Consider the following 55778-nt stretch of genomic DNA (forward strand, 5'->3'; position numbering starts at 1 on the left):
TCACCCTGAACCAAGCCATCGATAAACCGCTGACCGTGCTGCTGAGCACCGGCGAAACCGTGGTGTTCGCCGCTGGCGAGACCACCAAGACCGTTTCGGCGCCAGCCCAGGGCGATGACGTGTTCATCGACAAGGGCCAGATCACCGTCAGCATCGACAAGGCCACCGTTACCGGTGCGCCGCTGGAAAACCTGCAGATCGGTACCCCGGCGACCGTTCAGGTCACCGACACCATCAGCAAAGTCACCGCCGTCCTGTCGGTGGACAACACCGCTGTGGTCGAAGGTGGCAAGATCACCTACACCGTCACCCTGATCAGCGAAGACACCAAGCTGCCAGTGACTGGCCACGGTGGTGTGACCGTGACCTTGACCGGTGGCACTCAGGTCACCATCAACCCAGGCTCGGCCACCGGCACTGTGGAAATCACCGCGCCGAACGACCTGTACGCGGGCGGCCAGGACGCAATTACCAAGTCGATCACCGGTATCGAAGTCACCGGCGACACCAAGTTCGAGAACCTGGTGACCGACAAGACCCCAGTGACCACTACCGTCAGCGACGAGCCAAACGGCGCCGGGAACCTGGTGAAAGTCAGCATCACGCCAGTCACCGACACGGTGAACGAAGCGACTGCCCCGACCTTCAAGGTGACCCTGAACCAGGCCATCGATAAGCCGCTGACCGTGCTGCTGAGCACCGGTGAAACCGTGGTGTTCGCCGCTGGCGAGACCACCAAGACCGTTTCGGCGCCAGCCCAGGGCGATGACGTGTTCATCGACAAGGGCCAGATCACCGTCAGCATCGACAAGGCCACCGTTACCGGTGCGCCGCTGGAAAACCTGCAGATCGGTACCCCGGCGACCGTTCAGGTCACCGACACCATCAGCAAAGTCACCGCCGTCCTGTCGGTGGACAACACCGCTGTGGTCGAAGGTGGCAAGATCACCTACACCGTCACCCTGATCAGTGAAGACACCAAGCTGCCAGTGACCGGCCACGGCGGTGTGACCGTGACCCTGACTGGCGGCACGGTCGTGACTATCCCGGCCGGCTCGGCCTCGGGTACCGCCTTCGTCACTGCACCGAACGACCTGTATGCCGGTGGCCAGCCTGCGATCACCAAGTCGATCACTGACATTTCGGTCACCGGCGACACCAAGTTCGAAAACCTGGTGACCGATAAGACGCCAGTGACCACTACTGTCAGCGACGAGCCGAACGGCGCCGGGAACCTGGTGAAAGTCAGCATCACGCCGGTCACCGACACGGTGAACGAAGCGACTGCGCCGACCTTCAAGCTCACCCTGAACCAGGCCATCGATAAACCGCTGACCGTGCTGCTGAGCACCGGTGAAACCGTGGTGTTCGCCGCTGGTGAAACCACCAAAACCATTTCGGCGCCTGCCCAGGGCGATGACGTGTTCATCGACAAGGGCCAGATCACCGTCAGCATCGACAAGGCCACCGTTACCGGTGCGCCGCTGGAGAACCTGCAGATCGGTACCCCGGCGACCGTTCAGGTCACCGACACCATCAGCAAAGTCACCGCTGTCCTGTCGGTGGACAACACCGCTGTAGTCGAAGGTGGCAAGATCACCTACACCGTGACCCTGATCAGCGAAGACACCAAGCTGCCAGTGACCGGCCACGGCGGTGTGACCGTGACCCTGACTGGCGGCACAGTCGTGACTATTCCGGCGGGTTCTGCCTCGGGTACCGCCTTCGTCACTGCACCGAACGACCTGTATGCCGGTGGCCAGCCTGCGATCACCAAGTCGATCACCGACATTTCGGTCACCGGCGACACCAAGTTCGAAAACCTGGTGACCGATAAGACGCCAGTGACCACCACTGTCAGCGATGAGCCGAACGGCGCCGGGAACCTGGTGAAAGTCAGCATCACTCCAGTCACCGAGTCGGTGAACGAAGCGACTGCGCCGACCTTCAAGCTCACCCTGAACCAAGCCATCGATAAACCGCTGACCGTGCTGCTGAGCACCGGTGAAACCGTGGTGTTCGCCGCTGGCGAGACTACAAAGACCGTTTCGGCGCCAGCCCAGGGCGATGACGTGTTCATCGACAAGGGCCAGATCACCGTCAGCATCGACAAGGCCACCGTCACCGGTGCGCCGCTGGAGAACCTGCAGATCGGTACCCCGGCGACCGTTCAGGTCACCGACACCATCAGCAAAGTCACCGCTGTCCTGTCGGTGGACAACACCGCTGTAGTCGAAGGTGGCAAGATCACCTACACCGTGACCCTGATCAGCGAAGACACCAAGCTGCCGGTGACTGGCCACGGTGGTGTGACCGTCACCCTGACCGGTGGCACTCAGGTCACCATCAACCCGGGCTCGGCGACTGGCACTGTCAGCATCAATGCCCCGGATGATGTTTATACGGGCGGTCAGGACACCATTACCAAGTCGATCACCGGCATTGCTGTCGCTGGCGACAAGGTCTTCGAAAACCTTGTGGCAGGTACCAACTCCGTCAGCACCACGGTAAGTGACGAGCCAAGTGGCCAAGGTGATATTGCCAAGGTCAGTATTACCGGCACCACTTCGCTCACCGAAGGCGAAACTGGCGCTTACACGCTGACCCTGACCCACGCCTCCAAGGCCGAAGTCACGATCACCCTCAGCTACAGCGGCACCGCCAAAAACGGTGAGGACTTCACCGGTGTCACCACCGTGAAGATCCCGGCCAACAGCACAGGCACCACGTTCAACATCGCTACCATCGACGACAAGCTGGTCGAAGGTACCGAGAACTTCGTGGTGAAGATCGAAACTGCCACCGGTGGCAACTTCGAGAACCTGCAGGTTGATAGCAGTAAATCGAGCGTGACTACCACCATCCTCGACAACGACAACCTGCCGGTTTCACCTGGTGGCGCGGTGTTTGGCGTGGAAGACACCGACTACGTGTTCGCCTGGAGTGATTTCAAAGTCACCGATGCCGATGGCAACACCGGTCTGTCCGTGACCATTACTTCGATCCCTGGTGCCGGCAACCTGCAGTTCTTCAACGGTACTGCCTGGGTGAATGTGACCGTTGGCCAGGTGGTGAGCCAGGCTGACATCATTGCCAAGAACCTGAAATTCGTTCCGCTTCTCAACCAGTCGGGCTCGGATAACTACGGTGGCAATGGCGTGGGTAACCAGAAGGCTGACTACGCACAGTTCAAGTACAAGCCGAACGATGGCACCAACCTGGGCACAGAAGTGACCATGAAGGTCGACATCAGCCCGGTAGCCGACAAACCGACGCTCAGCTTCGGCAGCGCCGATATCGACTCCAAAGGCCTGACCAAAGAAGTCTGGACCAGCCTCAAAGGCCTCGGTACTGGCGGCAATGGCATTACCGGTGAGGACCTGAAGACGGTATTTGCCAACTCTGGCAATGCCAACTCCAGCAGCACCACTACCAACGTGCAGTCCGATGGCAGCGTCACTGCTGGCACCGGTTCGAAAACGTCGGGCCTGATCTACCTGGAAGCCGGCAAGACCTACACCTTCAGCGGTACCGCCGACGACAGCTTCGTGGTCACCATTGGTGGCAAGACGGTGGTCACGGCCACCTGGGGTGCCGGTGGCCAGGTTTCGGGTACCTTCACCCCGAACACCAGCGGCTACTACCCGATCGAGGTCTACCATGCCAACCAGTCTGGTCCAGGCAGCTATGACCTGAACATCCAGGTAGGCTCGGGTGCGGTCACTGACCTGAGCAGCTCGAACATCAAGATGTATCAGAACGTGACCGAGATGGCCAACGCCGGCTTGGGCGTGTCCGATCTGCACACCGTGAATGGTCAGAGCTACTACGACGGCTACAAACTGAACGAAGGGCCGGAAGGTGGCTCGGTGAAACTGGTTGGTATTAATACTGCCCTGACCGACACCGACGGTTCCGAAACCCTGAACGTTAGCCTCAGCGGCATTCCGAAAGGCACTGTACTCAGCGATGGTGCAGGCCACACGGTCACAGTAGGCAGCGCACCGGTGGATGTGACCGGCTGGAAACTCAGCGGCCTTACCCTCACCCCACCGACCTACTACAAAGGCTCGTTCGACATCACGGTCACCTCGACTGCCACCGAAAGCCTGGGCGGTTCGGCCATCACCACCGGCAACATCCCGGTGACGGTGTACGGCGCAACCTACAAGGCCAGCGTGGGTACTTCGGGCAATGACACACTGACCGGCAGCGAAGGCAACGACATCATCGTCGCCGACGTGTCGGGCCTGAACGTGGTGGCGGGCAAGAACTACAATATTGCGTTCATCGTCGACAGCTCCGGCAGCATGACCGATGCGTCTATTGCCGCAGCCAAGGCCCAGCTGGCGTCTGTGTTTGCCACCTTGAAAGCCAGCCTGGGCTCGGACACCTCGGGTACGGTCAACATCTTCCTTGTCGACTTCGACACGCAGGTCAACAAGAACGTTGCTGTGAACCTGGCCGATCTTAACGCCTTGAATGACCTGCAAGCGGTCCTGAAGTCGATGCAAGGCGGGGATGATGGTGGTGGCACCAACTACGAAGATGCCTTCAAGACCACGGCCAACTTCTTCAAGAGCACAGTTGCGATCAGCAATACCGGTGCAGAGAACCTGACGTACTTCATCACCGACGGTAAGCCGACCTATTACCAGCGAAATGAAGTAACCGATAAACGCCTGTGGACTGGTGGCAAAACGCTTGACGAAGTAGTCAATGTCAATAACTACAAAGCTGGGGGCACGTTCAGTGAATGGGCCGATTCGACTCACAAGGTCGACATCAGCAGTGCTGGCGTTGTCAAGGTATCGACGTATGGCTACAACTGGTGGGGCAGCTGGGGTGTAACTTCCACAGAGACTGTGGGGACCATTCATGCCCAAGGGGACGGCACGTATGAGTTCTCCAGCCTGGGTGGCACAGGTAGGGGGACTAGCTCGAACTGGTCCGATTCAGCATCCAATACGACTGATAGCTTCACGCTGCTGGGCGGCAGCACTACCTTGCAAGGCTTGAGCAAGGTGCAGGCGATTGGACTGAACGATGATGTCAGCCTCTCCGACCTGAAGCCCTATGACAGTGCCGGCAAGCCGCAGACTAATATCGATCCTTCCAATCTGGCCAGCGCAATCCTTGGGCATACCGAGGCAACGCTGCCAGGTGCAGACAGCATCGATGGCGGCAACGGCAACGACATCATTTTCGGTGACCTGATCACCCTCAACGGTGTCGTCAGCGAGGGCTACCAAGCCCTGCAAGCGTACGTTGCGCAAAAGAGCGGTGTCGAAGCCAGTGCTGTTACCACCAGCAACGTGCACCAGTACATCACCGAGCACTACACCGAGTTCGATATCTCCGGTGCCAACGATGGCAAGGACTTCTTGTCCGGCGGCAACGGCAACGACATCCTCTTCGGCCAAGGTGGTAACGACACGCTCGATGGTGGCCGGGGTAATGACATCCTGCTGGGCGGTACTGGCAATGACACCCTGATCGGTGGCCACGGCGACGATATCCTGATCGGTGGCAGCGGTGCCGACACCTTCGTGTGGAAGGCGGGTGATTACGGCAACGACGTGATCAAGGACTTCAAGGTAGGCGAGAAAGACAAGATCGACCTGAGCGATCTGCTGCAAGGTGAGAAGGGCAGCACGATCGACAACTACCTGAAACTCACCACGGTGGAAGGCACTACCACGTTGCAAGTCAGCAGCGAAGGCAAGCTCAACGCCGCAGGTGGTATCGCCAACGCCGACGTGACCATCAAGCTGGAAGGGGTGAACTGGTCCAACACCACGATCAACTCGTTGATCAGCGGTGCTGACCCGACCATCATCATCCACAACAAAGACAGCTGATGCGCTGGAGGGCCGCTTTGCGGCCCTTTCGCGACACAAGGCCGCTTCCACACGGGTCTTTCCCGCAATCTGCTGACAGCGCATACTCTGGCGCCGGGCCTGCGCGCCTGGCGATCTTTGCCTATGCTGCTGTCTACCAACAAGGAACCAACGTGACGAGGGACACCGCCATGTTCTACGTGCAACGCGACGCCACCGGCCAGTTGCTGCGGGTAGAAGCAGCCGCTTTTGACCAGTTCACCGAAATGCTCCCCGCCGACCATGCCGATATCCAGGAATGGTTTGCCGATGACGTCGTGGAAAACAGCCTCAACCAGCTCAAGCAAAGCGACCTGGACATGATCCGCGTGCTCGAGGACCTCATCGACGTGCTGACCGCCAAGGGCGTGTTCAAGATCACCGACTTGCCCGCCGGCGCCCAGGCCAAGCTGCTCAACCGCTCCACCGCGCGCAAGGCGCTCAGCAGCCTTAACAACCTGATCGACGAAGAAGAGCAGGGCGGGCTGATCTGACAGCTGGGCAGCCCCGGCGACCGTGATATGGTTATTCTTTAAAGGTATTTAAAATATCGCACTTATGACTTTATAGTCACATCCACTGCGTACCCGTCGACCAATCGATGCGCCGCACGACTTGAACCCACACGGGAAATCCCCGTGCGTTTCTGATCGTTGCGCGCTCTTGAAGTCGCGCACTGCGTGGGAGTGATAAATGTCAGCCGCCTCGAACGCCTTGTCGACCATCGACAGCGCCCAGCCGCAAGTTTTCGAAATCCGCCCGTTCTCCGGTGCCGTAGGCGCCGAGATCAACGGCCTGGACCTGGCCAAACCGGTCAACGCCGAGGATTTCGCCCGTATCCATCGCGCCCACCTCGACCACCATGTGCTGGTGTTTCGCGACCAGCGCATCAGCCCGGAACAGCAGATAGCCTTCAGCCGCCGCTTTGGCGAGCTGCAAATTCATGTGCTCAAGCAGTTCCTGCTCACAGGTCATCCCGAGATCCTGATCGTTTCCAACATCATCGAAAACGGCCAGAACATCGGCCTGGGTGATGCCGGCAAGTTCTGGCACTCCGACCTGTCATACAAGGCGTTGCCCAGCCTCGGTTCCATGCTGCATGCCCAGGAACTGCCCAGCGAAGGCGGCGACACGTTGTTCGCCGACATGCACAAAGCCTGGGACGCCGTACCCGGCGCCCTGCGCAAGATAGTCGAGGGGCGCAGTGCTGCTCACTCCTACACCGCCCGGTACGGCGAGACCAAATTCGAAGGCAACTGGCGCCCGACCCTGACCGCCGAACAGTTGGCGCAGGTACAGGAAGTCATTCACCCCGTGGTGCGCACCCACCCGGAAAACGGCCGCAAGGCACTGTTCGTCAGTGAAGGGTTCACCACCCGCATCATTGGCCTGCCAGACGACGAAAGCCGCGACGTGCTGCAACAGCTATACGCCCTGAGCGTGCTGGAGCAGAACACCTACCGCCACCAATGGCAGCCCCACGACCTGGTGTTCTGGGACAACCGCTCGCTGATCCACCTGGCCACCGGCTGCCCCGCACACCTGCGACGCAAGCTGTACCGCACCACCATCCAGGGCGACGCCCCGTTCTGACGACTGAGGACATCTTCATGCGCAAATCCATCAGCCGCCTGGCGGCAAGCATCGGCCTGGGCGCGAGCCTGGTCGTCGGCACCCTGGCCGCCCCCGCAGTGGCCCAGGCCGAAGGCAAGATCCGTATTGCCGAACAGTTCGGCATCGTCTACCTGCTGCTGAACGTGGTGCGTGACCAGCACCTGATCGAAAAGCACGGCAAGGAGCAGGGCATCGACATCGAGGTCGACTGGGCTCAGCTGTCGGGGGGCTCGGCCATCAACGACGCACTGTTGTCCGGCTCGGTGGACATCGCCGGTGCGGGTGTCGGCCCCCTGCTTACTGTGTGGGACCGCACCAAGGGTCGGCAGAACGTGAAGGCGGTGGCCTCGCTGGGCAACTTCCCGTACTACCTGGTCAGCAGCAATCCCAACGTGAAGACTATCGCTGACATTTCCGACAAAGACCGCATCGCTGTGCCAGCGGTGGGTGTTTCGGTGCAGTCGCGCTTCCTGCAGTACGCCGCGGCCCAGCAGTGGGGCGACAAGGAATACAACCGCCTCGACAAATACACCCTCGCCGTACCGCACCCGGATGCTACCGCCGCGTTGCTGGCGGGCGGCACCGAGCTGAACGGGCATTTCTCCAACCCACCGTTCCAGGACCAGGTGCTGGCCAACAAAGACGTGCACGTGGTGCTCAACAGCTATGACCTGCTCGGCCCCAACTCGCCGACCTTGCTGTTTGCCACCGAGAAATTCCGCAAGGACAACCCCAAAACCTACAAGGCCTTCGTCGACGCCCTGGCCGAAGCCGCAGACTTCGCCCAGAAAGACAAGGCCGCTGCCGCCGACACCTACATCCGTGTGACCAAGGCCAAGATCGACCGCGACGCGCTGATCAAACTGATCGACAACCCGCAGTACGAATTCACCGTCACGCCAAAGAACACCTACAAGCTGGCCGATTTTCTCTATCGGGTCGGCGCCATCAAGCACAAGCCGGAATCGTGGAAGGATTACTTCTTCCAGGATGAACGCCCGCTGCAGGGGAGCTGATCGACCATGACCGCCCCATTGCCAGGCCACACGGCCAGCAACCTGAGCCGTGTCGCAACGCCGCCTTTGCTCAAGGTGGATAACCTCAGCCTCGAATACCGCACCGCACAACGCGTGGTGCGGGCCACCCACCAGGTCAGCTTCGAAGTCGACCGTGCCGACCGCTTTGTGCTGCTGGGCCCCTCCGGTTGCGGCAAGTCCACCTTGCTCAAAGCCGTAGCCGGTTTCATCCAGCCGCAGGAAGGGCAGATTCTGCTGCAGGGCGAAGCGGTCCGTGGCCCCGGGCCCGACCGCATCGTGGTGTTCCAGGAGTTTGACCAACTGCCGCCGTGGAAAACGGTGAAGCAGAACGTGATGTTCCCACTGCTGGTGTCGGGCCAGCTCAAGCGCGCCGATGCCGAGGAGCGGGCGCTGCATTACCTGGAGAAGGTTGGCCTGGCCGCCTTCGCCGATGCCTATCCGCATACCTTGTCGGGCGGCATGAAGGCACGCGTGGCGATTGCCCGGGCCTTGGCCACGCAGCCAAAGATCCTGTTGATGGATGAGCCGTTCGCCGCCCTTGATGCGCTGACCCGGCGCAAGATGCAGGAAGAGCTGTTGCTGCTGTGGGAGGAAGTGCGGTTTACCCTGCTGTTCGTGACCCACTCCATCGAGGAGGCGCTGGTGGTCGGCAACCGTATCCTGCTGCTTTCGCCACACCCGGGGCGGGTGCGGGCTGAAGTGCACAGCCATCAGTACGACCTTGCGAGCCTGGGTGGCAGCGACTTCCAGGCCAGTGCCCGGCGTATCCACCGCTTGCTGTTTGATGAGGCAGATACCCCGGAAAAGCCCAACGACATTGGCTTCAACGCTATTCGCATTGCCTACTGACAGGAGCTTCAGCCATGACCACTACACCTGTACGCCAGGAATACGAGGTGCAGCTGCAGCCCCTGCTCAGTGTGCCTCTGGAACGACAACTGCCGTTGGCCCAGCGCCTGTGGCAGCAAGGCTGGCTGCGCAAGGCAGTTATCCTGCTGGTGATCGCTGTGCTGTGGGAGGCCGTCGCCCGCTATCAGGACAACGACCTGCTATTGCCTGGCTTTGTACAAACTGCCGCAGCGCTGTGGGACGGCATGATCAGTGGTGAACTGCCGGCCAAGGTTGGCGTGTCGCTGGTGATCCTGCTCAAGGGCTACGTGCTGGGCATCGTCCTGGCCTTCGGCCTGACCAGCCTGGCAGTTTCGACCCAGCTGGGCCGGGACCTGCTGGGCACGTTGACCTCGATGTTCAACCCGCTACCAGCCATTGCCCTGCTGCCGCTGGCTTTGCTGTGGTTCGGGCTGGGCGACAACAGCCTGATCTTCGTGCTGGTGCATTCGGTGCTGTGGGCCTTGGCGCTGAATACCTACGCGGGCTTTCTTGGCGTCTCGGAAACACTGCGCATGGCTGGTCGCAACTATGGCCTGAAAGGGCTGCGACTGGTGCTGCACATCCTCGTGCCGGCGGCATTGCCATCAATCCTGTCGGGGCTGAAGATCGGCTGGGCTTTTGCCTGGCGCACCCTGATTGCCGCCGAGCTGGTGTTTGGGGCCAGCAGCGGTAAAGGCGGGCTGGGCTGGTACATCTTCCAGAACCGTAACGAGCTGTATACCGACAAGGTATTTGCCGGGTTGGCGGTGGTGATCCTGATCGGTTTGCTGGTGGAAGGGTTGGTGTTCAACACCCTGGAGCGGCTGACCGTGCGGCGTTGGGGCATGCAGCGCTGACCTGCACTGGCCCTGTCGCCGGCGAGCCAGGTACTCCACAGGTCGTGAGGCTTGTGGAGTACCTGTGGGCGCTGGCTTGCCGGCGATAGGGCCAGTACAGCTATCAAGTCAGGTACTGAGCTGCCGCATTGCTCAGGATCTTGCCAATTTCTTCCCTCAATACCGAAGGCTGCTCCACCACCAACCCATCCCCATGGCTCAGCAGCCACCAGCGCAATGGCCAACCGTCACTCACCGTGGCCCGCAACCGATGCCCATGCTCCAGCGCCGTCAGCTGCATGTCGCTGCTCAACGGCGCATCGCGCAACTGCCGCGCCAGTGCATCGCTGATTCGCGCCACCAGCTCCACGCCCTCACCCTTCGCCGGTTGCAACGCATCCCCCCGCAGGTGCGTCAGCAAATCGAAGTTACCGCGCAACTCACCCACCGCACTCGCTGACCAGTGCCAGCCAAACGGGATGCTCTTGTCATTGCGTTCCAGCGGAAAGATCAGCGACAGCTCATTGAGGTCGCGCTCTACAGTGCGTTTGCTGACCGTGAAGCCCACATCGCGCAGCCCCCAGACAAGCTCGGCGCTGGTAATACCTGGAGAGCGGCTGGGCAGCTGGCGCAGCAGTGCCCACTGACGGCTGAGAGTGGCGCGAGTGGTGGCGAACGGCAAAATGTAACGTCCTTGTCTAGGCTTGCCGCAATAGGATGGCGGCACGCGTGTTGTATGGCAATTGGCCACAGCCTGCTCAGATCAAGGAACTCGCATTTGGTTGCCATGTACCGAATCGTTCGCGACAGGTTTTGACGTGACGTCACGCAGAATCACGCCTCATCACAGCCGAAGGTTGGGTTGTGCGTCGTTCAATGAGGATGAACATGTCTGCTGCCAGCAATATCCATTCGCTGCTTGCCCGCCTTCTGCCCGAGCGGGTCATTGCGCCACCGGCCCCGGTCGGGAGGCGACAGCGGCTGTTTGCCGGTGTGGGGTTGCCCAGCCAGCGCTCGATGCTGGTCAACCGCCTGGATGAGGCCAGCGACCTGCAGGCCGTATATGCCGACTTGCGTCGCCAGGCGTTGCTAGGCAGCGTGGCGGCGCTGAACGACCTCGGCTGGATCTGGCTCAACGGCAAGTACTGGCGTGCTGATACCGTGCTGGCCGGCCACCTTCTGCGCATGGCAGCCCTGCAGGGCAATGCTGCGGCCTGGTTCAACCTTGGGCAGCAGCATTACTTTGGCAAAGGTATCGACCCTTCCTACGTGCAGGCGGCGGAGTGTTACCGACAGGCCTTCGAACGGGGCATGCTGCATGCCGCCGCAGCACTGGGTGACCTGTATGAGGAGGAGGTGTGCGATGGCGACCTTGATTGGCAGGTCGACCTGGTACAGGCCTACCAGTGGTTCATGCGCGGGGCCGAGCGGGGCGAGGCGCGTTGCCGCTTCGAGGTGGGTTACAGGTTGATGCACGGGCTGTACGTAGAGGCCGACCTCAAGGCCGCTCTCTATTGGCTGGAGCTGGCGGCTGCGGCGGGGGTGGTGCAGGCAGCAGAGGAGCTGGCGGTGCACTTCAGCAGCCGTGATGCGGCGCGGTACCAGGAATGGCGGGACCGGGCGGTGCAGATGGGCAGCACATTGGCACTGACCATGAAGCTGGAAGACCAGATCCAGCCCTGAAATTTCTGCTGCTTGTGCCGGCGATAGGGCCAGCACAGGCAGACACAAAGCCCATCATGAACAACAATTCATCCTTACCCCTCATCGCCCGCTGTTGACGACAGGGGGAGGGCAAGGCGTATATTGATAGTTAGCAAACTATGAATATCCTTGGTTCCCTTCATGTCCCTTGATCTCCTGCGCCTGCAAGTCAGCAGTGGCTTGGTGGTAGCCGCCCGTCATTGGCGGCGCATCTGCCATACCGCCCTGACCGGTTACGGTATTTCCGAGGCCTGCGCTGCGCCGCTGCTGATGATCGTGCGCCTGGGCGACGGTGTGCACCAGGTGGCGGTGGCCCAGGCCGCCGGCCTGGAAAGCCCATCGCTGGTGCGCCTGCTCGACCAACTGTGCAAGGCCGGCCTGGTGTGCCGCAGCGAGGACCCACTGGACCGCCGCGCCAAGGCCCTGAGCCTGACCGCCGAAGGCCGTGCCCTGGCCGAAGCCATCGAAGCTGAACTGGTGCGCCTGCGCCGCGATGTGCTCAACGGTATCGACCAGGCCGACCTGGACGCCACCTTGCGCGTGCTGCGCGCCTTCGAAGCTGCCGGCCTGGGCAGTACGGGCGGGGTGGCATGAACGGCTTCTTCAGTTCGGTACCCCCGGCCCGCGACTGGTTCTACGGCGCGCGCACCTTCGCCGCTTCCATGATTGCCTTGTACATCGCCTTGCTCATGCAACTGCCGCGCCCCTACTGGGCCATGGCCACGGTGTACATTGTCTCCAGCCCGTTCGTCGGCCCGACCAGCTCTAAAGCGCTGTACCGCGCAGTGGGCACGTTACTGGGTGCCGGCGGGGCGATTTTCCTGGTGCCGCCGCTGGTGCAATCGCCGTTGCTGTTGAGCATCGCCATCGCCCTGTGGACCGGCACCTTGCTGTTCCTGTCGCTGAACCTGCGCACGGCCAACAACTACGTGCTGATGCTGGCCGGCTACACGTTGCCGATGATCGCCCTGGCAGTAGTCGACAACCCGCTGGCTGTATTCGACGTAGCCTCTTCCCGCGCTCAGGAAATTTGCCTGGGGATCGTCTGTGCGGCCGTGGTTGGCGCCATTTTCTGGCCGCGCCGGCTGGCCCCTGTGGTGGTGGGTGCCACCGGGAACTGGTTCAACGAGGCAATCCGCTACAGCGATACCTACCTGGCCCGCGAAGCGAGTGCCGACAAGGTGGGTGGCATGCGCGGGTCGATGGTCGCCACCTTCAATTCGCTGGAGCTGATGATCGGCCAGCTAGGCCACGAAGGCGCCGGCCCACATACCCTGAAGAATGCCCGCGAACTGCGTGGGCGGATGATTCACCTGCTGCCGGTCATTGATGCGCTCGACGACGCACTCGTGGCCTTGGAGGGCCGTGCCCCGGCCCAGTTCGCCCAGCTTCAACCCGTGCTTGAAGCCGCGCGCGAATGGCTAAAAGGCACTGCTGACAGCGCTTCGGTAACGCGCTGGACCGCGCTGCACGAGCAGATCGACCGCCTGCAGCCCGGTGCCGCCGCCCTCGATCAGCGCGCCGAGCTGCTGTTGTCCAACGCCCTGTACCGCCTGACCGAATGGGCCGACTTATGGCAGGACTGCTGCACCCTGCAGCACGCCTTGCGTACAGACGATGCCAAGCCTTGGCGCGCGGTGTACCGCCACTGGCGGCTGGGCCGGCTGACGGCGTTCTTCGACCGCGGCCTGATGCTGTACTCGGTGGCCTCCACCGTACTGGCGATCGTGGTCGCCTGCGGGCTGTGGATCGGCCTGGGCTGGAACGACGGCGCCAGCGCTGTGATCCTCGCTGCAGTATCGTGCAGCTTCTTCGCCGCCATGGACGACCCTGCGCCACAGATTTACCGGTTCTTCTTCTGGACGCTGATGTCGGTCATCTTCTCCAGCCTGTACCTGTTCCTGGTGCTGCCCAACCTGCACGATTTCCCGATGCTGGTGCTGGCCTTTGCCGTGCCGTTCATCTGCATAGGCACCCTGACCGTACAGCCGCGCTTCTACCTGGGCACCTTGCTGACCATCGTCAACACCTCGACCTTCATCAGCATCCAGGGCGCCTACGACGCTGACTTCTTCACCTTCCTCAACTCCAACCTTGCCGGCCCTGCAGGCCTTCTGTTCGCCTTTATCTGGACCTTGGTGATGCGTCCCTTCGGCGTGGAGCTGGCGGCCAAACGCATGACCCGCTTCGCCTGGCGCGACATCGTTGAAATGACCGAGCCGGCGACCTTGGCCGAACACCGTCAGGTTGGCGTGCAGATGCTCGACCGCCTGATGCAGCACCTGCCGCGGCTGTCGCAAACCGGCCAGGACAGCGGCGTGGCACTGCGTGACCTGCGTGTGGGGCTGAACCTGCTCGACCTGCTGGCCTATATGCCGCGCGCCGGCCAGCAGGCGCGCGAGCGCCTGAACACGGTGGTCGAGGAAGTTGGCGCGCACTACGCCGCTTGCCTGCGTGCCGGTGAACGCCTGCATGCTCCGGCCGCGCTGCTGCGCAACATGGAGCGTGCACGCCTGGCGCTGAACCTGGACGAGCTGTACGAGCGCGGCGATGCCCGCACCCACCTGCTGCATGCCCTGAGCGGCCTGCGGCTGGCGCTGTTGCCGGGTGTGGAGGTGATGCTCGAACCCGCCGAACAACCGCAACTGCCCCCTGGGCTCGACGGAGCGCCCCTGTGATTGGTGAACTGGATATCAGCGGGGTATTTCTGCCCACGCTGCTGGTTATGATGTTTGGCACCTACCTGTTGTTCCTGGGGGTGCATGCGGTGCTGGTGCGCCTGCATTTCTACCGCCTGGTCTGGCACCGGGCGTTGTTCAACGTTGCTCTGTATGCCGTGCTGCTTGGCGCGGTGGACCACTTTTGCCGAAACCTGATGCTGCCATGAAAAAACCTTTGCTGACCTTGGGCCGTGTGGTCCTGACCTTGCTGGTAGTGACCTTCGCCGCCGTGCTCGTGTGGCAGATGGTGGTGTACTACATGTTTGCCCCCTGGACTCGCGATGGCCACATCCGCGCCGACGTGATCCAGATCGCCCCTGATGTGTCGGGGTTGATCCAGAAAGTCGAGGTGCGCGACAACCAGACCGTCAAACGCGGCGACGTGCTATTCACCATCGACCAGGACCGCTTCACCCTGGCCTTGCGCCAGGCTAAGGCGACGCTGGGCGAGCGCCAGGAAACCCTGGCCCAGGCTTCGCGTGAAGCGCAGCGCAACCGCAAGCTGGGTAACCTGGTGGCCGCCGAGCAACTGGAAGAAAGCCAGTCGCGCGAGGCTCGCGCGCGTTCAGCCGTCAGTGAGGCGCAGGTGGCGGTCGATACTGCCCAGCTCAACCTCGACCGTTCGGTGGTGCGCAGCCCTGTGGACGGCTACCTCAACGACCGCGCCCCGCGTAACCACGAATTCGTTACCGCCGGCCGCCCGGTGCTGTCGGTGGTCGACAGCGCCTCGTACCACGTCGATGGTTATTTCGAGGAAACCAAGCTTGGTGGCATTCACATTGGCGATGCGGTGGACATTCGCGTGATGGGCGACAACACCCGCCTGCGCGGCCATGTGCAGAGCTTTGCCGCCGGCATCGAAGACCGTGACCGCAGCAGCGGCGCCAACCTGCTGCCCAATGTCAACCCGGCGTTCAGCTGGGTGCGCCTGGCCCAGCGTATTCCGGTGCGTATCGCCTTCGATGAAGTGCCGCAAGACTTCCGCATGATTGCCGGGCGCACCGCCACGGTGTCGATCATCGAGGGCGAGCGCCCATGAAACAGCTGATCCTGGCCGGCCTGTGCCTGTCGCTGGGGGCCTGCATGATGGTAGGGCCCGACTATGAGTTGCCCAAGGACGCGGCGGTGCAACGCAGCGACCTGAGCGGCCCGCTACGCCAGGATGCCGACAGCGTTGTATCGGCACCGGTGCCCGAGGACTGGTGGCAGCTTTATCAGGACCAGCGGCTGAACGAGCTGGTACGTCAGGCCCTGAGTGCCAACACCGAACTGCGCGTGGCGGCTGCCAACATCGCCAAGGCCCGCGCCCAGGTTGAGGTGGCCCAGTCGCAAGGGGGCTTCAACGGTGGCGTCAAGCTTGGCGCCCAGCGGTTGCAGGAGTCGGGCGAAGCCTTCCTGCAGCCCGAGAAGGTACCGGTGGCCAACATTGGCGAGGCCATCATCAGTGCCTCGTACCAGTTCGACCTGTGGGGCACCTTCAAGCGCGGCACCGAGGCCGCAAAGGCCAATGCCGACGCGGTCCAGGCCGCTGCCGATACTGCCCGTATCACCTTGGTGGCGGATGTGGTCAAGGCCTACACCCAGGTGTGCTCGGCCAACGAGGAACTCCACATCGCGCGCGAGTCGCTGGACCTGCAGGAACAGAGCGTGACGCTCAACCAGCGCCTGCGCGATGCCGGCCGCGGTGATGAAACCCAGGTCACCCGCTCGCAGACCCAGTTCAAATCCTTGCGCGCCGAACTGCCACGCTTCAAGGCCGAGCGCGAGACGGGTATGTACACCCTGGCTGCGTTGTTGGCCAAGCCAGTGGATCAGCTGCCTGCCGGCACCGTCGACTGTGCCGAGCTGCCGCACCTGAATCAGCTGGTGCCGGTGGGCGATGGCGCGGCCCTGCTCAAGCGCCGCCCGGACGTGCGTCAGGCCGAACGGCAGTTGGCTGCTGCCACTGCCTACATCGGCGTGGCCACTGGGGCGCTGTACCCGGACATCAGCATTGGTGCCCAGGTTGGCACTATCGGCATTCTAGAGAACCTCGGCGAGCCGTCTACCAACCGCTGGGGCTTCGGCCCGCAGATCAGTTGGACCATCCCCACCAACGGCACCCGTGCGCGTATTCGCATGGCCGAAGCCTCTACCCAGGCGGCGTTGGCGAACTTCGATGGCGTGGTGCTGAATGCCATTCGCGAAACCCAGACCCGGCTGGCCCAGTACAGCGCCCTGCTGGACCGGCGTGATGCCTTGGCCGAGGCAGAAAAATCGGCCAAGGAAGCCGCAGACCAGACCCACAGGTACTACCAGGCAGGGCGTGAGTCGTTCCTGGCAGATTTGCAGGCGACGCGGACCTATACCGACATGCGCGCGCAGCTGGCGGCGGCCAATAGCCAGGTGGCTTTGGGGCAGGTCGGTGTGTTCCTGGCGTTGGGTGGGGGGTGGAAGGACACCGCCAAGCCTTGAGGCCCAATCGCCGGCAACCCAGCTCCCCCAGCTGAGCCACAGGCCTCGAGAACTGTGGAGCACTGTAGGAGCTGGCTTGCCGGCGATCGAGGGCAGAGCCCTCGCCTAGGTTCTAGAGCTGTAAGACATTTCCGAACTTGAAACCAAATGCTTCAGTTTTGAATCCCTGTGGAATTATCCTACGACCGCTGTCGGATGGCGCTGACTTGGCTGGAATGTGCTCCGGGAATAACGTCCTCAGGTCGCCTTGCAAGGCGATCGGGATTGAGACCCCCGGCCATACAGAGCTGCACCGCTTCATGGCGGTCGTGCGCGGGCAGGCTTTAGCCTGGTCGGGTTTTCCCTGTGGCCCGGGTCTCACCCCTCGCACGACTGCCACCCTAATCCGTGAGACGAGAAGGAGTGCAGTTCATAGAAATCCACAAGGGAATCAACTATGAAAAAGCTCGTCCCCGACCCACCTCTCACCGATCTGCTCCTACTCGACCCACCAAACTTGTCACTCGTCGACCCGCTCAGCATCGATGACTGCAAGCTGCTTACCAGCGCCCTAACCCTGAGCATCGAACAAACCACCACTGTCCTGCTCGCCAACGACCCGGGTGCCACGCGCAACGCCATGGGCATGAACATTCGTGTGCTGTGCGCCGTGATCAATGCGTTGTCCGATCATGTACGGCAAGGGGACAAGCGATGAGCAACGACCCAAGAGACACTTCCACCGTTGGCATGGAAACCTTTGACCTGTTTCGCCTGCAGCCCAATGTGCCGTTCAATCACGCATTCTCCCAACTGTCAGTGTTACTTGGCTGCATCCGCCACCTCACTACCGAGGCGGAAATGGAAAACGACCGCATTGCCGGGAGCGCTGCGCGGATACTCAGCGAGATGGCCAAGGCACTGATCGATGATATGGAGCGGGGACTGAACAAGGTTCTCCAATAGCCTGCAAAAACCAGGGCCGCAGCGCGGCCCATCGCCGGCAAGCCAGCTCCCACAGGTACGTCACTTCGTTCAAGCCTCGTGAGTCACCTGTAGGGGCTGGCTTGCCGGCGATGAGGCCCTGACAGGCCCGGCCCAGACCATAGGCTGGCTGCAATCTCTGTGGGAGCTGGCTTGCCGGCGATAGGGCACTATCAGGCAACGCCCCATCAAACCCAAATCGCATCCCAATGAGGATAATCCCCCACCCTCGCGACCAAACCCGCTCGCTTCGGGTTCAGAACAATATACCGTGCCACCGTCTGCACATCCTCTTCCCGGCGCAAAGCCCGGTCATGAAACCCCTTTTGCCAAAGCCGCCCGCTTCGTCCGCTATGCCTGTTGATCATCATGGTGCTACGGGACTTAACCCGGCGCATCAAGCGCTTCAGGCTGCCCGGACCAAGCTCGACTAGCCAGTGAAAGTGGTCAGGCATCACTACCCAAGCCAAAGATCTGATTGCACCTTCCTCTTCAGCCTGACGCAGCTCAGCCACCAGCAAGCGGGCCGAGTGAAAATCACTGAAAATCGGTGCCCTGCCATGGGTTGTGCTGGTAAGCAGATACAAGTAACTGGTTTCCGAAAACCGGCCAAGCCGTAACTGGTTTGAATGGGGACGATCCATGTTCCCTGCCCCCTGTTGGTTTGCCCATCAGACTAGTGACGATGGCTCAATTGACGATTACTCAATTGGTACCCAGTGTTTCCTGTGACATCGGCGTGGCCTCCATCGCCGGCAAGCCTGCCCCCACGGATCAGCGCAGGTTCTGAGGGCGGCGGAATACTTGTGATCTGATTTGTAGCAAGATTTTTCATGAAATCCGCCCAGGACCCTTGAGCGAAGGCAAGTCGGAGTGAACAATGTTCTCTTTCGCATTCCCTTCGAGACTGGCCATGAAAACCCCTTCACGTCTGCTTGCCTGGTTACCGGCTTTATTGCTCGGCCCGGTGCTGGCGCTGTGCAGCACCCTGGCGCTGGCCGAGTCCCCCGCCGAGGCCGGCAAAGCCCTGCACCTGCTGGACTACATCGGCGCCGACTACCCGCCGACCGTACAAGGCGGCAAGGTGATCGACGAGGGCGAATACCGCGAGCAACAGGAATTCAGCGCGGTATTGGCCGACCTGGTCAAAGCCCTGCCCGCAAATACCGAGCAAGCCGCCCTGGAGCAGGGCGTCCAGACGTTACGCCAGGCCATTGATCAGCGTCAGGAGGGCACCGCTGTCGCCAGGCAGGCCCGCCAGCTGGGCGCGCGGCTGGCAGTGGCCTACGAGGTCAGCCAAGCCCCGGTGATTACCCCGGATCCGGCCCGCGGCGCTGCGCTGTATGCGCAAAACTGCTCGATCTGCCACGGCGACGCAGGCGCAGGCGACGGCCCCGCTGGCGTGGGCCTGGAGCCTGCTCCCGCCAACCTGCGCGATGTCGCGCGTCTGGACCAGTTGAGCCTGTTCGACCTCTACAATACGCTGGCCCTGGGCATCGACGGCACCGAAATGCCGTCGTTTGCCGACCAGCTGGACGACCGCCAGCGCTGGGACGTGGCCGCGTACATCGCCAGCTTCACCGCCAAGCCGGAAGCGGGCAAGGGCGACAAGACCTGGAACCTTGCCGACCTGGCCCGGCAGACTCCGGCCGAAGTCGCCGCTAACGAAGGCAGCGCGGTCGTGGAGGCGTTTCGTGCCCAGCGTGCCCAGCCGCCGCAAGTCAAGCGTGGCCCGGCGCAACTGCTCGAATACACCGCCAGCACGCTGGACAAAAGCCTGGCGGCCTACCGCGCAGGTGACCACGACCAAGCCTATGACCTGTCGGTAGCGGCCTACCTGGAAGGTTTCGAGCTGGTGGAAAGCTCGCTGGACAACATCGACACCCAAGCGCGTAAGGACACCGAAAAATCCCTGATGGCTTACCGCCAATCGCTGCAGGACGGGCTACCCGTTGCCCAGGCCGAGCAGCGTCTGGCCGAAGCCAAGAGCAAGCTCGGCCAGGCCGCGAAGCTGTTGGGCAGCGATGGCCTGAGCTGGTCGCTGAGTTATATCTCCGGTTTGCTGATCCTGCTGCGCGAAGGCCTGGAGGCGATTCTGGTGCTGGCGGCGATCCTCGCCTTCCTGCGTAACACCGGGCAGCAGTCGGCGGTCCGCAGCGTCAACATCGGGTGGGGGCTGGCGCTGGTTGCCGGTTTCGCAACCTGGGCGCTGGCGGCCTATGTGATCGATGTGGGCGGCGCCCAGCGCGAGCTGCTGGAGGGCTGCACGGCGCTGTTCGCTGCGGTGATGGTGCTATGGCTCGGTGTATGGATGCATGACCGCCGCCACGCTGCCGCCTGGAAGGACTACATCAAAAGCAGCCTGGTCAGCGGCGGCGGGCGCTTTGGCTTTGCCATGCTGGCGTTTTTCTCGGTGTACCGGGAACTGTTCGAAGTGATCCTGTTCTACGAAACCCTGTGGTTACAGGCCGGCCCTGCCGGGCACCAGGCGGTGCTGGCGGGTGGCGCCACGGCGCTGGTGCTGCTGGTGGGCCTGGCCTGGGTGATCTTGCGCGGTTCTGCCAAGCTGCCGCTGACGCTGTTCTTCAGCATCAACGCCGCGCTGCTGTGCGCGCTGTCGGTGGTGTTTGCCGGGCATGGCGTGAAGGCGCTGCAAGAAGCCGGGGTGCTGGGCACACGGCCGGTGGCGTTCTTCGAGTTCGATTGGCTGGGCATTCACGCTGATGCCTACTCGCTGTCGGCACAGGCGGTGGCCTTGCTGGCCATCGTGTTCCTGTATGGGCGCTCGTGGCTGGTGGAAAAGCGCAGGGCTACTGCAAACTGACCGGGGGCCGCGCTGCGGCCCCCACCCCGACCGCATCCGTTTCAAGCCATGTGCAATACCTGTGGGAGCTGGCTTGCCGGCGATGGGCTGCATGGCAGCCCCTTGTGATCTGGGTTCAGGCCGGTTGTGGCGCCTTGAGGATGTTCTGCAGCAGCTGGACACTGTCAACGGCGTCGTGACCCAGGCTGGTCAGGTAGCCGCCATCGGGTTGATCGGTCAGCCCCTTTTCATGCAGGCGTTGCGCAGCGGCGACCAGGGCAGGGGCGGCGTTGCTGTTTATCTTGATGCCTTCCTGGCTGCTGTCGTGTTTGAACAGCGCGAGTACTTCCAGTTCAGCGATCAGATCGGGGGTAAAGGACATGGCGACTCCTGACTTCCAGACAAGGATGGCGGCACCGCTTGCGGTGCCTGACCTTCGAGTGTAGTCGGGTTATTCGTCCTCGCCTTGATCCATCTCAGGTGGTAGCTCCGGCAGCGCCCGCAGGGCGTTCTCGTACCACTCGCCGTTGAACGCGCGGTCTTCCACCAGCATGTTGTCAATTTCGAAGGCCAGCACATGGGCCATCAGGTTGAGAATGTCTTCACGTTCCCAGCCAACCAGGGTCAGCTTGTTGAAAGTGGCCTTGGCTGCCGGCGGCTCGCCGCTTTCGATCTGGTTCTCGATGGCCTGGGTCAGCGTTGCCTCGGCGAAGGCTTCGTCGTCGTCATTGTCGATGTCGGTGGGCTCGCTCATTGGCGGTACTCCTGTGGTGGGATGCACAGTGTGCCACGCCTGTACCGGCAATGCCCGGGCATTGACGAGGCGCATGACGCTGGTCAGGAACAGGCGTACGGTCTATAAAAGCCCAGCCAACCCCTTACGGCCTGGAGGCTGTTACCTCATGCTCAAGCTTCATGGATTCTCGGTCAGCAACTACTACAACATGGTCAAGCTGGCCCTGCTGGAAAAAGGCCTGCCCTTCGAAGAAGTCACCTTCTATGGCGGCCAGGCGCCACAGGCGCTGGAAGTGAGCCCACGGGGCAAGGTGCCGGTGCTGCAGACCGAGCACGGCTTCCTCAGCGAAACCAGTGTAATCCTCGACTACATCGAACAGACTCAGGGCGGCAAGGCACTGCTGCCGGCCGATCCGTTCGGGCAGGCCAAGGTGCGCGAACTGCTCAAGGAAATCGAGCTGTACATCGAGCTGCCGGCGCGTACTTGCTATGCCGAGTCGTTCTTTGGCATGTCGGTTGAGCCATTGGTCAAAGAGAAGGCGCGTGCCGATTTGCTGGCCGGCTTTGCCACCCTCAAACGCAACGGGCGCTTTGCACCCTATGTGGCGGGTGAGCAGCTGACGCTGGCAGACCTGATGTTCTGCTTCTCGGTCGACCTGGCTTATGCGGTGGGCAAGAAAGTGCTGAACATCGACTTTTTGGCGGACTTCCCGCAGGCCAGGGCGTTGCTGCAGCTGATGGGCGAGAACCCGCACATGGCGCGGATCGTGGCGGACAAGGAAGCGTCGATGCCGGCCTTCATGGAGATGATTCGAAGCGGTAAACGCTAACCGGAGCTAGCGCTGAACCTGCAGGAGCAGCCTTGTGCTGCGAAGAGGCCGGTGCAGACACCCTCTATCCAGGGTGTTTGCACCGGCCTCTTCGCAGCACAAGGCTGCTCCTGCAAAAAGCAGGGCAGCGAGGCTGGCTTAACGGGAAGCCAGCAGCGCCTTGCCACGAACAACGGCAGCACGTACCTGCGCCGGTGCCGTACCACCAATGTGGTCACGGGCATTCACCGAGCCTTCCAGGGTCAGCACGGCAAACACGTCCTGCTCGATCTGGTCGCTGAACTGGCGCAGTTCATCCAGGCTCATCTCGGCCAGGTCCTTGCCGGTGTCCACACCGTACTTCACCGCATGGCCAACGATTTCGTGGCAGTCACGGAACGGCAGGCCACGGCGTACCAGGTAGTCGGCCAGGTCGGTGGCGGTGGAGAACCCGCGCAGGGCCGCTTCACGCATGATGGCATGCTTGGGCTTGATCGCCGGGATCATGTCGGCAAACGCACGCAGCGAGTCGCGCAGGGTGTCGGCAGCGTCGAACAGCGGCTCCTTGTCTTCCTGGTTGTCCTTGTTGTAGGCCAGCGGCTGGCCTTTCATCAGGGTCAGCAGGCCGGTCAGCGCGCCGAACACGCGGCCGCTCTTGCCACGTACCAGCTCTGGTACGTCCGGGTTCTTTTTCTGCGGCATGATCGAGCTGCCGGTGCAGAAGCGGTCCGGCAGGTCGATGAACTGGAACTGCGCGCTGGTCCACAGCACCAGCTCTTCCGAGAAGCGCGACAGGTGCATCATCGCCACGCTGGCAGCGGCGCAGAATTCGATGGCGAAATCACGGTCCGACACGCCGTCCAGCGAGTTGCCGGCCACGGCTTCGAAGCCCAGCAGCTTGCAGGTGAGCTCGCGGTCGATCGGGTAGGTGGTGCCCGCCAGCGCGGCGCTGCCCAGGGGCATGCGGTTGGTGCGCTTGCGGCAGTCGACCAGGCGCTCGTAGTCGCGGCTGAGCATTTCGAACCAGGCCAGCAGGTGGTGGCCGAAGGTGACCGGCTGGGCCGTCTGCAGGTGGGTGAAACCGGGCATGATGGTTTCGGCTTCACGCTCGGCCTGCTCCAGCAGGCCCTGCTGCAGGCGGGTGATTTCGGCCAGGATCAGGTCGATTTCGTCGCGCAGCCACAGGCGGATATCGGTGGCCACCTGGTCGTTGCGGCTGCGGCCGGTGTGCAGCTTCTTGCCGGTGATGCCGATGCGGTCGGTCAGGCGTGCTTCGATGTTCATGTGCACGTCTTCGAGGTCGACGCGCCAGTCGAACTTGCCGGCTTCGATTTCGCCCTGGATGGTCTTCAGGCCATCAATGATGGTGTCGCGCTCGGCATCGCTGAGCACGCCGACCTGCGCCAGCATGGTGGCATGGGCGATCGAACCCATGATGTCGTGGCGGTACAGGCGCTTGTCGAAATCGACCGAGGCGGTGAAGCGGGCGACGAAGGCGTCGACGGGCTCACTGAAGCGGCCGCCCCAGGACTGATTGGTCTTGTCGGTGCTCATGGATTCACTCATTGCAGGCGTGAACGAAAAAGTGGCGCCGATAATAGCAGGGTTGGGCTGGCTGCCGCAGGGCGCCGGTCGACAGAAATGCCCGGAAAATGGCAGAGAAGGATTTTAAGGAATGAACGGCAGTGTTCCACGGACCGTCTACAGTTGGACAAAGGACTGGCGGTGAATCTGCCGTCCGAGTGAATCTTTGGCCATCGCACCGGTCTAGAGCGTGACCGCAGTGTCGCTCGAACCACACCTGTCTACGCTATACCTGTGCGAGACTCATTCAGGAATCCAGCGCAATTATGAATGTCCTGATCGTTGATGACGAACCCCAAGGCCGTGAACGCCTCAGCCGGCTGCTCGGCGAACTGGAGGGTTACACCGTGCTGGAGCCTAGCGCCACCAACGGCGAGGAGGCCCTAGCGCTGATCGAAAGCCTCAAGCCCGATGTGGTCCTGCTGGACATCGGTCTGCCAGGCCTGGATGGCCTGCAGGTAGCTGCTCGCCTGTGCGAACGCGAGGCGCCGCCGGCGGTGGTGTTTTGCACCGGGGATGATGAATACGGTGCCGAGGCATTCAAGGACAGTACCCTCAGCCATGTGAACAAGCCCTTCCAGGCCCAGGCGTTGCGCGATGCCTTGCGCAAGGCCGAAAAACCCAACCGCGCCCAGCTGGCGGCGCTTACCCGGCCGGCCAATGAAGGCGGCGGCCCACGTAGCCACATCAGTGCCCGCACCCGCAAAGGCATCGAGTTGATCCCTTTGCCGCAAGTGATCTACTTCATTGCCGATCACAAGTACGTGACCTTGCGTCATGAAACCGGGGAAGTGCTGCTCGACGAGCCGCTCAAAGCCCTGGAAGACGAATTTGGCGAGCGCTTCGTGCGCATCCACCGTAATGCGCTGGTCGCCCGCGAGCGTATCGAACGCCTGCAGCGCACCCCGCTGGGGCACTTTCAACTGTACCTGAAAGGCCTGGACGGCGATGCCCTGACCGTCAGCCGCCGGCATGTAGCCGGCGTGCGCAAGATGATGCAGACCCTCTGATACGGTGCCCGCATGGCAAGGGCTGCGCCCTTGTTCGCGGGTAAAGCCGCTCCCACAGGTTGAGTAGGCCTGGAGAGCGGCACTTCACCCTGTGGGAGCGGCTTTAGCCGCGAAGAGGCCCTCAACTGATCCACATCTGCAAGCGATAAAGGAGATGCTGTTATCATCGGCGGCATTTCTCTGGATCGGGGCGTTCCATGTCCACTCGCGAAATCCGCATTGCCACCCGTAAAAGTGCCTTGGCCCTATGGCAGGCCGAATACGTCAAAGCCCGCCTCGAGCAGGCCCACCCCGGTCTGCTGGTGACCCTGGTGCCCATGGTCAGTCGTGGTGACAAGCTGCTCGACGCGCCGCTGGCAAAAATTGGCGGCAAGGGCCTGTTCGTCAAGGAACTGGAAACCGCCCTGCTGGACAACGAAGCCGACATCGCCGTGCATTCGATGAAAGACGTGCCCATGGACTTTCCCGAAGGCCTCGGCCTGTACTGCATCTGCGAGCGCGAAGACGCGCGTGATGCGTTCGTTTCCAATACCTTTGACAGCCTTGAAGCGCTGCCTGCCGGCAGCATCGTCGGTACCTCCAGCCTGCGCCGCCAGGCCCAGTTGCTGGCGCGCCGCCCGGACCTGCAAATCCGCTTTCTGCGTGGCAACGTCAACACTCGCCTGGCCAAGCTGGACGCCGGCGAGTACGACGCCATCATCCTCGCCGCCGCCGGCCTGATCCGCCTGGGCTTCGAAGACCGCATCACCGCCACCATCAGCGTTGACGACAGCCTGCCAGCTGGGGGCCAGGGCGCGGTAGGCATCGAGTGCCGCAGCGCGGACGTCGAGATCCATGCACTGCTGGCGCCGCTGCACCATGCCGACACCGCCGACCGGGTGGTGGCCGAACGCGCCCTGAACAAACGCCTGAATGGCGGCTGCCAAGTGCCGATCGCCTGCTACGCGGTACTCGAAGGTAACCAGCTGTGGCTGCGAGGCCTGGTCGGCCAGCCTAGCGGCGGTACCCTGCTGGTGGCCGATGCCCGTGCCCCCCGTGCTGCTGCCGAGACCCTGGGTGTACAGGTGGCCGAAGACCTGCTTGACCAAGGTGCCGAGGCCATCCTCAAGGAAGTCTACGGCGAGGCCGGCCACCCGTGAGCCAATGGCGCCTGTTGCTGACCCGGCCTGCCGAGGATTGTGCGGCACTGGCGCAAAGCCTGGCGGCAGCGGGGGTGGGCAGCAGCTGCCTGCCGCTGCTGGCGATAGAGCCCGTCACCGCAGAGCCCCGGCAACGACTGCTTCTGGAGGGCCTGCATGGCTTTCAGGCGATCATCGTTGTCAGCAAGCCGGCTGCCCGGTTGCTGCTTGAGCATCTGGCCAAAGCCGGCACGCAGCCGCCTCGGCAAGGCTGGTTCACCGTGGGTGAGGCAACCGCTGCGGTGCTGCAAGGGGCCGGGCTGGCGGTGAGCACTCCGTCGCGTGGCGATGATAGCGAAGCCTTGCTGGCACTACCGGCCCTGCTTCAGGCAGTTGCCGTGCCCGCAGCGCGTGTCTTGGTCGTTCGCGGCGTCGGAGGTCGCGAACTGCTGGCAGAGCGTCTTGCCGAGCAAGGTGCTAGTGTCGAATATCTGGAACTGTATCGTCGCTGCCTGCCGGTTTACCCCGCAGGCACCCTGAAGCGCCGCATCGAAGCGGAACGCCTCAATGGCCTGGTGGTCAGCAGTGGGCAGGGTTTTGAACATTTGCAGCAGCTGGCCGGCGCCGATTGGCCGCAGCTGGCACGCCTGCCGTTGTTCGTGCCCAGCCCGCGGGTAGCCGAACAGGCCAGGGCCGCCGGGGCCCAACAGGTTGTGGATTGCCGTGGCGCCAGTGCCACGGCCTTGCTGGCAGCCGTGCAGCGCAGCGCTGCACCTGCTTCTTAAGGCGCTAAGCTGAACGCGATGCGCCCCCATGCAAAGGATGGATACGTGAGCGAGACTGTCTTGTCCAATAACGATCAGCCGTCGGCACAGGCGCCGGCGGAACCCGTCACCGCCCCACCTGCCAAGCGCTCCGGCAGTGGCCTGGCAGCGCTGGCCTTGCTGCTGGGTGCGGCCGGGGTGGCCGTAGGTGGCTGGGGTGTCTGGCAGGTGCGTCAACTGCAAGGCAGCGAGTTCAATCAGGGCCAGCACATCGAGGCGCTGAACCAGCGCGCCGAAGCCCTGCAGCAGCGCGAACAGCAGATCAGCGCGCAACTGGCCAGCCTGCCGGCTGCCAGCGAGCTGGAAGACCGTCGGCGCCTGGTGGCGCAGCTGCAGGGTGACCAGCAGCGCCTCAGCCAGCGCCTGGAAACCGTGCTGGGAGAGAGCCGCAAGGAGTGGCGCCTGGCGGAAGCCGAGCACCTGCTACGCCTGGCGACCCTGCGCCTGTCGGCCTTGCAGGACATCACCAGCGCCAAGGCACTGGTCGAAGGCGCCGACGAGATCCTGCGCGAGCAGAGCGACCCGGGTGCTTTCGCGGCCCGCGAGCAACTGGCGCGCAGCTTGGCCACGCTCAGCAGCACCCAGCAACCGGACCGTACCGGCCTGTTCCTGAAACTGGCTGCTCAACGTGAGCAGGTACAGCAGCTGAGCGCGCAATCGCCCGAGTTCGACAGCAATGCCGATGCCTTGGGCGCCCTGACCGCTGACGGCGATGGTGCCAGCCGGCTGTCGCAGTGGTGGGCAGAAATCTCCAAGTACTTCCAGATCGACTTCAACGCTGACGAAAACGTGCGGCCGTTGCTGGCTGGGCAGCAGCTGAATCAGCTGCGCCTGGCCCTGAGCCTGACCATCGAGCAGGCCCAGTGGGCGGCCCTCAATGGTGACGCCAAGGTCTACACCCAGGCGCTGGACGACGCTCGCAGCGTCTTGCTGGCCAACTTCAACGCCGACAACCCGCAAAGCAAGGCCATGCTCGACAGCCTCAATGCCTTGGCCGATCAGCCGGTGTCGGTGGTTACCCCCGACCTCAGCGAAAGCCTGGCGGCCGTGCAGGCCTACATTCAGCGCCGTCACCTGCCGGCCGAGGCTGAAGGGGGCAAGCCATGAAGCGTGTCTACCTGCTGGCCGTGCTGGCCATCGTGATTGCCGCGGCGCTGGGTATCGCGGTCGCCAAACACAGCGGCTACGTACTGCTTTCCTATGGAAGCTTCCGCTATCAATCGGGGCTGTGGGCGGCACTGGCCGGCCTGCTGGCCGTGGTCGCATTGTTGTGGTTGTTGCGTTATCTGGTCGGCCTGGTGCTAACCTCCAGCGGCGTGGTCAACCCGTGGTCGCGGCGTAACCGCAGCCGGCGCATTCGCCTGGCCATCGAACAGGGCCAGCTTGACCTTGCCGAGGGCCGCTGGGCCAGTGCTCAACGCCACTTGCAACGTGCCGCCGAGGCCGAGCGCCAACCGTTGCTGTACTACCTCGGCGCCGCACGCGCTGCCAACGAGCAAGGCCGCACCGAAGACAGCGACAACCTGCTGGAGCGCGCCCTGGAGCGTCAGCCGCAAGCAGAACTGGCCATTGCCCTGACCCATGCGCAGTTGCAGATGGACCGTGGTGAAAATGATGGCGCCCTGGAAACCCTGTTGGCCATGCAGGAGCGCCACCCGCACAACACCCAGGTGCTGCGCCTGCTGCAGCGCCTGCACCTGGAGCGTGGTGACTGGTCGGCACTGATCCGCCTGCTGCCAGATCTGCGCAAGGGCAAGGTGCTGCCGGCCGCCGAGCTGGCCGCCCTGGAGCAACGTGCCTGGGGCCAGAACCTAAGCCTGGCCACCACCCGTGGCGAGGACGCGCAAACTGCACGTCAGGCCTTGGAACGCGCTTGGCAGCAGCTGACCACGGCCCAGCGCCAGGAGCCGCAACTGGTGCTGGCTTACGCCGAGCAATTGCGCCAGGTGGGTGCCCAAGGCGAGGCCGAGCAAGTGCTGCGCACCGCCCTCAAGCGTGAATACGAAAGCCACCTGGCCCGGCTGTACGGCCTGGTGCGCGGTGATGACCCGGCGCGCCAGCTGCAAACTGCTGAAGGTTGGCTCAAAGAGCACCCGCAAGATGCCAGCCTGCTGCTGACCCTGGGCCGGCTGAGCCTGCAGAACCGCCTGTGGGGCAAGGCGCGAGACTACCTGGAAAGCAGCCTGCGCATGGAGCGCAACCCCGAGGCTTGCGCCGAACTGGCCCGCCTGCTCGCGGGTCTTGGCGAGACCGAGCGCAGCAACCAGCTGTTCCAGGAGGGCCTTGGCCTGCTGGACGAACGCCTGCTGGCGCTGCCTTTGCCAGAAGGCGTACGCGCCTGACCCACCCCACAGCCCGCGCCAAGGTGCGGGCTGTGGGGGCGGGTAATTTATCTCTTGCGGCCAGCGCTATCAGCAGTCCCTTTCTTCAGGTGCTTCCTACTGCATCGCTGGAAATTTCCTACGCGATTCAGGGACTTGTCGTTGTTGTCGTGCCTTGAAACAAAGCGTGTCTTTCCTCTACCGTTTCAAGTCACCACTTCTTGCGGATCTTCAACGTCCATGCTGCCGGCCCGTTTGCGCACCTTTTTCCTTCCTGCCTGCCTGGTCGCACTGGCGGTGCTGGTTGCGTCTTTGCGCCTGGAAACCACAGTGGGGCTGGTGCCGTGCCCATTGTGCTTCAGCCAGCGTTTGTTGCTTGGTGTGTACGCGCTCCTGTGCCTCGCAGCCGTGCTGCAGGCACCGGGCACGCAGGGTACCGTTCGTTATGCGCAGGGGGTACTGGGCTGCTCGCTGGCGGGCGCTTTGCTGGCAGCACGGCATGTCTGGGTGCAGGGCGCTGAGGGTGTCATTCATGTTTGCCCGGTGCCGATCGGGCGGGTGTTCGAGCAATCCTGGGCTGAGGCAGCACGGCAATTGCTGCTGGGTGGGCCTGATTGCAGCTCGCTGACCTGGAGCTTTCTCGACCTGACGTTACCGGAGTGGAGCCTGTTGGCCTTCCTGCTTCTGGCGGTGCTGCCCCTGAGTTACCTGCTGGCGTATCGTTTCCGCACCCTGGCACGAGCATGACCTGAAGCAAGGCCACGTCATTACCGCGACCAATGGTGATGTAACAGGGGATTAAACACTTGTATGAACTTTGTCTGCTGCGTACCTTGATGGGCAGCACGCGTGGGAATAATCTCCCAGCACGCATACCGAAAATACAACTGCTCGATGCCGTCCTGCTGATGTCACCTTTGTGCCGCACGGTTGTGGTGCGGGGTGCAGCGGCATCTACCCAGAAGGGAAGAGATCGCCATGCTCGATAGTTGTCAGAACGCCCAGGAACGCTGGGGTGGGGTTCACAAGCTGATCGACCGTTGGCTGGAGGAGCGCCGGCAACTGGTGCAGGCTTTCCGCGGCTTGCGCGATTTGAAGCCAGCCTTTGCCGACAAGGACACCAACGGAGACTTTTGCGCACTTCTGGTCGACTACGTTTCGGCGTGGCACTTCGAAGTTTGCGAGCAGCTGGTCAGCGAGGCCAAGGCTTTCGGAGACGAGAAAGCGCTGAAGCTGGCTGAAGAACTCAACCCACGGATCAACGACAGTACCCAGGTCGCACTGGCCTTCAATGACCAATGCACCAAGGGTGAGTGCAAGGACACCGAACGCTTCGCCGAAAAGCTGGGCAAGTTGGGCGGGCTGTTGCACGAGCGCTTCGAACTTGAAGACTGCCTGATCGAGGTGCTGCACAACGCACACAAGGAAGAGGGAGCAGTCCAGGCGTGAGAGTTGACGTCAGTCGCCAACCGCCAGCAATTCGATCTCGAACACCAGGGGTGTATACGGTGCGATAAGGTCACCCGCGCCTTGCGCGCCATAGGCCTGCGCCGACGGAATTACCAGGCGCCATTTGGCCCCGGCGTGCATCCTTGGCAAGGCCACCTGCCACCCTTCGATCACCGAGTCCAGGCTGAACCACTGGGGCGCCTGGTTCTGGTCGAACACAGAGCCATCCGGCAGCCTGCCCACATAACGTACCTGCACTTTGCCGCCCGCTTTGGGCTGGGCGCCAGTGCCTGGCTGCAGCTCGCTGTAGAGCACACCTTCCGGTAGTTCGCGTACCCCATAACGGCCACGCTCGTTGGCCATGAAGCGCGTTTCGGCTGCCTGCAACTTCTGCGTGGCGGCGTCACCTTCCCTCGCTTCGTGCTGCTGCAGCACCGCTTGCATACGTGCCTTGTCGAGCTTCAAGGGTTGCCCCTGATAGGACTGCTTCAGGCCTTCGACCAGTGCGTCCAGTTGCAGGCCAGGCATATCCTGGCGCAGGCGCTCACCCAGGCTGGCCCCCAGGCTGTAGGCAAGGTCATGGTCGTTGCTGTCGGCCATTGCAACTGGCACCAGCAGGCATAAACCTAATACAAGATATCGAGGCAATGCCCTGACTCCCAAATATCAGCAATGATTAATTCAGCAACTACACTTTCACGCAGCTGCAAGATAACAACTTTGCCCAGGCATGCAACGCGGCGTAAATATTACTGTCAACATGCCCTAGCGGCGGTAGCAGCAGAAGCATAGTATGAGCCGCAATCTCGTCAGCCAGGAGGTAAACCATGTCGGCCAAAAAGAAGCCAGTAAGTACGCCGTTACACCTGCTCCAGCAACTTTCGGGCAGCCTGCTCGAACACTTGGAAGATGCCTGCTCGCAAGCGCTGGCTGATGCGGAAAAACTGCTGGCCAAATTGGAAAAGCAGCGTGGCAAGGCCCAGGAAAAACTGCACACCGGTCGCCTGAAACTGCAGGATGCCGCCAAGGCGGGTAAAGCCAAGGCGCAGACCAAAGCGCAAAAAGCCGTTGGCGAACTTGAAGAGCTACTCGATTCCCTCAAGGAACGCCAAACCCAGACCCGTACTTATATCCAGCAACTCAAGCGCGACGCTCAGGACAGCCTCAAGCTGGCCCAAGGTGTAGGCAAAGTTCGCGAAGCAGCCGCCAAGGCCCTTGACCTGCGTGCCGCCAAAACCACCAAGCCTGCTGCTGCCAAGCCAGCTGCCAGGTCCACTGCTGCTGCCAAACCTGCCGCTAAGCCAGCTGCCAGGTCCACGGCTGCTGCCAAACCTGCCGCTAAGCCAGCTGCCAGGTCCGCTGCTGCTGCCAAACCTGCCGCCAAGCCAGCTGCCAAGGCCACTGCTGCTGCCAAACCTGCCGCCAAGCCGGCTGCCAAGGCTACTGCTGCTGCCAAACCTGCCGCCAAGCCGGCTGCCAAGGCTACTGCTGCAGCTAAACCTGCCGCCAAGCCGGCTGCCAAGGCTACTGCTGCAGCCAAACCTGCGGCCAAGCCAGCTGCCAAGGCTACTGCTGCAGCCAAGCCAGCGGCCAAAGCCACTGCTGCCGCCAAGCCTGCTGCCGCTGTCAGACCTGCCGCCAAGCCAGCGCCAGCCAAAGCTGCTGCCGCGAAATCCGCTGCTAAACCAGCTGCTGCCAAGGCTCCAGCACGCACGGCCGCCAAGCCAGCTGCCGCCAAGCCTGTTGCCAGCAAGCCAGCCGACGCCAAACCTGCTGCGCCAGCCGCCAGCACCCCGGCTGCAGCAACCAACTCGGCCAACCCGGCCTCGTCGGCAGCGCCGTCGGCACCCGCCAGCACCCCGGCTCAGGCACCCTCTTCGGCGTCCTGAAGCGCAGTCGCCGCGACGCGCAACTGATCCAGCGCGTCGTGGTGTCGGACAGGGGCCGGCGCCAGCCGGGCCAGCCAGTCGTCCGTGGGCTCCCTGGAGCCTGCGGGCCACTTTTGGGCGAATTCCTGCAAGCGCTCCAGCAAAGCTCTTTCTGCCTGCAACTCCAGCCCCTTCACCTGTTCACGCAACGACGCCAGATGCGTATCTCCCAACGCTGCCGCTCGCCATTGCTGGCGCAGGCTGCGGAGTGGAGTGACCACTTCGCGCTGCCACGGCTCGGCCATTTCGTGCAGTGCTTGCACGCGCTCCTCCAGCACAGCCACAGCACGTGCTTGCAGCCAGGTTGCGCATAGCAGCAGGCAAACATCGCCACCCTGCGCCTGCAGCTCAAGGCAGGCTGCTTCCACGCCAGGCCTGGCATACAGGGCCAAAGCGTAATTCCACAGGTCGGTGTACATGGTTCCACTCGCGCTATGGGCCGAGGAAGCTGGTAGACTCCGCGACCATCATGATCAGACTATCCAACCTCACTTTACAGCGTGGTCCGCAGCGCTTGCTAGACGGCGCCGACATGACCCTGCACGCCGGTCACAAGGCCGGCCTGATCGGCGCCAACGGCGCCGGAAAATCCAGCCTGTTCGCCTTGCTGCGCGGTGAGCTGTCGCCCGATGGCGGCGATTGCCTGTTGCCTGGCGACTGGCGCATCGCCCACATGCGTCAGGAGGTCGACACCCTCGACCGCCTGGCCGTGGACTATGTGCTCGACGGCGATGCGCGCCTGCGCAAGGTCCAGGCCGAACTGGCCGCGGCCGAGCAGGCGCACGATGGCACCGCCCTGGCGCGCCTGCACAGTGAGCTGGAAGGCGCCGACGGCTATACCGCCGATGCCCGTGCGCGCAAATTGCTGGCTGGGCTGGGCTTCACCAACGAGCAGATGGACCGCCGCGTCGGCGACTTTTCCGGCGGCTGGCGGATGCGCCTGAACCTGGCCCAGGCTCTGATGTGCCCGTCCGACCTGCTGCTGCTCGACGAGCCCACCAACCACCTGGACCTCGACGCCATCCTGTGGCTGGAAGACTGGCTCAAAGGCTACCCCGGCACACTGTTGCTGATCTCCCACGACCGTGACTTCCTCGACGCGGTGGTCGACCACGTGCTGCACGTCGAACAGCGCAAGCTGAACCTGTACAAGGGTGGTTACACCGCCTTCGAGCGCACCCGTGCCGAACGCCTGGCGCAGCAGCAGCAGGCCTACGAGAAGCAGCAGGCGCAGCGCGCGCACATGGAAAAGTACATCGCCCGTTTCAAGGCCCAGGCCACCAAGGCCCGCCAGGCACAAAGCCGGATCAAGGCCCTGGAGCGCATGGAGGAGCTGTCGGCGGCGCATGTCGACTCGCCGTTCGACTTCGTCTTCCGTGAGTCGCAGAAAATCTCCAGCCCGTTGCTGAGCATGTCCGAAGGCCGCCTGGGTTATGGCGACACGGCCATCCTCGACAAGGTCAAGCTGCAGCTCACCCCAGGTGCGCGCATTGGCCTGCTCGGGCCCAACGGCGCCGGCAAGTCGACCCTGATCAAGAACCTTGCGGGTGAGTTGGAGCCGTTGTCCGGCCGCCTGGTACGTGGCGAGAACCTGGCTGTTGGCTACTTTGCCCAGCACCAGCTGGACTCGCTGGACGACAAGGCCAGCCCGCTGCTGCACCTGCAGCGTATTGCCCCCACCGAGCGCGAACAGACCCTGCGCGACTTCCTCGGTGGCTTCGACTTCCATGGCGCTCGCACCGACGAGCCGGTTGTGAACTTTTCCGGTGGCGAAAAGGCCCGTCTGGCGCTGGCGCTGATTGCCTGGGAACGGCCAAACCTGCTGCTGCTCGATGAACCAACCAACCACCTTGACCTGGAAATGCGCCTGGCGCTGACCATGGCGTTGCAGGAGTTTGCCGGTGCCGTGGTGGTGGTGTCTCACGACCGTCACCTGCTCAAGAGCACGACCGACGACTTTTTGCTGGTGGCCGACGGCAAGGTCGAAACCTTCGACGGAGACCTGGACGACTACAGCCGCTGGCTGGTCGAGTACCGCCAGCGCAGTGCGCCGGTCAGTACCGCCCCGGTCAACCCGGACAAGACCGACAAGAAAGCCCAGCGTCAAGCTGCCGCGGCCTTGCGCCAGCAACTGGCACCGCACAAGAAAGCTGCCGACAAGCTGGAAACCGAGCTCAACCAGGTGCATGTGCAACTGGCCGAGATCGAGACCGCGCTGGGTGACGGTGGCCTCTACGAGGCGGCGCGCAAGGACGAGTTGCGTGACCTGCTGGCGCGCCAGACCAAGCTCAAGCAACGCGAAGGTGAGCTGGAAGAAGCCTGGATGGAAGCGCTGGAAACCCTCGAAAGCATGCAGGCCGAACTCGAGGCGCTGTCCTGATGGAGGAACTGCGTTCGCTGCTGCCAGGGCAATGGATGGACACGTTCTGGCTGGGCTTGCAGATTCTGTTGATCCTGGTCGCGGCTTTCGTCCTGCAGCGCATCGTTGCGCGTGGGTTGAGCCGCCTGGGCCAGCGTTACCCGCTGCCGCCAGAACTGCTGGTACCGGTGCGTGGTGGCCTGCGCTGGCTGATCATGGGCAGCGCGCTGCTGTTCGTGCTCGAGCGCCTGGGCGTTTCGGCGACCGTGCTGTGGACGGCGTTGTCCGGCTTTGTCGCGGTGGCGGCGGTGGCGTTCTTCGCCATGTGGAGCGTGCTGTCCAACCTGCTGTGCGCGGTGCTGATCTTCACGGTCGGGCCGTTTCGCATCGGTGATGTGGTCGAGCTGGTCGACACGCTGGACAAACCGGGGGTGAAAGGCCGGGTGATCGCCATCAACCTGCTGTTTACCACCTTGCTGGAAATGCCCGATGCGGGCGGGGCGCTGGTGCAGGTGCCCAATAGCCAGTTCTTCCAGAAGTCGGTACGGCGCTGGCGCGGGGCCGAGGTGCAGGCCTTGCACAAAGAAACAGCTGCCGAAGCTGACTGAACCTGTACTGGCCCCTTCGCGGGCATGCCCGCTCCCACAGGTATCCCGCAGGGTCTGAAACTGCACTGTACTTGTGGGAGCGGGCGCGCCCGCGAAGAGGCCGGCACAGGCCCCAAAAATCCATCAGAAATCGCTGGTTATTTTTTCACCAAAACCTTAGCTTAACGATTTGCAACAAATGTTCGAGCGAGGTGTGTGATGTCGATGGAAGTATGGCTGGGCTTCTTTGCCGCCTGTTGGGTGATCAGCCTGTCACCCGGTGCCGGGGCGATTGCCTCGATGTCCAGCGGCCTGCAATACGGCTTCTGGCGTGGCTACTGGAACGCCCTGGGCCTGCAACTGGGCCTGATTGTGCAAATCGCCATCATTGCCGCCGGCGTCGGCGCCATCCTGGCCGCCTCGGCCACGGCCTTCCAGGTCATCAAATGGTTCGGCGTTGCCTACCTCTTCTACCTGGCCTACAAGCAATGGCGCGCCTTGCCGATGGACATGTCCGATGAGTCCGGCGTGCGCCCTATCGGCAAACCGCTGAGCCTGGTGTTCCGCGGGTTCCTGGTCAACGTCAGCAACCCCAAGGCGCTGGTGTTCATGCTGGCGGTGCTGCCGCAGTTCATCAATCCGCATGCACCGCTGTTGCCGCAGTATGTGGCGATCACTGTGACGATGATCAGTGTGGACATGCTGGTGATGGCGGGGTACACCGGCTTGGCTTCGCGGGTATTGCGCCTGCTGCGTACGCCCAAGCAGCAGAAGCGTTTGAACCGGACTTTTGCCGGGTTGTTCATTGGGGCGGCGACCTTCCTCGCTACCCTGCGTCGCGCGCCGATCTGATCGGGCCACGGGGTCGCAAACACAGACTCTGTAGGCGCAGCCTTGTGCTGCGCCTACAGGGATTGCGTAGCGGCCTTTATTTGTTCTGCTTGGCTACCAACCCCGTCAGCAAGTCCACCGGCATCGGGAAGACAATGGTCGAGGTCCTGTCCCCCGCAATAGCCCCCAGCGTCTGCATATAGCGCAACTGCATTGCCCCCGGTTCCTTGCCCAGCATTTGCGCCGCCTGCATCAGCTTCTCTGACGCCTGCAACTCCCCCTCGGCATGGATCACCTTGGCCCGCCGTTCGCGTTCGGCTTCAGCCTGCCGGGCGATGGCGCGTACCATCGATTCGTTGAGGTCGACATGCTTGATCTCGACGTTGGCCACCTTGATGCCCCAGGCGTCGGTTTGCGCGTCCAGCACATGGCGAATGTCCCCGTTCAGTTGCTCACGTTCGGCCAGCAGCTCATCCAGTTCGTGCTTGCCCAGCACCGCACGCAGCGTGGTCTGGGCCAACTGGCTGGTCGCTACCAGAAAGTCCTCCACCTGGATTATCGCCTTTTGCGGGTCGAGCACGCGGAAGTAGAGCACCGCGTTGACCTTGACCGAGACGTTGTCGCGGGTGATTACATCCTGGGGTGGTACATCCAGCACCACCGTGCGCAGGTCGACCCGCACCATTTGCTGGATCACCGGGATCAACAGGATCAACCCCGGCCCCTTTACCTGCCAAAAGCGCCCCAGCTGAAACACCACACCGCGCTCGTACTCGCGCAGGATGCGAAACGCCGACAGCAACAGCATCGCCAGCACGATCAGCACGGCACCAAAACCAACTTGCATGAACATGGTCATTCTCCTTGCACCGCAGGCGCGGCGGGGCTCACGTCCAGCATCACGCCATGGCGTGCGGTCACCCGCACGTTCTGGCCAGCTTGCAGCGGCGTTGCGCACTGCACTTGCCATTGTTCGCCTTGGGCCAGCACGACGCCACGCAGCGGGTTGCCTGCCATCACCTGGGTGACGGGAACCAGGCTGCCGACAAGGCCGGCGTCACCGCTGACCAGTGCCCGTTGACGTGCCTTGAGGGCCATGCCCAGCACGCCGCCGATCAGCAGCGCCGAAAGCACTCCCAGGGTGCCTATCAAGGCCAGCGGGATGCCGAAACCGGGTGCATCGGTATCGATCAGGATCAGCGCGCCGACCACAAAGGCCACGATGCCGCCAAAACCGACCACGCCGAAACTGGGCAGAAAGGCTTCGGCGATCATGAAGGCGATACCCAGCACTATCAGCGCCACCCCGGCGAAGCTCACCGGCAACAGCTGCAGGGCGTAAAGTGCCAAGAGCAGGCAGATACCACCGACCACACCACCCACCGTAGACCCGGGGCTCATGAATTCGAACAGCAGCCCGTACACACCGATCATGATCAGAATAAGCGCCACGCTGGGGTTGGTGATGACCGCCAGTACCCGTGTGCGCCAATCCGGCAGGTGCTCCACCAGGCTGGCACTGGCGGTGTGCAGCTGGCGTGGCTGGCCAGCGACCACCAGCGTTTTGCCATCGAGCTTGCGCAGCAGGGCGGGCAGGTCATCGGCGACCTGGTCGATCACATTCAGCCGCAAGGCCTCGCTGGCAGGCAGGCTGACGGCCTCGCGCACGGCCTTCTCCGCCCAGTCAGCATTGCGCCCGCGCAGCTGCGCCAGGCCGCGAATATACGCAGTGGCGTCGTTAACCTGCTTGCGTGCCAGGGTTTCATCATCGCTGCCCTTGGCCTTGTCGTCTTTGGGCGCACCTGGGGGGCCGCCGATCTGCACCGGCGTGGCAGCACCCAGGTTGGTCCCGGGGGCCATCGCGGCGACATGGCTGGCGTAGAGAATATAGGTGCCGGCGCTGGCAGCGCGGGCACCGCTCGGGGCGACGTAAGTGGCAACCGGCACGGGGCTGGCGAGAATCGCTTTGATCATCTGACGCATGGCGCTGTCCAGGCCACCGGGGGTGTCCATGCGGATCACCACCAGTTGCGCGCCCTGTGCCTGGGCCTGCCCGAGGCTGCGAATCAGGTAGTCGGCGCTGGCCGGCCCGATGGCATCATCGATGCCCAGCACCCACACTGCACCGGGCGCTGCCTGGCCACCTGGCGTGATGCCAAGCAGTAACAGCAGCAACAGCCAGCGCCAGCAGCGGGCGATCACCTGTCGTCACCTCGTTTGCCCCTATTACACAAGTTTAGCCCTGGTTGGCGTTACCCCGCCTAAAATTACAGATTGGGGGTGAAACCGGAGGTGCATCATGCGTATGGCAAAGACCCTGCAGGCCCGCCTGGACAAGGCCAACTGCGACTACGACATCATTCCCCATCCACACTCGGCCACCAGCCTTGAGTCGGCGCGCACGGCCGGCGTACCCGCCGAGCGGGTGGCCAAGTCGGTGATGCTCGATGACCGCCATGGCAACTACATCATGGCCGTGCTACCGGCCAACCGGCATCTGGACATGACCAAGGTGCGCATGTCCGGGGCCTGGCAACTGACCCGCGAAAGTGGCCTGCCGAGCCTGTTCGGCGACTGCGAGCGCGGCGCCGTGCCGGCCCTTGGCGACGCCTACCAGATAAAAATGTTGCTTGATCCGAGTCTTACACGCCAGGGCGATGTCTATCTGGAGGCGGGTGACCACGATCACCTGATCCACATGAGCATGGAGCAGTACATGAAATTGGTGCCGCACGCCGAAGTGCGCGAGCTGTGCTGATGCTCTCAACCTATACCAGTCTGGCGTCGTCGATGCCCAGACTGGTGCCCAGGAGGAACCATGGACAAGCCGATTCATCCATTTTCGGAAATTTTCAAACAATTGGGTCTTCCCGACGACCCGGTAGAAATCGATCGTTTCATCACCACCCATTCACCGCTCGATGAGGATGTGAAATTGGTGGACGCGCCATTCTGGAACGACTCTCAACGCGCTTTTCTCAAGGAAAGCTACACCGCCGACGCTGATTGGATACCCATGATCGACCAGCTGAACGAAGCGCTGCATCCCCGCAAAAAATAAAGCGCCGAGCGGCACCTGACGAGTGATTGGCCGTTGCTATGCTCAGGAAAACAATAAGGGGATAGCGCGATGAAAGATCCCTATGCACCAGGCTTCTGGTGCTCCGTGACGATCCTGGGCACCCTGACGGCCAGTTACTTCTATGGCATCAGGCAGACGCAACAGATGAACCAGGCGGTGCACTTCCTGTATGCGGCTGCGGCTGTCACCGTGGCGGTGGTATTGGTGGCGCTGACCTGGATCGCCTGGCAGCAGTTGCACCTGAACAAGCGCGAAGTGATTCAGGGGCGAACGTTGCTGACCATCTGGAACACCAAGGTGGCACTACGCCGCGTCGAGACGGTATTCGACCGCTATTTCTGGGGCAGCTACTGGCATTCCGGCCGCACGTTCGAAGAAGTCATGGGCGAGCTCAAGGGGACACCGCTGGAGCAGAGCCTTGATGCCTTGAAGCGCCAGTGCCGGGTGCTCGACCGTGAAATCCATGACCACCATCACCATTGGCTGGCCAATGCCCGCGACCTGTCCAGCGTGGCCCAGGCCATGGCCCGTGAACGCTACCAGCTGGACCTGGGCGAGCCCACCTGCAGTGGCCATGGCAATACTGCAGTGGTCAACCGTGACCTGGAAGTGCTGGTGTACACCTGGTCGGCACGCCTTCGCAGCTTCGACCATCAACTGGATGAGCTTGAGCGCGCCTACCATTGAGGGGCGTCATTCGCCGCGGATGTACTGCTCCAGTTGCCGAATCAGGCTGGCCTGTTCGGTGATGGTTTCCTTGACCAGGTCGCCGATGGACAGCAGGCCGAGCAGTTTGCCGTTGTCGACCACCGGCAGGTGACGCAGGTGACGGTCGGTCATCAGGTTCATGCAGAAATCGAGCTTCTGCTTTGGCTCCACGGTGACCACGGGTGCACTCATGATTTCGCGCACCGGGGTGGCGGCGGAAGAGCGGCCCTTGAGTACCAGTTTGCGCGCATAGTCCCGTTCACTGACGATACCCACCACCTGGTTGCCCTCGACCACGGGTAACGCACCGACGTTTTTCTCCGCCAGCATTTTCAGGGCGTCAAGCACCGAGTCATCCGGGCCGATGGTGTATACGGTCTGGTGCTGGGACTTGGTCTTGAGGATTTGTTCGACGGTCTTCATACGGGCCTCTGCGGGTGAAAAAAGCGCTGTCTCGGAGTAACTAAAGCATCCGGCACGGCGCTCTGCACGGCAATGCAGGAAACGGCATGGAGTCGATTGAAAAACGTCATGGGTGTCCGCCTGTGCCGGCCTTCGCGGCTAAAGCCGCGAAGGCCGGCCCTGCCTATCAAAGCTTCGGCATCTGCCCGATCCGCGCCACCATTTCGCTCACTACCTGCAGGTCGAGCATGAACTGCTCTACGGTCTTGAACTCATTGTCGTTGTGCCCGGTGTATTTCACATCCGGCATGGCAAGGCCGAACTGCACGCCGTTGGGCAGGTCGTGCACCGAGGTTGCACCGGCCGAGGTACCGAACTCATGCTTCATGCCCAGGTTCTCGCTGGCTACAGCCAGCAGGGCCTTGACCCACTCGCCTTCGGGGTTGCGGTACATCGGCTCATCCAGGCTGTAGTCGAATGCCACCGAGATATGGCTCTTATGGGTCCAGTTGCCCAGCTTGCCAACCAGCTCGTCCTTGATCGTGGCAATCGGCTTGCCCTTGGGAATGCGCAGGTTCACCGCCAGTTTCAGGCCTTTGTCATCCACTCCTACAAAGGTTGGCGATGCAGTCAGCGGGCCCATGAACGCGTCCTTGAACGCCACGCCCAGTTTGTTCCCCAGGTAGTCCAGGCCCCAGTTGTCAGCAGCGTAGCGGGCGGCGTCGGTGAAGTGGTTGTGCTTGAGCGGCACCTGCTGGCCGAGGCCATTGATGAAGTCGAGCATGCGCGCCACCGGGTTGACCCCGGACTCCGGTTCCGAGGAGTGGGCAGAAACACCGGTCACGGTGAGCAGTACCTGTTTGCCATCGGCCTTGGCGTCGATGCTGAAGTCGCCCCCATGCTGCTTCACATATTTGGCACCAGCCTGCTGCAGGTGTTTGGCCAGCTGTGCAGGGTTGTCGGCGTTCAGGGTGGCTACCGATGTGGTCGGGATCTGATTGGTGGCCAGGCCGCCGGTCAGGTTGACGATTTCAGCACCTTTGCCGCTGGCCTGGCGCTTGCTGAAGCTGGCCATGACCGTGCCGTAGCCTTTCTCGGCGATCACCACCGGGTAGCCGCCGTCCAGGGCCAGGTTGTACTCGGGGGTAGGGTTGCGTTCGAAGTAGTAGGGGATGGCATCACCGCTGGTTTCTTCGGTGGTGTCGATCAGCAGCTTGAACTGCCGGGCGAGTGGCAGGTTTTCGTCCTTGGCCACTTTCAACGCGTACATTGCCACCACGATGCCGTTCTTGTCGTCTTCGGTGCCGCGACCGTACATGCGGTCGCCCACCAGGGTGACTTTGAACGGGTCCAGGCGGGTGCCGTCGGCCAGCTTCCAGTTGTCCGGGTTGACCGGCACAACGTCGGCATGGGCATGTATACCGATCACTTCCTTGCCGCTGCCGAGCGAAATCTCGTACACCCGGTTGTCGATGTTGCGGAAGGCCAGGCCGAAGCTGTCGGCCAGGGCCTTGATCTTGTCGGCAATCTTGAGGAACTCGGGGTTCTCGTACTGCGGCGTACCCTCGATGTTGAAGGTGGGGATGGCTACCAGCTCGCGCAGGGTTTCGGTAGCGGCCTTGCCATACTTGATGCGGGTATACAGGCCGAGCAGGCGGTTGATTTCGTCTTGTTGCTCGGCGGCCAATGGCTTGTTGGCCAGGTAGGCATCGAGGGTTGCCTCAAGGTTGTCGGCCTTGGCTTGCTCGCTGCCTTTGAGCTTGTCGAGGAACTGCCTGAAGTCGCTTGGGTTGCTGCCGTCGAAGGCTTTGACGATGGCAGCGGACTGCTGTTGGGAGAGGTTGGCCTGGGCCGGCTGGGTGAACAGACCGATGCTGGCCAGCAGCAGGGTGGTGGCGGTGAGTTTTTTCAGGTGCATGGTTGCGCGCATTCCTTCGCCAGTCATTGTCATGGGTTACCCGTCAGAAAACGGGAAGACGCCCACGCTAACACCAATGACCCGTGGCACGGGAGTACCAGAAACGCGACATGTCGCACAAACGAAAAAGCCCCGGGCCAAGGCCCAGGGCTTTTTTGATATGGCGCACTCGGCGGGATTCGAACCCACGACCCCTGCCTTCGGAGGGCAGTACTCTATCCAGCTGAGCTACGAGTGCAACGCGCACGCATGATACCCATCTGAATCGGTGGCGTCCATCGCCTTGATCTGTGGCCTTTTTTCCTCTGTTGCCAGCACCGACAACCAGGATTTCATCTATCCATATGCGAAATGAATATTTCCGCTAGCCGGTTTATGCCCACTATCCTCTGGTCACAACTTGTTATAACAAGTAACCGATCAGCGAAGAGATCCCATGGCCGAACTGCTCCCCCTGTCCCCGGTACCGCTCTACACCCAGCTCAAGGAACTGCTGCGCGAGCGCATCCTCGACGGCACTTATCCACCGCACAGCCGCATGCCGTCTGAAAGCGAGCTGGGCAAGGCTTTCGACGTCAGCCGCATCACCGTGCGCCAGGCGCTGGGCGACCTGCAGAAGGAAGGGTTGATCTTCAAGATCCACGGCAAAGGCACATTCGTCGCCAAGCCCAAGGCGTTCCAGAACGTCAGTACCCTGCAGGGCCTGGGTGAGTCGATGACGCAGATGGGCTACGAGGTGATCAACCGCCTGCGTAGCTTGCGCCATGTGCCGGCCAACGCTTTGGTGGCCGCCCGGCTGCAGGTCGAGGAGGGCAGCCTGGTGACCGAGATCCGCCGGGTGCGGCTGATCAACCGCGAGCCGGTATCGCTTGAACTGACCTGGCTGCCCAAGGCTGTCGGCGAAAAACTGGAGAAGGCCGACCTGGTCACCCGCGACATCTTCCTGTTGCTGGAAAACGACTGCGGCATCGCCCTTGGCCATGCCGACCTGGCCATCGATGCGGTGCTGGCCGACAGCGACCTGACTCAGGCCCTGGATGTTGAAGAAGGCTCCCCGATCATGCGCATCGAGCGCCTGACCCATGCTGCCGATGGCACGCCACTGGACTTCGAACACCTTTACTACCGCGGCGATGCCTTCCAGTACCGCCTGCGCATTGACCGTCAGAAGGGGGGCAAGGCATGAGCATCCAGACCCAGGACTACGACATCATCGTCATCGGTGGCGGCACCGCCGGGCCAATGGCGGCGATCAAGGCCAAGGAGCAGGACAAAAGCCTGCGCGTGCTGCTGCTGGACAAGGCCAACGTCAAGCGCAGCGGCGCGATCAGCATGGGCATGGACGGGCTGAATAACGCCATTATCCCCGGCCACGCCACCCCCGAGCAGTACACCAAGGAGATCACCGTAGCCAATGACGGTATCGTCAACCAGGCCACGGTGCATGCCTACGCTACCCACAGTTTTGAAACCATCGAGCAGCTCGACCGCTGGGGCGTGAAGTTCGAGAAGGACGAGACGGGCGACTACGCGGTGAAAAAGGTTCACCACATGGGCGCCTACGTGTTGCCCATGCCCGAAGGGCACGACATCAAGAAGGTGTTGTACCGCCAGCTCAAGCGTGCCCGGGTCGAGATCAGCAACCGTATGGTCTGCACCCGTGTGCTGCTCGATGGCGAAGGCGCCGCCGCGGGTGTGCTGGGCTTCGACTGCCGCAGCGGCGAGTTTCGCGTGGTGCGGGCCAAGGCGGTGATTCTGGCCTGTGGCGCCGCCGGGCGGCTGGGCCTGCCGTCGTCAGGCTATTTGATGGGTACCTACGAGAACCCGACCAACGCCGGCGACGGTTACGCCATGGCCTACCATGCAGGTGCCGAGCTGGCCAACCTCGAGTGCTTCCAGATCAACCCGCTGATCAAGGACTACAACGGCCCGGCCTGTGCCTACGTTACCGGTCCGCTGGGTGGGTACACCGCCAACAGCAAGGGTGAGCGCTTCATCGAGTGCGACTACTGGAGCGGCCAGATGATGTGGGAGTTCCACCAGGAGCTCGAAGGCGGCAATGGCCCGGTGTTCCTCAAGCTTGATCACCTGGCCGAAGAGACCATCCAGAATATCGAAGAGATCCTGCACAGCAACGAGCGCCCCAGCCGTGGCCAGTTCCACGCCGGGCGTGGCACCGACTATCGCCAGCACATGGTCGAAATGCACATCTCCGAAATCGGTTTTTGCTCCGGGCATTCGGCATCTGGCGTGTGGGTCAATGAAAAGGCCGAAACCAGCGTCAAAGGGTTGTATGCCGCAGGCGATATGGCTGCGGTGCCGCACAACTACATGCTCGGCGCCTTTACCTATGGCTGGTTCGCCGGCGTAAACGCCGCGCACTACGTGGCCGGGCGCGAACTCGCCGAGGTTGATGCCGCACAGGTGGAGCGCGAGCGCGCGCGGGTGTTTGCCCCGCTGCAGCGTGAGCATGGCCTGCCGCCCGCCCAGGTCGAGTACAAGCTCAGGCGCATGGTCAACGATTACCTGCAGCCGCCCAAGGTGACCAAGAAGATGGAAATTGGCCTGGCGCGCTTTGCCGAGATCGAGCGTGACCTTGAGCAGATGAAAGCCAGCAACCCTCATGAACTGATGCGTGCGATGGAAGTGTCAGTGATTCGCGACTGCGCCGAGATGGCGGCGCGCGCCTCGCTGTTCCGCGAGGAAAGTCGGTGGGGGTTGTACCACCACCGGGTGGATTTCCCTGAGCGCAACGATGGCGAGTGGTTTTGCCATTGCCACCTGAAAAAAGGTGAGAACGGTGAAATGACCAGTTTCAAGAAGGCTGTCGAACCCTACCTGATTGCCCTGGAAGCCGATGAGCAGACCGCTTATGACCGGTTGCGGGTGAAGGCTGATGCAGCGTGAATGGGGCTGCTTCGCAGCCCAATCGCCGGCAAGCCGGCTCCCACAGGTACTGCATCGGCGGTGAAGTCTGCACCCTCCTGTGGGAGCTGGCTTGCCGGCGATGAGGCCATCAGCCTCTGCAAAAAACAGAACGAGGGCCACAGGCCCCAAGGACTCCGTGAAATGGCCTACCAGCCGCATGAAATCTTCTTTCGCAGCAGCGCCCCGGTCACCATCGACGAAGACAAATGCATCGCCGAAAAAGGCTGCACCGTGTGCGTCGAGGTTTGCCCCATGGACCTGCTGGCGATCAACCCAGCCACGCAAAAGGCCTACATGGCCTTCGATGAATGCTGGTACTGCATGCCCTGCGAGAAGGATTGCCCCACTGGCGCGGTGAAGGTCGACATTCCGTACCTGCTCCGCTGATTCATCCTGCCATCCGGTCAACCCCCGGACGCCCTCCTGCTGTGCCCCTCGTTTCCCACCACCCAAGCCGGGGGCGGAGACGACGCCAACTCTTATAACGATTCGAGGGGAAATACCCATGCGCCTTGCAGCAACCGTGGCCGGCCTCGCGCTGGCGCTCACTGGCCTGAACGCCAGCGCCGAAACCATCCGCATCGCGATCGGCACCCAGGACACCACCATCAACTGCGCCACCGGCGGCCTGCTGATACGTGAGCTGGGCCTGCTGGACAAGTACCTGCCGCACGACGGCAAGTATAAGGATGCGACCTACCAGATCGAATGGAAGAACTTCACCAGCGGTGCGCCGCTGACCAACGAAATGGTCGCCGGCAAACTCGACTTCGGCGCCATGGCCGACTTCCCGGGGTCGTTCAACGGCGTTGCACACCTGGATGCCGGCAAGCGCAGCCTGTTCATCAGTGTGCTGTCAGGCAGCGTGCATGGCAGCGGCAACGGCATCGTCGTGCCCGCCGCGTCCAGCGTGCAGTCGCTGGCGGAGCTCAAGGGCAAGACCATTTCGGTGCCGTTTGCTTCCACTGCCCACGGCATGCTGTTGCGCGCCGTCGCAGCCCAGGGTTGGGACCCGCAGAAGGATGTGCGGATCATCGCCCAGGCGCCGGAGATCGCCGGCTCCGCCCTGCGCAGCAACCGCATCGAGGCCCACGCCGACTTTGTGCCGTTCGCCGAGCTGTTCCCCAACCGCGGTTTTGCCCGCAAGATCTATGACGGCGCCCAGGCCAACGCACCGACGTTCCATGGTGCCCTGGTCGATGCCGACTATGCGAAGAAGTACCCGGAAGTGGTCACCGCCTACCTGCGCGCCAGCCTTGAAGCCGACCGCCTGATCGCTGCGGAGCCTGAAAAGTACAGCGAATTGATCGAGAAGGTCACGGGGATCGAAGCCGAGGTCAATTACCTGTTCCATGGCCCGCTCGGCCTGCAGACCCGCGACCTGACCTGGAAGCCTGAATATCGCCAGGCAGTCGCAACGTCCATCGATACGCTCAAACTGCTGAAAAAGACCGACCGTGGTCTGGACACCGACAAGTTCATCGACGACCAGTACATCCGCGGGGCCTTCAAGGAAGCTGGGCTGGATTACGACAAGGCGCTGAAGAACTACGACCCGTTACCGCTCAAAGCCAATGATGCGCTGACCGGCAAGCCGATCACCGATTTCAGCCGCCTGGCACAGGTCTGGGTGCGTGGTGAAGACAAGGTACGCCACTACGCTTCGCCAGAAGCGGCCCTTGGCGCCCTGGCCCAACTGGAGCAGGAAGGCAAGGACATCCGCGCCATCTACGCCCAGGCCGCCGACAGCGGGATCAAGTTGCTGGCCAACCAGGCCTGGTTCGTGCGCAACGGCAACGGCGAACTGGCGGCGTTCCTGCTCAAGGACCAAGCCGAGCAGTACGCCAAGGCCCATGGTGGCGAGGCGCTGGACTTCGTCAGTGCCAACCAGAAGCTGGTCGCCCAGCGCTGACCGGGAGCCACCGACATGACCCGCAACCTCAAGCGCTGGCCGCTGCGCCTGGCTTCGCTGCTGGCCTGCCTGCTGTTCTGGCAACTGGCGGCAAGCGTGAAGCTGGACCTCGGTCTGCTGACGTTCACCTATGTCCCCACACCCAAGGCGGTGCTGGAAGCTGCCTGGCAATTGCTGACCTCCAGCACGCTGCTGGCGCACCTGGGCAGCAGCCTGTCGCGGGTATTTGCCGGTTATGTCACTGCGGCGCTGACTGGCGTGGCCCTGGGGTTGCTGATCGGCCGCTCGAAATGGGCTGAAGACACCCTGCTGCCGCCGCTGGAAGTGCTGCGGCCGATTCCGGCGGTGGCGTGGATTCCGCTGGCGATCCTGATGTTCCCGTCGTCGGAACTGTCGATGGTGTTCATCACGTTCACCGGCGCGTTGTTCCCCATCCTGCTCAATACCGTGCACGGCGTGGAGGCAGTCGACCCGCGGCTGGTGGCATCGGCGCGCAGCCTCGGTGCCGGGCGCTGGGCGATCCTGCGCGAAGTGGTATTGCCTGGGGCGTTGCCCAGTATCGTCACAGGCCTGGCCATCGGCATGGGGACTTCATGGTTCTGTCTGGTCACTGCTGAGATGATTTCCGGGCAGTTCGGCATCGGCTACTACACCTGGGAGTCCTACACCTTGCAAAACTACCCGGACATCATCGTCGGCATGCTGCTGATCGGCGTGCTGGGCATGGGTAGCAGTGCCCTGGTCAAGCGCATCGGCGAGCTGGCCACGCCCTGGTACCGCACGCGGAGGGCCGGGTGATGAACAGCTTTCAACTTGCGCCAGGGCGTATCGAAGGGCATGGCCTGTCGATACACCTGGGGCACGGCAGCGACGCGTTCGAGGCGGTGCAGCGCTTGGACTTTGCCGTAGAGCCTGGCGAGTTTGTCTGCATCCTCGGCCCCTCTGGTTGTGGCAAGTCGACGTTGCTCGGCGCCTTGGCCGGGCACCTGGTGCCCAGCAGCGGCCAGTTGAAGGTGGACGGCCAGCCCGTTTCCGGCCCGTCGCCGCAGCGTGGCATGGTATTCCAGCATCACACCTTGCTGCCTTGGCGAAGCGTGCTCGACAACGTGGCCTTCGGCCTGAAGATGCAGGGCCTGGGCCGGGCCGAACGTCACCGGCAAGCACGCGAAATGTTGCAACTGGTAGGGCTGGCCGACTTTGCCGGGCGCTGGCCCAGCCAGCTGTCAGGCGGTATGCAGCAACGGGCCGAAATTGCCCGGGTGCTGATCAACCGCCCGGGGCTATTGCTGATGGATGAACCCTTCGGCGCCCTGGATGCGCAAACCCGTGCACGCATGCAGGAGCTGTTGCTGGATATCTGGGCAAGCATCCGTACCACCGTGGTGTTCGTCACCCACGATATCGACGAAGCGCTGTTCCTGGCCGACCGTATTCTGGTGATGAGCCCGCGCCCCGGTCGCTTTATCGAAGACATGCGCCTGGACTTTGCGCGGCCACGCCGCACCCGCCTGCTGACCACCCCTGAATTCACCCACCTCAAGCGTCACTGCCTGGCGTTGCTGCGCCACGAGGAAGGCCGCGAACTGCCGCGCCTGACCCCGTTGGGCCTGCCGGCCACCGACCACCCACCGCTACGGATCGCGCTATGACTGACCGAACGACCGACAACCCCGACATCCTTGCTCTGTTGCCTCGCCTTGATGCCACCGACGCTGGCGTGCGCCGCATCGCCCTGATCGAGCTGGCCGACCTGGAAGACCCGGATGGCTTGCCTTGGCTCACCGATGCCCTGCTGGTGGACGCCGCCGACGAGGTGCGTGCCGAGGCCGCGCGCCTGCTTGAGGCCTGGGAAGAACCCGAAGTTGTGCAAGCCCTGTGCGCTGCGCTGGCCGATGTCGCCGAGCCGGTACGGCTGGCAGCAGCGCAGAGCCTCAGCGAACTCAAGAGCCTTGAAGCCGGTCAGCTGATCCTGCCTTGGGTCAAGCACGCCGATGCCTTCGTCCGCGCCAGTGCCTTGCGAGCCTTGCGCGAGCTGCGCCTGGAGGATGCTGCCGAACCAGCGCTGCTGGCGCTGGCCGATGACGATGCGGCCGTGCGGCGTGAGGCAGTGGGCATTCTTGGCTGGCTCAAGCACCAGCCGGCGTTGCTGGCGCTGGCAGGGCTCGCCCAGGCCGAGCCGGACACCGAGGTGCGCCGTGCGGCCATCGGCGCGCTGGGCCTTGCCCGGGACAACTCGGTGTTGCCTGCGCTGGTGACGGCATTGGCTGACCAGGCCTGGCAAGTGCGCGAGGAAGCTGCCACCACGTTAGGCAAAGTCGGTCAGGACCAAGCAGGCCCGGCGCTGGTGGATGCCCTTGCCGACGACTTCTGGCAGGTCCGCCTGCGGGCAGCGCGCTCACTGGGTCGGCTGCGCTATGCCGCTGCACTGGACGCGCTTGGCTTATTGCTGGGCCATGGCATTGCCAACTTGCGCAAGGAGGCAGCGCTGGCGCTGGGCGAGCTGGGCCAGGCGCGTGCCTTGCCGGTGCTGCAGGCCGCCGAGGCTGACAGCGACCCCGAGGTGCGCAAGGCTGTACGGATTGCCCTGGCGCAATTGCGCGGGGCTGCCTGATGAACGCCCCGCAAGCCATTCGCAACTTGCGCCGGCCAGGGCAGCTGCTGCTGCAATGGGAAGACGGCGAGCACAGCCTCAGCCATACCCGTTTGCGCGGTGCTTGCCCTTGCTCACAATGCCGTGCGGCGCGGCTGGCGGGGGGGATCAGCCTGGTGCGCGACGATGTGCGGGTGGAGCGGATTACCTCGCAGGGATATGGCGTGCAGCTGGTGTTCAGCGATGGGCATGAGCGCGGGATCTACCCTTGGGCTTACTTGCGTGACCTAGTCAGCAAGGGAGGCTGATCCCTCAGGCTACCGCATCCCCTATAGGAGCAGCCTTGTATCTGCCCTGAAATTGTCGCCGGTCATTCACAATGCAATCAGCTCCGGCCGCAGCCCTTCCACCCGTCGCCCCGGCGGTGGCAGGTAACCGCCATCCCCGGTGATCTGGTGCAGCACCTTCTCGCGCAGCCCATGCAGTGCCACACCCGTACGTAACCGCGGGTGTGGCAGGTCTATCTCGACCACCGATTTGATCCTGCCCGGGCGTGGCTCCAGCACCACAACCCGATCAGCCAGGTATGTTGCCTCCTCGGCATCGTGGGTCACCAGCAAAGTTGTGATACCTGCTCGTTCGCGAATGGCCAGCAGCTCGTCTTGCAGTTGCTGGCGGGTCAGGGCATCCAGGGCGCCGAACGGCTCGTCGAGCAGCAGGATACGCGGGCTGGCCACAAGGCCACGGGCGATCGCCACGCGCTGCGCCATGCCGCCCGATAGCTGGTGTGGATAGGCCGACTCGAAGCCGACCAGTCCCACCAGTTGCACGAATTCATGCACCCGCCTGGCGCGTTCACCCTGGGTGAGCGACTCGTTGACCAGCCCCAAGGCAATGTTCTGTTCCACGTTCAACCACGGGAACAGCCGGTGCTCCTGGAACACGATGCCGCGTTCGCCACCAATGCCGCTGACCGCTTGGCCGTCGACACGGATGCTGCCGCTGTATTCGGTATCAAGCCCCACCAGCAAGCGCAGCAAGGTGGATTTGCCACAACCGGATGCGCCGACGATGGCAATGAACTCACCTTCGTTGATCGACAGGTTGAAGTTGCGGATAGCTTCGAACGGCTGGCCGTCCACGCTGAACACCTTGCCGACCCCCTCGAAGCTGACCAGAGGCGGGGTGCTGTTGGGCTGGTTGGCCGCCTGCAGGTGGGCCGTGTTGAATGCGTTCATGCGGTTCTCCAGCGCGTAGCGCGCGATTCGAGGCGTTGTCCAAGGGTGCCGAGCAGGGCGCCGACCAGGCCGATCAGGACCATGGCAGCCATCACCTGGTCCATGCGGAACAGTTGCTGGGCACCGATCATCAGGCTGGCGATGCCGCCGTCCGACGGCATGAAGTATTCCGCGCCGATGGTGCCCAGCCAGGCGTAGATCAGCGACAGGCGCAGGCCGGCGAAAATCGCCGGTGCCGCGCCGGGCAGCACCAGCAGGCGCAGGCGCTGCCACAGGTTCAGACGCAGGGTGCGGGCCGCTTCGCCCAGCTGTGGCGACAGGCTGGCGATACCGCGCTGGGTAGCGATCAGCAGCGGGAAGAAGGCGGCCAGGCCAACGAACACCAGCTTGGCCCCTTCACCCAGCCCGAACCACGCAGTGAGCAAAGGCACCCAAGCAAACAGCGCCACCTGGCGCAAGGCCGACAGGCTCGGCCCGAAGAGGCGTTCGGCTGTGCTGGAGAGCCCCAGCAGCAATCCGGCCAGCAAGCCCGCGGCGCCGCCCAGCAACAGGCCGCTCAGGGTGCGTTGCAGGCTCAGCAACAAGGCTTGCGGCAGCGACCCATCGGCCAGGCCGACGAGCAGCGTGCGCACTACCTCCAATGGCGAGGTGAGGATGTTCGGGTCAACCCAGCCGAAGCTGTTGCTGGCCTGCCATAGCACCAATATCCCCAGTGGCAGCAGCAGGCTTTGCCAGCCGCGCGGCAGAGGCCCGCGCTGCTGCTCGCCAGTGGCCGGTTGCGGCCAATACAGCAGGCGCTTTTCCAGCGCTGAGAAGCTGCGCTCCAGCGCGGCGCCGACCAGGCCGATCACCAGGATGCACAGCATCACCAGGTCGAGCATGAACAGCTGTCGCCCCCAAACCATCAGGTACCCGATCCCTTCGCTGGAGGCCAGCAACTCGACCGCCAACAGCGATGTCCAGCCAGTAGCCAGGGCCAGGCGCACGCCCGTGAGGAAGGCGGGCAGGGCAGCTGGCAGCAACAGGCGCAGGAACAGCAGGTGCTTTGGCAGGCGCAGAGCCGCAGCGGCCTCGCGCAGTTTTGGCTGGGCATCGCGCACACCCACCAGCGTGTGCAAGGTCACGGGGACCACCACGGCTTTTACCAGCACCACCAGCTTGAGCAGCTCGCCGATGCCGAAGAACAACATGAACAACGGAATCCAGGCCAGGGTGGGGATCTGGGCAAGCGCCACGAACGTCGGCAGTACCAGCGTCTGCGCCCGGCGCGAAGCACCCAGCCATACCCCCAGCAGCAGGCCGCTGGCAATGCCCGCCGCCAACCCCCAGAACAGCCGTTGCAGGCTTATCCACAGGTGCCCCCACAGCTCGCCGGAGCCAAACTCCAGTGCGCTTTGCCACACCAGTGCCGGTGCCGGCAGGATCTGCTCGCTCATCCAGTGCTGGCGGCTCGCCACCCCCCAAAGCAGTGCAATCATCACAGGCAACAACCAGGGAAGAACCCGTTTCCCAGAGCGTATGCGATCCCTGTGGGAGCGGCCTTGCGCCGCGAATGGGTCGCGTAGCGGCCCCCCCCGATTCCTGCTCAGCACTCCATTCATCGGCCATCTCTCGAAGCGTTGTTAGGTTATTCACTTATGGAATTAAAAAAACAATAAAGTGATCTTCAAGAGATAAGAGCATGCGTTCCCTGCATACGGAAGCCCTCTTGCGTTGCGTTTTCCTCATATTTTCCATGCGTTTTCCGCAAGCTCCCCGCAGCCCCGCATGTCGCCTGATTTATGCCTTCCAGTTACTGAAAGATGAAGTTTTGATCTTTGTAGGTTCTAACCAGACCTGCCTAGCTTCTGGCCAAAGCGCCGGCCATCGCCGGTGGCAGCCTGCCAAGGAGCCTTGCCATGAAAACCCCGTTGCGCCACCTGATTACCGCCCTTGGGCTGGCTTTCACCCTCGGTGCCCACGCGGCTGAACCCGCCAAGCCAGAAAGCATTCGCATCGCCGTGCCCGACCTCAGTGCCGGCAGCAAGCCCAGCGCCGGTGGCGTGGTCGATGTGCTGCGTGACCAGCAGCTACTGGAGAAGGCATTTGCCAAGGACGGCATCCGCATCGACTGGCACTTCTTCAAGGGCGCCGGGCCCGTGGTGAACGAGGCGCTGGCAAACGGCCAGGCTGACTTCGCCTATCTGGGCGACCTGGCCGCGATCGTCGGCAAGGCCAATGGCCTGGACACCCGCGTGCTGTCGGCTGGCGTGCGTGGGGTCAAGAGCTACCTGGGCGTGGTGCCCGGCTCTGGCATCAAGACCCTGCAAGACCTCAAGGGCAAGCGCGTGGCGGTGTTCCGCGGCACAGCCAACCAGCTGTCGTTCGCCAGCGCCCTGGCCAGCCAGGGGCTTTCCGAGCGTGAGCTGAAAGTGATCAACCTGGATTTAAACGCCGCCAATGCTGCGCTGGCCGCCAAACAGATCGACGCCACCTGGGGTTTGTCGAACCTGCTGTCTTTGCGAGAGCGCGGGCTGGTCGAGCTCCCGGTCAATTCGCGTGACCTGGAAGGGGCCGGCAGCACTCAGGCGGTGCTGCTGGGCACCGGCGATTTCATCCGTAAATACCCCGAGCTGGTCCAGCGCCTGATCAATGCCCAGCAGCAAGCCAGTGCCTGGCTGCGCGATGAACACAACCGCCAGGCCTATATCGATCTGGTGGCCAGCAACGCCAACTGGCCGCGCAACATCCTCAGCGATGACCTGGCCAAGGAAGACCTTGCCCATTACTTCGATCCACGCCTGGACGCTGACTTCGTAGGCCAGCTGCAGCAGGGCGTAGACCTGGCCGCCAAGGAGCGCCTGATCCGCCGTGGCTTCCAGGTAGCCGACTGGGTCGAGCCACGCTTCCTCGATGCGGCGCTGCAACAGGAACAGCCCGTGCAGGCCGCCCGTTGAACCTTCAAAAAACCCGACAATGACCGCAAGGACCATGACCATGAGCAATGCCGCCCTGGCCACCGCGCCACAAGCCCTTGAACTCGACATTCACCCGGTTGCCGGCCGTATCGGCGCGGAAATTCGTGGGGTCAGGCTGTCCGCCGACCTCGATGCCGCCACCATCGAGGCCATCCAGGCTGCACTGGTGCAGCACAAGGTGATCTTCTTCCGTGATCAGACCCACCTGGATGACCAAAGCCAGGAAGGCTTTGCCAAACGGCTTGGCGAGCCGGTAGCCCACCCCACCGTGCCGGTGGTGGATGGCACCAGCTACCTGCTGCAACTCGATGGCGCCGAAGGCCAGCGGGCCAACTCCTGGCACACCGACGTGACGTTCGTCGACGCCTACCCCAAGGCTTCGATCCTGCGTAGCGTGGTAGCGCCGGCTTCGGGTGGCGATACCGTTTGGGCCAACACGGCTGCGGCTTATCAGGAGCTGCCCGAGCCGCTGCGCGAACTGGCCGACAAGCTGTGGGCGGTGCACAGCAACGAATACGACTACGCCAGCATCAAGCCCGACGTGGACCCGGCCAAGCTGGAGCGCTACCGCAAGGTGTTCACCTCCACGGTGTACGAAACCGAACACCCGGTGGTGCGCGTACACCCGATCAGCGGAGAGCGGGCGCTGCAACTGGGGCATTTCGTGAAACGCATCAAAGGCTATTCGCTGGCGGATTCGCAGCACCTGTTTGCTGTGCTGCAAGGGCATGTGACGCGCCTGGAGAACACTGTGCGCTGGCGCTGGCAGGCGGGGGATGTGGCGATCTGGGATAACCGCGCGACGCAGCATTATGCGGTGGATGACTACGGGACCCAGCCACGGGTGGTACGGCGTGTGACCTTGGCGGGAGAGGTGCCGGTGGGCGTGGATGGCCAATTGAGCCGGACTACCCGCAAGGGCTGAGCCCAGTAGAGAACCCTGTGTAGGAGCAGCACAAGGCTGCTCCTACATCTGGCTTCGCACGCCTTCACATTTCGGTATCACAGGCAATCAACTGCCTGACCAGCCCCTGCGCCAACGGCGACAAGCCATACCCCACCCGGCTTACCACCCCATAGCGGGTATGGCACGCCTCTTCCTGCTCCGGTGTCAGGTCAGCCAGCTTCAACTGCACCAGCCCGCCCTCGCGTTGATACGGCCGCAAATTGGCATTGCAGGCAATGCCGATGGTGTCCGAATGCATCACCACATTCAGCAACGCATACCCGTGCTCGCACTCCACCGCTGGCAAGAAGTCCTGGCGCCCGCTGAGGTCGCTGAGGATCTTGCGGATGTTCGGCGGGCGGAAGGTAGTGGCCATCGGGTAGTCGAACAGGTCGCGTGCCTGCACGGCCTCCTGCTCGGTCAGAGGGTGCCCGGCGCGGCAGCAGAAATGCCAGCGTTGTGGCGTCAGCTTGTGCACCTGATAGTCCGGGTCGGACTCGAACTGGCGCGTGTCGGCGACAAAGAACTCGATCTCTTCGGCAACCAGCTTGCGGTTCAGCGCCTGCCAGTTGTCCACCTGGAAGCAGGTGCGCGCCGCCGGGTACTCGGCCACGAAGCGCGCCACCGCCCGCGGCACCAGGCCACCGGCTGGCGCAGGGCCG

At 62.8% G+C, this 55778-nt stretch carries 54 protein-coding genes and 1 tRNA gene (1 of these 55 only partly in view); 40 read left to right on the forward strand and 15 right to left on the reverse strand.

Annotation, left to right across the window (positions count from 1 at the left end; all coding sequences use genetic code 11):
- From CKW35_RS18415 to CKW35_RS18440, 6 genes are all read left to right on the forward strand, one after another.
- Positions 1–5861: immunoglobulin-like domain-containing protein (locus CKW35_RS18415; RefSeq protein WP_143499793.1), on the forward strand; the 5861-nt coding region annotated here is incomplete at its 5' end.
- Between the two features lie 170 nt (positions 5862–6031).
- A complete protein-coding gene (locus CKW35_RS18420; RefSeq protein WP_016484321.1) occupies positions 6032–6373 on the forward strand; it encodes a hypothetical protein in 342 nt (113 codons plus the stop codon).
- A gap of 199 nt (positions 6374–6572) precedes the next feature.
- The gene (locus tag CKW35_RS18425) at positions 6573–7472 is read left to right on the forward strand and encodes a TauD/TfdA family dioxygenase (protein WP_095116566.1); all 900 of its coding nucleotides are present in this window, start codon (positions 6573–6575) and stop codon (positions 7470–7472) included.
- Positions 7473–7489: 17 nt separating this feature from the next.
- Positions 7490–8509, forward strand: a complete 1020-nt coding sequence (locus CKW35_RS18430; RefSeq protein WP_060518129.1) for an ABC transporter substrate-binding protein — start codon at positions 7490–7492, stop codon at positions 8507–8509.
- A gap of 6 nt (positions 8510–8515) precedes the next feature.
- Positions 8516–9379, forward strand: coding sequence for an ABC transporter ATP-binding protein (locus tag CKW35_RS18435; protein ID WP_016484324.1), 864 nt, complete (start codon positions 8516–8518; stop codon positions 9377–9379).
- A 14-nt stretch (positions 9380–9393) separates the two neighbouring features.
- Positions 9394–10257 carry an ABC transporter permease gene (locus CKW35_RS18440; protein ID WP_016484325.1) on the forward strand — a complete coding sequence of 288 codons (864 nt, stop codon included), beginning with the start codon at positions 9394–9396 and terminating at the stop codon, positions 10255–10257.
- A gap of 103 nt (positions 10258–10360) precedes the next feature.
- Here the strand turns inward: CKW35_RS18440 and CKW35_RS18445 are convergent, their stop codons facing one another.
- On the reverse strand, positions 10361–10918 hold the full coding sequence (locus CKW35_RS18445) for a WYL domain-containing protein (protein ID WP_016484326.1): 558 nt from the start codon (positions 10916–10918) through the stop codon (positions 10361–10363).
- Between the two features lie 206 nt (positions 10919–11124).
- On the opposite strand from CKW35_RS18445, the gene CKW35_RS18450 reads away from it, so the two are divergent.
- From CKW35_RS18450 to CKW35_RS18485, 8 genes are all read left to right on the forward strand, one after another.
- Positions 11125–11919, forward strand: coding sequence for a tetratricopeptide repeat protein (locus CKW35_RS18450; RefSeq protein ID WP_023047948.1), 795 nt, complete (start codon positions 11125–11127; stop codon positions 11917–11919).
- Between the two features lie 162 nt (positions 11920–12081).
- Positions 12082–12534 (forward strand): MarR family winged helix-turn-helix transcriptional regulator, encoded by a 453-nt coding sequence (locus tag CKW35_RS18455; protein ID WP_060518123.1) that lies wholly within the window; start codon positions 12082–12084, stop codon positions 12532–12534.
- Positions 12531–14618, forward strand: a complete 2088-nt coding sequence (locus CKW35_RS18460; RefSeq protein ID WP_060518121.1) for an FUSC family protein — start codon at positions 12531–12533, stop codon at positions 14616–14618. Before CKW35_RS18455 ends, CKW35_RS18460 begins: the two co-directional genes overlap by 4 nt.
- Positions 14615–14827: a DUF1656 domain-containing protein gene (locus tag CKW35_RS18465; protein ID WP_003255905.1), complete on the forward strand. Its 213-nt coding sequence runs from the start codon at positions 14615–14617 to the stop codon at positions 14825–14827. Before CKW35_RS18460 ends, CKW35_RS18465 begins: the two co-directional genes overlap by 4 nt.
- Complete coding sequence (locus tag CKW35_RS18470; RefSeq protein WP_016484331.1) at positions 14824–15699, forward strand: HlyD family secretion protein; 876 nt, start codon at positions 14824–14826, stop codon at positions 15697–15699. The genes CKW35_RS18465 and CKW35_RS18470 overlap by 4 nt, the downstream gene beginning before the upstream one ends.
- Positions 15696–17114: an efflux transporter outer membrane subunit gene (locus CKW35_RS18475; RefSeq protein ID WP_095116568.1), complete on the forward strand. Its 1419-nt coding sequence runs from the start codon at positions 15696–15698 to the stop codon at positions 17112–17114. Before CKW35_RS18470 ends, CKW35_RS18475 begins: the two co-directional genes overlap by 4 nt.
- 436 nt (positions 17115–17550) lie before the next feature.
- Complete coding sequence (locus CKW35_RS18480; RefSeq protein ID WP_016484333.1) at positions 17551–17811, forward strand: hypothetical protein; 261 nt, start codon at positions 17551–17553, stop codon at positions 17809–17811.
- Positions 17808–18059, forward strand: a complete 252-nt coding sequence (locus CKW35_RS18485) for a DUF3077 domain-containing protein (protein WP_016484334.1) — start codon at positions 17808–17810, stop codon at positions 18057–18059. The genes CKW35_RS18480 and CKW35_RS18485 overlap by 4 nt, the downstream gene beginning before the upstream one ends.
- A gap of 206 nt (positions 18060–18265) precedes the next feature.
- On the opposite strand, the gene CKW35_RS18490 is transcribed toward CKW35_RS18485, so the two are convergent.
- Positions 18266–18721: a transposase gene (locus CKW35_RS18490; RefSeq protein WP_016484335.1), complete on the reverse strand. Its 456-nt coding sequence runs from the start codon at positions 18719–18721 to the stop codon at positions 18266–18268.
- Between the two features lie 236 nt (positions 18722–18957).
- Here CKW35_RS18490 and CKW35_RS18495 point away from each other — a divergent pair, with 236 nt between their 5' ends.
- A complete protein-coding gene (locus CKW35_RS18495; protein ID WP_016484336.1) occupies positions 18958–20901 on the forward strand; it encodes an FTR1 family protein in 1944 nt (647 codons plus the stop codon).
- 115 nt (positions 20902–21016) lie between these two features.
- Here the strand turns inward: CKW35_RS18495 and CKW35_RS18500 are convergent, their stop codons facing one another.
- Together CKW35_RS18500 and CKW35_RS18505 are read right to left on the reverse strand one after the other, a co-directional pair.
- Positions 21017–21262, reverse strand: a complete 246-nt coding sequence (locus tag CKW35_RS18500) for a TIGR02647 family protein (RefSeq protein WP_016484337.1) — start codon at positions 21260–21262, stop codon at positions 21017–21019.
- 69 nt (positions 21263–21331) lie between these two features.
- On the reverse strand, positions 21332–21634 hold the full coding sequence (locus CKW35_RS18505; protein WP_016484338.1) for a hypothetical protein: 303 nt from the start codon (positions 21632–21634) through the stop codon (positions 21332–21334).
- Positions 21635–21782: 148 nt separating this feature from the next.
- Here CKW35_RS18505 and CKW35_RS18510 point away from each other — a divergent pair, with 148 nt between their 5' ends.
- Entirely contained in the window at positions 21783–22445 is a 663-nt protein-coding gene (locus tag CKW35_RS18510) for a glutathione S-transferase (RefSeq protein WP_060518117.1), read from the forward strand.
- A 138-nt stretch (positions 22446–22583) separates the two neighbouring features.
- Here CKW35_RS18510 and argH read toward each other — a convergent pair whose 3' ends face one another.
- Positions 22584–23978, reverse strand: coding sequence for an argininosuccinate lyase (gene argH / locus CKW35_RS18515; protein ID WP_016484340.1), 1395 nt, complete (start codon positions 23976–23978; stop codon positions 22584–22586).
- A gap of 296 nt (positions 23979–24274) precedes the next feature.
- On the opposite strand from argH, the gene CKW35_RS18520 reads away from it, so the two are divergent.
- The 7 genes from CKW35_RS18520 to CKW35_RS18550 all read left to right on the forward strand — a co-directional run bounded on the left by CKW35_RS18520 (position 24275) and on the right by CKW35_RS18550 (position 30730).
- Positions 24275–25018 (forward strand): LytTR family DNA-binding domain-containing protein, encoded by a 744-nt coding sequence (locus tag CKW35_RS18520; RefSeq protein WP_016484341.1) that lies wholly within the window; start codon positions 24275–24277, stop codon positions 25016–25018.
- Between the two features lie 197 nt (positions 25019–25215).
- The gene (gene hemC / locus CKW35_RS18525; RefSeq protein WP_095116570.1) at positions 25216–26157 is read left to right on the forward strand and encodes a hydroxymethylbilane synthase; all 942 of its coding nucleotides are present in this window, start codon (positions 25216–25218) and stop codon (positions 26155–26157) included.
- Positions 26154–26921, forward strand: coding sequence for a uroporphyrinogen-III synthase (locus CKW35_RS18530; RefSeq protein ID WP_016484343.1), 768 nt, complete (start codon positions 26154–26156; stop codon positions 26919–26921). Before hemC ends, CKW35_RS18530 begins: the two co-directional genes overlap by 4 nt.
- Before the next feature lie 45 nt (positions 26922–26966).
- Positions 26967–28067: a uroporphyrinogen-III C-methyltransferase gene (locus tag CKW35_RS18535; protein ID WP_016484344.1), complete on the forward strand. Its 1101-nt coding sequence runs from the start codon at positions 26967–26969 to the stop codon at positions 28065–28067.
- Complete coding sequence (locus CKW35_RS18540) at positions 28064–29302, forward strand: heme biosynthesis protein HemY (protein WP_016484345.1); 1239 nt, start codon at positions 28064–28066, stop codon at positions 29300–29302. The genes CKW35_RS18535 and CKW35_RS18540 overlap by 4 nt, the downstream gene beginning before the upstream one ends.
- Positions 29303–29521: 219 nt before the next feature.
- Positions 29522–30028, forward strand: a complete 507-nt coding sequence (locus CKW35_RS18545; RefSeq protein WP_016484346.1) for a disulfide bond formation protein B — start codon at positions 29522–29524, stop codon at positions 30026–30028.
- A gap of 231 nt (positions 30029–30259) precedes the next feature.
- Complete coding sequence (locus CKW35_RS18550) at positions 30260–30730, forward strand: Rsd/AlgQ family anti-sigma factor (protein ID WP_016484347.1); 471 nt, start codon at positions 30260–30262, stop codon at positions 30728–30730.
- Between the two features lie 9 nt (positions 30731–30739).
- Here the strand turns inward: CKW35_RS18550 and CKW35_RS18555 are convergent, their stop codons facing one another.
- Entirely contained in the window at positions 30740–31378 is a 639-nt protein-coding gene (locus CKW35_RS18555; RefSeq protein ID WP_023047973.1) for an FKBP-type peptidyl-prolyl cis-trans isomerase, read from the reverse strand.
- 179 nt (positions 31379–31557) lie between these two features.
- On the opposite strand from CKW35_RS18555, the gene CKW35_RS18560 reads away from it, so the two are divergent.
- Positions 31558–32619 (forward strand): AlgP family protein, encoded by a 1062-nt coding sequence (locus tag CKW35_RS18560; protein WP_095116572.1) that lies wholly within the window; start codon positions 31558–31560, stop codon positions 32617–32619.
- Here the strand turns inward: CKW35_RS18560 and CKW35_RS18565 are convergent.
- The gene (locus CKW35_RS18565) at positions 32595–33077 is read right to left on the reverse strand and encodes a TIGR02444 family protein (RefSeq protein ID WP_095116574.1); all 483 of its coding nucleotides are present in this window, start codon (positions 33075–33077) and stop codon (positions 32595–32597) included. The two genes, CKW35_RS18560 and CKW35_RS18565, sit on opposite strands and share 25 nt — an antisense overlap.
- Positions 33078–33127: 50 nt before the next feature.
- On the opposite strand from CKW35_RS18565, the gene abc-f reads away from it, so the two are divergent.
- The 3 genes from abc-f (at position 33128) to CKW35_RS18580 (ending at position 36456) form a co-directional block, all read left to right on the forward strand.
- A complete protein-coding gene (abc-f, locus tag CKW35_RS18570; RefSeq protein ID WP_024717580.1) occupies positions 33128–35038 on the forward strand; it encodes a ribosomal protection-like ABC-F family protein in 1911 nt (636 codons plus the stop codon).
- Positions 35038–35625, forward strand: coding sequence for a mechanosensitive ion channel family protein (locus tag CKW35_RS18575; protein ID WP_016484352.1), 588 nt, complete (start codon positions 35038–35040; stop codon positions 35623–35625). The genes abc-f and CKW35_RS18575 overlap by 1 nt, the downstream gene beginning before the upstream one ends.
- A 198-nt stretch (positions 35626–35823) precedes the next feature.
- Complete coding sequence (locus CKW35_RS18580) at positions 35824–36456, forward strand: LysE family transporter (RefSeq protein ID WP_095116576.1); 633 nt, start codon at positions 35824–35826, stop codon at positions 36454–36456.
- A 76-nt stretch (positions 36457–36532) separates the two neighbouring features.
- Here the strand turns inward: CKW35_RS18580 and CKW35_RS18585 are convergent, their stop codons facing one another.
- On the reverse strand, positions 36533–37288 hold the full coding sequence (locus tag CKW35_RS18585) for a slipin family protein (RefSeq protein ID WP_095116578.1): 756 nt from the start codon (positions 37286–37288) through the stop codon (positions 36533–36535).
- Between the two features lie 2 nt (positions 37289–37290).
- The gene (locus CKW35_RS18590; RefSeq protein WP_023048233.1) at positions 37291–38637 is read right to left on the reverse strand and encodes a nodulation protein NfeD; all 1347 of its coding nucleotides are present in this window, start codon (positions 38635–38637) and stop codon (positions 37291–37293) included.
- Between the two features lie 97 nt (positions 38638–38734).
- On the opposite strand from CKW35_RS18590, the gene CKW35_RS18595 reads away from it, so the two are divergent.
- From CKW35_RS18595 to CKW35_RS18605, 3 genes are all read left to right on the forward strand, one after another.
- Positions 38735–39193 carry an aminoacyl-tRNA deacylase gene (locus CKW35_RS18595; protein ID WP_016484356.1) on the forward strand — a complete coding sequence of 153 codons (459 nt, stop codon included), beginning with the start codon at positions 38735–38737 and terminating at the stop codon, positions 39191–39193.
- Positions 39194–39253: 60 nt separating this feature from the next.
- Positions 39254–39496, forward strand: coding sequence for a DUF2789 domain-containing protein (locus CKW35_RS18600; protein WP_016484357.1), 243 nt, complete (start codon positions 39254–39256; stop codon positions 39494–39496).
- 69 nt (positions 39497–39565) lie between these two features.
- Positions 39566–40204: a hypothetical protein gene (locus CKW35_RS18605; RefSeq protein WP_023048232.1), complete on the forward strand. Its 639-nt coding sequence runs from the start codon at positions 39566–39568 to the stop codon at positions 40202–40204.
- Positions 40205–40210: 6 nt separating this feature from the next.
- On the opposite strand, the gene CKW35_RS18610 is transcribed toward CKW35_RS18605, so the two are convergent.
- The 3 genes from CKW35_RS18610 to CKW35_RS18620 all read right to left on the reverse strand — a co-directional run bounded on the left by CKW35_RS18610 (position 40211) and on the right by CKW35_RS18620 (position 42783).
- Positions 40211–40648, reverse strand: coding sequence for a CBS domain-containing protein (locus tag CKW35_RS18610; RefSeq protein ID WP_016484359.1), 438 nt, complete (start codon positions 40646–40648; stop codon positions 40211–40213).
- Positions 40649–40814: 166 nt separating this feature from the next.
- Positions 40815–42545, reverse strand: a complete 1731-nt coding sequence (locus CKW35_RS18615) for a dipeptidase (protein WP_095116580.1) — start codon at positions 42543–42545, stop codon at positions 40815–40817.
- Between the two features lie 161 nt (positions 42546–42706).
- Positions 42707–42783 (reverse strand) — tRNA-Arg (locus CKW35_RS18620).
- Between the two features lie 198 nt (positions 42784–42981).
- Here CKW35_RS18620 and CKW35_RS18625 point away from each other — a divergent pair.
- The 8 genes from CKW35_RS18625 (at position 42982) to CKW35_RS18660 (ending at position 50283) form a co-directional block, all read left to right on the forward strand.
- Positions 42982–43731 (forward strand): GntR family transcriptional regulator, encoded by a 750-nt coding sequence (locus CKW35_RS18625; RefSeq protein ID WP_016484361.1) that lies wholly within the window; start codon positions 42982–42984, stop codon positions 43729–43731.
- The gene (locus tag CKW35_RS18630) at positions 43728–45452 is read left to right on the forward strand and encodes a fumarate reductase/succinate dehydrogenase flavoprotein subunit (RefSeq protein WP_095116582.1); all 1725 of its coding nucleotides are present in this window, start codon (positions 43728–43730) and stop codon (positions 45450–45452) included. The genes CKW35_RS18625 and CKW35_RS18630 overlap by 4 nt, the downstream gene beginning before the upstream one ends.
- Before the next feature lie 162 nt (positions 45453–45614).
- The gene (locus tag CKW35_RS18635) at positions 45615–45860 is read left to right on the forward strand and encodes a ferredoxin family protein (RefSeq protein ID WP_095116584.1); all 246 of its coding nucleotides are present in this window, start codon (positions 45615–45617) and stop codon (positions 45858–45860) included.
- 118 nt (positions 45861–45978) lie between these two features.
- Complete coding sequence (locus CKW35_RS18640) at positions 45979–47385, forward strand: ABC transporter substrate-binding protein (RefSeq protein ID WP_095116586.1); 1407 nt, start codon at positions 45979–45981, stop codon at positions 47383–47385.
- 15 nt (positions 47386–47400) lie between these two features.
- Complete coding sequence (locus tag CKW35_RS18645; RefSeq protein ID WP_095116588.1) at positions 47401–48183, forward strand: ABC transporter permease; 783 nt, start codon at positions 47401–47403, stop codon at positions 48181–48183.
- Positions 48183–49034, forward strand: a complete 852-nt coding sequence (locus CKW35_RS18650) for an ABC transporter ATP-binding protein (protein ID WP_016484365.1) — start codon at positions 48183–48185, stop codon at positions 49032–49034. Before CKW35_RS18645 ends, CKW35_RS18650 begins: the two co-directional genes overlap by 1 nt.
- Positions 49031–49996, forward strand: coding sequence for a HEAT repeat domain-containing protein (locus CKW35_RS18655; RefSeq protein WP_016484366.1), 966 nt, complete (start codon positions 49031–49033; stop codon positions 49994–49996). The genes CKW35_RS18650 and CKW35_RS18655 overlap by 4 nt, the downstream gene beginning before the upstream one ends.
- Positions 49996–50283: a gamma-butyrobetaine hydroxylase-like domain-containing protein gene (locus CKW35_RS18660; RefSeq protein ID WP_095116590.1), complete on the forward strand. Its 288-nt coding sequence runs from the start codon at positions 49996–49998 to the stop codon at positions 50281–50283. Before CKW35_RS18655 ends, CKW35_RS18660 begins: the two co-directional genes overlap by 1 nt.
- A gap of 66 nt (positions 50284–50349) precedes the next feature.
- Here CKW35_RS18660 and CKW35_RS18665 read toward each other — a convergent pair whose 3' ends face one another.
- Both CKW35_RS18665 and CKW35_RS18670 read right to left on the reverse strand, forming a co-directional pair.
- Positions 50350–51213 (reverse strand): ABC transporter ATP-binding protein, encoded by an 864-nt coding sequence (locus CKW35_RS18665; RefSeq protein WP_016484368.1) that lies wholly within the window; start codon positions 51211–51213, stop codon positions 50350–50352.
- Complete coding sequence (locus tag CKW35_RS18670) at positions 51210–52814, reverse strand: ABC transporter permease (protein WP_256583402.1); 1605 nt, start codon at positions 52812–52814, stop codon at positions 51210–51212. Before CKW35_RS18670 ends, CKW35_RS18665 begins: the two co-directional genes overlap by 4 nt.
- Before the next feature lie 297 nt (positions 52815–53111).
- Between CKW35_RS18670 and CKW35_RS18675 the strand changes: the two genes are divergently transcribed.
- On the forward strand, positions 53112–54149 hold the full coding sequence (locus CKW35_RS18675; RefSeq protein ID WP_023048650.1) for an ABC transporter substrate-binding protein: 1038 nt from the start codon (positions 53112–53114) through the stop codon (positions 54147–54149).
- 40 nt (positions 54150–54189) lie between these two features.
- Positions 54190–55095, forward strand: a complete 906-nt coding sequence (locus tag CKW35_RS18680) for a TauD/TfdA family dioxygenase (protein WP_016484371.1) — start codon at positions 54190–54192, stop codon at positions 55093–55095.
- Between the two features lie 64 nt (positions 55096–55159).
- On the opposite strand, the gene CKW35_RS18685 is transcribed toward CKW35_RS18680, so the two are convergent.
- Positions 55160–55778, reverse strand: partial view of a LysR family transcriptional regulator gene (locus CKW35_RS18685; RefSeq protein ID WP_016484372.1) — the 3' portion only. The gene runs 296 nt beyond the window's last position; 619 of the gene's 915 nt are visible here — the last part of the coding sequence; its start codon lies off the right edge, out of view — the gene reads right to left on this strand; its stop codon occupies positions 55160–55162.

Origin of the sequence: Pseudomonas sp. Irchel 3F3, from assembly GCF_900187545.1 — a bacterium.
GTDB lineage: Bacteria > Pseudomonadota > Gammaproteobacteria > Pseudomonadales > Pseudomonadaceae > Aquipseudomonas > Aquipseudomonas fortuita.

What these genes read in the sequence shown, in the direction of transcription:
- CKW35_RS18420 (WP_016484321.1), top strand. Translation starts at nt 6,032, where the DNA reads ATGTTCTACGTGCAACGCGACGCCACCGGCCAGTTGCTGCGGGTAGAA.
- CKW35_RS18425 (WP_095116566.1), top strand. Translation starts at nt 6,573, where the DNA reads ATGTCAGCCGCCTCGAACGCCTTGTCGACCATCGACAGCGCCCAGCCG.
- CKW35_RS18430 (WP_060518129.1), top strand. Translation starts at nt 7,490, where the DNA reads ATGCGCAAATCCATCAGCCGCCTGGCGGCAAGCATCGGCCTGGGCGCG.
- CKW35_RS18435 (WP_016484324.1), top strand. Translation starts at nt 8,516, where the DNA reads ATGACCGCCCCATTGCCAGGCCACACGGCCAGCAACCTGAGCCGTGTC.
- CKW35_RS18440 (WP_016484325.1), top strand. Translation starts at nt 9,394, where the DNA reads ATGACCACTACACCTGTACGCCAGGAATACGAGGTGCAGCTGCAGCCC.
- CKW35_RS18450 (WP_023047948.1), top strand. Translation starts at nt 11,125, where the DNA reads ATGTCTGCTGCCAGCAATATCCATTCGCTGCTTGCCCGCCTTCTGCCC.
- CKW35_RS18455 (WP_060518123.1), top strand. Translation starts at nt 12,082, where the DNA reads ATGTCCCTTGATCTCCTGCGCCTGCAAGTCAGCAGTGGCTTGGTGGTA.
- CKW35_RS18460 (WP_060518121.1), top strand. Translation starts at nt 12,531, where the DNA reads ATGAACGGCTTCTTCAGTTCGGTACCCCCGGCCCGCGACTGGTTCTAC.
- CKW35_RS18470 (WP_016484331.1), top strand. Translation starts at nt 14,824, where the DNA reads ATGAAAAAACCTTTGCTGACCTTGGGCCGTGTGGTCCTGACCTTGCTG.
- CKW35_RS18475 (WP_095116568.1), top strand. Translation starts at nt 15,696, where the DNA reads ATGAAACAGCTGATCCTGGCCGGCCTGTGCCTGTCGCTGGGGGCCTGC.
- CKW35_RS18480 (WP_016484333.1), top strand. Translation starts at nt 17,551, where the DNA reads ATGAAAAAGCTCGTCCCCGACCCACCTCTCACCGATCTGCTCCTACTC.
- CKW35_RS18485 (WP_016484334.1), top strand. Translation starts at nt 17,808, where the DNA reads ATGAGCAACGACCCAAGAGACACTTCCACCGTTGGCATGGAAACCTTT.
- CKW35_RS18490 (WP_016484335.1), bottom strand. Translation starts at nt 18,721, where the DNA reads ATGGATCGTCCCCATTCAAACCAGTTACGGCTTGGCCGGTTTTCGGAA.
- CKW35_RS18495 (WP_016484336.1), top strand. Translation starts at nt 18,958, where the DNA reads ATGTTCTCTTTCGCATTCCCTTCGAGACTGGCCATGAAAACCCCTTCA.
- CKW35_RS18500 (WP_016484337.1), bottom strand. Translation starts at nt 21,262, where the DNA reads ATGTCCTTTACCCCCGATCTGATCGCTGAACTGGAAGTACTCGCGCTG.
- CKW35_RS18505 (WP_016484338.1), bottom strand. Translation starts at nt 21,634, where the DNA reads ATGAGCGAGCCCACCGACATCGACAATGACGACGACGAAGCCTTCGCC.
- CKW35_RS18510 (WP_060518117.1), top strand. Translation starts at nt 21,783, where the DNA reads ATGCTCAAGCTTCATGGATTCTCGGTCAGCAACTACTACAACATGGTC.
- argH (WP_016484340.1), bottom strand. Translation starts at nt 23,978, where the DNA reads ATGAGCACCGACAAGACCAATCAGTCCTGGGGCGGCCGCTTCAGTGAG.
- CKW35_RS18520 (WP_016484341.1), top strand. Translation starts at nt 24,275, where the DNA reads ATGAATGTCCTGATCGTTGATGACGAACCCCAAGGCCGTGAACGCCTC.
- hemC (WP_095116570.1), top strand. Translation starts at nt 25,216, where the DNA reads ATGTCCACTCGCGAAATCCGCATTGCCACCCGTAAAAGTGCCTTGGCC.
- CKW35_RS18540 (WP_016484345.1), top strand. Translation starts at nt 28,064, where the DNA reads ATGAAGCGTGTCTACCTGCTGGCCGTGCTGGCCATCGTGATTGCCGCG.
- CKW35_RS18545 (WP_016484346.1), top strand. Translation starts at nt 29,522, where the DNA reads ATGCTGCCGGCCCGTTTGCGCACCTTTTTCCTTCCTGCCTGCCTGGTC.
- CKW35_RS18550 (WP_016484347.1), top strand. Translation starts at nt 30,260, where the DNA reads ATGCTCGATAGTTGTCAGAACGCCCAGGAACGCTGGGGTGGGGTTCAC.
- CKW35_RS18560 (WP_095116572.1), top strand. Translation starts at nt 31,558, where the DNA reads ATGTCGGCCAAAAAGAAGCCAGTAAGTACGCCGTTACACCTGCTCCAG.
- CKW35_RS18565 (WP_095116574.1), bottom strand. Translation starts at nt 33,077, where the DNA reads ATGTACACCGACCTGTGGAATTACGCTTTGGCCCTGTATGCCAGGCCT.
- abc-f (WP_024717580.1), top strand. Translation starts at nt 33,128, where the DNA reads ATGATCAGACTATCCAACCTCACTTTACAGCGTGGTCCGCAGCGCTTG.
- CKW35_RS18575 (WP_016484352.1), top strand. Translation starts at nt 35,038, where the DNA reads ATGGAGGAACTGCGTTCGCTGCTGCCAGGGCAATGGATGGACACGTTC.
- CKW35_RS18580 (WP_095116576.1), top strand. Translation starts at nt 35,824, where the DNA reads ATGTCGATGGAAGTATGGCTGGGCTTCTTTGCCGCCTGTTGGGTGATC.
- CKW35_RS18585 (WP_095116578.1), bottom strand. Translation starts at nt 37,288, where the DNA reads ATGTTCATGCAAGTTGGTTTTGGTGCCGTGCTGATCGTGCTGGCGATG.
- CKW35_RS18595 (WP_016484356.1), top strand. Translation starts at nt 38,735, where the DNA reads ATGCGTATGGCAAAGACCCTGCAGGCCCGCCTGGACAAGGCCAACTGC.
- CKW35_RS18600 (WP_016484357.1), top strand. Translation starts at nt 39,254, where the DNA reads ATGGACAAGCCGATTCATCCATTTTCGGAAATTTTCAAACAATTGGGT.
- CKW35_RS18605 (WP_023048232.1), top strand. Translation starts at nt 39,566, where the DNA reads ATGAAAGATCCCTATGCACCAGGCTTCTGGTGCTCCGTGACGATCCTG.
- CKW35_RS18610 (WP_016484359.1), bottom strand. Translation starts at nt 40,648, where the DNA reads ATGAAGACCGTCGAACAAATCCTCAAGACCAAGTCCCAGCACCAGACC.
- CKW35_RS18615 (WP_095116580.1), bottom strand. Translation starts at nt 42,545, where the DNA reads ATGCACCTGAAAAAACTCACCGCCACCACCCTGCTGCTGGCCAGCATC.
- CKW35_RS18625 (WP_016484361.1), top strand. Translation starts at nt 42,982, where the DNA reads ATGGCCGAACTGCTCCCCCTGTCCCCGGTACCGCTCTACACCCAGCTC.
- CKW35_RS18630 (WP_095116582.1), top strand. Translation starts at nt 43,728, where the DNA reads ATGAGCATCCAGACCCAGGACTACGACATCATCGTCATCGGTGGCGGC.
- CKW35_RS18635 (WP_095116584.1), top strand. Translation starts at nt 45,615, where the DNA reads ATGGCCTACCAGCCGCATGAAATCTTCTTTCGCAGCAGCGCCCCGGTC.
- CKW35_RS18640 (WP_095116586.1), top strand. Translation starts at nt 45,979, where the DNA reads ATGCGCCTTGCAGCAACCGTGGCCGGCCTCGCGCTGGCGCTCACTGGC.
- CKW35_RS18645 (WP_095116588.1), top strand. Translation starts at nt 47,401, where the DNA reads ATGACCCGCAACCTCAAGCGCTGGCCGCTGCGCCTGGCTTCGCTGCTG.
- CKW35_RS18650 (WP_016484365.1), top strand. Translation starts at nt 48,183, where the DNA reads ATGAACAGCTTTCAACTTGCGCCAGGGCGTATCGAAGGGCATGGCCTG.
- CKW35_RS18655 (WP_016484366.1), top strand. Translation starts at nt 49,031, where the DNA reads ATGACTGACCGAACGACCGACAACCCCGACATCCTTGCTCTGTTGCCT.
- CKW35_RS18660 (WP_095116590.1), top strand. Translation starts at nt 49,996, where the DNA reads ATGAACGCCCCGCAAGCCATTCGCAACTTGCGCCGGCCAGGGCAGCTG.
- CKW35_RS18665 (WP_016484368.1), bottom strand. Translation starts at nt 51,213, where the DNA reads ATGAACGCATTCAACACGGCCCACCTGCAGGCGGCCAACCAGCCCAAC.
- CKW35_RS18670 (WP_256583402.1), bottom strand. Translation starts at nt 52,814, where the DNA reads ATGAATGGAGTGCTGAGCAGGAATCGGGGGGGGCCGCTACGCGACCCA.
- CKW35_RS18675 (WP_023048650.1), top strand. Translation starts at nt 53,112, where the DNA reads ATGAAAACCCCGTTGCGCCACCTGATTACCGCCCTTGGGCTGGCTTTC.
- CKW35_RS18680 (WP_016484371.1), top strand. Translation starts at nt 54,190, where the DNA reads ATGAGCAATGCCGCCCTGGCCACCGCGCCACAAGCCCTTGAACTCGAC.